50 protein-coding genes (2 of these 50 running past the window's edge) are annotated in these 57,671 nt (G+C 44.3%); 26 read left to right on the top strand and 24 right to left on the bottom strand.

Going from position 1 to position 57,671, the window contains the following annotated elements; genetic code table 11:
* Positions 1-910 carry the 5' portion of an LPS export ABC transporter permease LptG gene (gene lptG / locus OW491_RS01380; RefSeq protein WP_075173828.1) on the bottom strand. It extends 155 nt beyond the left edge of the window, so 910 of the gene's 1,065 nt are visible here — the first part of the coding sequence; it begins with the start codon at positions 908-910; its stop codon lies beyond the left edge, outside the window.
* Positions 910-2,022, bottom strand: a complete 1,113-nt coding sequence (gene lptF, locus OW491_RS01375; RefSeq protein WP_290034437.1) for an LPS export ABC transporter permease LptF — start codon at positions 2,020-2,022, stop codon at positions 910-912. The genes lptG and lptF overlap by 1 nt, the downstream gene beginning before the upstream one ends.
* A 135-nt stretch (positions 2,023-2,157) precedes the next feature.
* Here lptF and OW491_RS01370 point away from each other — a divergent pair, with 135 nt between their 5' ends.
* A complete protein-coding gene (locus tag OW491_RS01370) occupies positions 2,158-3,684 on the top strand; it encodes a leucyl aminopeptidase (RefSeq protein WP_290034436.1) in 1,527 nt (508 codons plus the stop codon).
* Between the two features lie 93 nt (positions 3,685-3,777).
* Positions 3,778-4,218, top strand: coding sequence for a DNA polymerase III subunit chi (locus OW491_RS01365; protein WP_290034435.1), 441 nt, complete (start codon positions 3,778-3,780; stop codon positions 4,216-4,218).
* A 27-nt stretch (positions 4,219-4,245) separates the two neighbouring features.
* Here OW491_RS01365 and OW491_RS01360 read toward each other — a convergent pair whose 3' ends face one another.
* The gene (locus tag OW491_RS01360) at positions 4,246-5,205 is read right to left on the bottom strand and encodes a DUF6635 family protein (RefSeq protein ID WP_290034434.1); all 960 of its coding nucleotides are present in this window, start codon (positions 5,203-5,205) and stop codon (positions 4,246-4,248) included.
* 164 nt (positions 5,206-5,369) lie between these two features.
* On the opposite strand from OW491_RS01360, the gene OW491_RS01355 reads away from it, so the two are divergent.
* Both OW491_RS01355 and OW491_RS01350 read left to right on the top strand, forming a co-directional pair.
* Positions 5,370-6,092, top strand: a complete 723-nt coding sequence (locus OW491_RS01355) for a YebC/PmpR family DNA-binding transcriptional regulator (protein ID WP_075173824.1) — start codon at positions 5,370-5,372, stop codon at positions 6,090-6,092.
* 260 nt (positions 6,093-6,352) lie between these two features.
* On the top strand, positions 6,353-9,208 hold the full coding sequence (locus OW491_RS01350; RefSeq protein ID WP_290034433.1) for a valine--tRNA ligase: 2,856 nt from the start codon (positions 6,353-6,355) through the stop codon (positions 9,206-9,208).
* A gap of 70 nt (positions 9,209-9,278) precedes the next feature.
* On the opposite strand, the gene OW491_RS01345 is transcribed toward OW491_RS01350, so the two are convergent.
* A complete protein-coding gene (locus tag OW491_RS01345; RefSeq protein ID WP_075173822.1) occupies positions 9,279-10,241 on the bottom strand; it encodes a sulfotransferase family 2 domain-containing protein in 963 nt (320 codons plus the stop codon).
* Between the two features lie 218 nt (positions 10,242-10,459).
* Between OW491_RS01345 and OW491_RS01340 the strand changes: the two genes are divergently transcribed.
* The gene (locus tag OW491_RS01340; RefSeq protein WP_290034432.1) at positions 10,460-11,245 is read left to right on the top strand and encodes an SDR family oxidoreductase; all 786 of its coding nucleotides are present in this window, start codon (positions 10,460-10,462) and stop codon (positions 11,243-11,245) included.
* Here the strand turns inward: OW491_RS01340 and OW491_RS01335 are convergent.
* Complete coding sequence (locus OW491_RS01335) at positions 11,242-13,071, bottom strand: diguanylate cyclase (RefSeq protein ID WP_290034431.1); 1,830 nt, start codon at positions 13,069-13,071, stop codon at positions 11,242-11,244. The two genes, OW491_RS01340 and OW491_RS01335, sit on opposite strands and share 4 nt — an antisense overlap.
* 488 nt (positions 13,072-13,559) lie before the next feature.
* On the opposite strand from OW491_RS01335, the gene OW491_RS01330 reads away from it, so the two are divergent.
* The 6 genes from OW491_RS01330 (at position 13,560) to OW491_RS01305 (ending at position 25,572) form a co-directional block, all read left to right on the top strand.
* Positions 13,560-14,264, top strand: coding sequence for a mobilization protein MobD (locus OW491_RS01330; protein ID WP_075173819.1), 705 nt, complete (start codon positions 13,560-13,562; stop codon positions 14,262-14,264).
* A gap of 205 nt (positions 14,265-14,469) precedes the next feature.
* Positions 14,470-15,804: a DEAD/DEAH box helicase gene (locus OW491_RS01325; RefSeq protein ID WP_290034430.1), complete on the top strand. Its 1,335-nt coding sequence runs from the start codon at positions 14,470-14,472 to the stop codon at positions 15,802-15,804.
* A 351-nt stretch (positions 15,805-16,155) separates the two neighbouring features.
* Entirely contained in the window at positions 16,156-20,742 is a 4,587-nt protein-coding gene (locus tag OW491_RS01320) for an EAL domain-containing protein (RefSeq protein WP_290034429.1), read from the top strand.
* Positions 20,743-20,829: 87 nt separating this feature from the next.
* Complete coding sequence (locus OW491_RS01315; RefSeq protein WP_290034428.1) at positions 20,830-23,400, top strand: CHASE domain-containing protein; 2,571 nt, start codon at positions 20,830-20,832, stop codon at positions 23,398-23,400.
* 17 nt (positions 23,401-23,417) lie between these two features.
* Positions 23,418-23,840 (top strand): response regulator, encoded by a 423-nt coding sequence (locus OW491_RS01310; RefSeq protein WP_139303217.1) that lies wholly within the window; start codon positions 23,418-23,420, stop codon positions 23,838-23,840.
* 28 nt (positions 23,841-23,868) lie between these two features.
* Positions 23,869-25,572, top strand: a complete 1,704-nt coding sequence (locus OW491_RS01305) for a GGDEF domain-containing response regulator (RefSeq protein WP_290034427.1) — start codon at positions 23,869-23,871, stop codon at positions 25,570-25,572.
* An 87-nt stretch (positions 25,573-25,659) separates the two neighbouring features.
* On the opposite strand, the gene OW491_RS01300 is transcribed toward OW491_RS01305, so the two are convergent.
* The 4 genes from OW491_RS01300 to OW491_RS01285 all read right to left on the bottom strand — a co-directional run bounded on the left by OW491_RS01300 (position 25,660) and on the right by OW491_RS01285 (position 29,676).
* A complete protein-coding gene (locus OW491_RS01300) occupies positions 25,660-27,609 on the bottom strand; it encodes a methyl-accepting chemotaxis protein (protein ID WP_290034426.1) in 1,950 nt (649 codons plus the stop codon).
* A gap of 135 nt (positions 27,610-27,744) precedes the next feature.
* On the bottom strand, positions 27,745-28,539 hold the full coding sequence (locus tag OW491_RS01295) for a class III extradiol ring-cleavage dioxygenase (protein ID WP_290034425.1): 795 nt from the start codon (positions 28,537-28,539) through the stop codon (positions 27,745-27,747).
* Positions 28,540-28,692: 153 nt separating this feature from the next.
* The gene (locus tag OW491_RS01290; RefSeq protein ID WP_290034424.1) at positions 28,693-29,139 is read right to left on the bottom strand and encodes a GNAT family N-acetyltransferase; all 447 of its coding nucleotides are present in this window, start codon (positions 29,137-29,139) and stop codon (positions 28,693-28,695) included.
* Positions 29,140-29,541: 402 nt separating this feature from the next.
* Positions 29,542-29,676 (bottom strand): hypothetical protein, encoded by a 135-nt coding sequence (locus OW491_RS01285; RefSeq protein ID WP_281363037.1) that lies wholly within the window; start codon positions 29,674-29,676, stop codon positions 29,542-29,544.
* Between the two features lie 607 nt (positions 29,677-30,283).
* On the opposite strand from OW491_RS01285, the gene OW491_RS01280 reads away from it, so the two are divergent.
* Positions 30,284-30,541, top strand: a complete 258-nt coding sequence (locus tag OW491_RS01280) for a hypothetical protein (protein WP_075173811.1) — start codon at positions 30,284-30,286, stop codon at positions 30,539-30,541.
* A 47-nt stretch (positions 30,542-30,588) separates the two neighbouring features.
* Here OW491_RS01280 and OW491_RS01275 read toward each other — a convergent pair whose 3' ends face one another.
* The 3 genes from OW491_RS01275 to pdxH are packed head-to-tail and all read right to left on the bottom strand — an operon-like array spanning position 30,589 to position 32,365.
* On the bottom strand, positions 30,589-31,050 hold the full coding sequence (locus tag OW491_RS01275) for a peptidylprolyl isomerase (protein WP_075173810.1): 462 nt from the start codon (positions 31,048-31,050) through the stop codon (positions 30,589-30,591).
* Positions 31,051-31,058: 8 nt separating this feature from the next.
* Positions 31,059-31,715, bottom strand: a complete 657-nt coding sequence (locus OW491_RS01270; RefSeq protein WP_075179845.1) for a dienelactone hydrolase family protein — start codon at positions 31,713-31,715, stop codon at positions 31,059-31,061.
* The gene (pdxH, locus tag OW491_RS01265) at positions 31,712-32,365 is read right to left on the bottom strand and encodes a pyridoxamine 5'-phosphate oxidase (protein WP_075173808.1); all 654 of its coding nucleotides are present in this window, start codon (positions 32,363-32,365) and stop codon (positions 31,712-31,714) included. Before pdxH ends, OW491_RS01270 begins: the two co-directional genes overlap by 4 nt.
* A gap of 239 nt (positions 32,366-32,604) precedes the next feature.
* Between pdxH and OW491_RS01260 the strand changes: the two genes are divergently transcribed.
* The 4 genes from OW491_RS01260 to OW491_RS01245 are packed head-to-tail and all read left to right on the top strand — an operon-like array spanning position 32,605 to position 37,248.
* On the top strand, positions 32,605-33,246 hold the full coding sequence (locus OW491_RS01260; RefSeq protein WP_083610123.1) for a paraquat-inducible protein A: 642 nt from the start codon (positions 32,605-32,607) through the stop codon (positions 33,244-33,246).
* Positions 33,243-33,884, top strand: a complete 642-nt coding sequence (locus OW491_RS01255) for a paraquat-inducible protein A (protein WP_075173807.1) — start codon at positions 33,243-33,245, stop codon at positions 33,882-33,884. Before OW491_RS01260 ends, OW491_RS01255 begins: the two co-directional genes overlap by 4 nt.
* Entirely contained in the window at positions 33,881-36,484 is a 2,604-nt protein-coding gene (locus OW491_RS01250) for an MlaD family protein (protein WP_290034423.1), read from the top strand. Before OW491_RS01255 ends, OW491_RS01250 begins: the two co-directional genes overlap by 4 nt.
* A gap of 11 nt (positions 36,485-36,495) precedes the next feature.
* Positions 36,496-37,248 carry a hypothetical protein gene (locus OW491_RS01245; protein WP_290034422.1) on the top strand — a complete coding sequence of 251 codons (753 nt, stop codon included), beginning with the start codon at positions 36,496-36,498 and terminating at the stop codon, positions 37,246-37,248.
* A gap of 32 nt (positions 37,249-37,280) precedes the next feature.
* Here the strand turns inward: OW491_RS01245 and OW491_RS01240 are convergent, their stop codons facing one another.
* From OW491_RS01240 to OW491_RS01230, 3 genes are read right to left on the bottom strand one after another with little or no spacing between them, the layout of a single operon-like run.
* Entirely contained in the window at positions 37,281-37,928 is a 648-nt protein-coding gene (locus OW491_RS01240) for a DUF2959 domain-containing protein (protein ID WP_290034421.1), read from the bottom strand.
* A gap of 9 nt (positions 37,929-37,937) precedes the next feature.
* Complete coding sequence (locus OW491_RS01235; protein WP_290034420.1) at positions 37,938-39,008, bottom strand: hypothetical protein; 1,071 nt, start codon at positions 39,006-39,008, stop codon at positions 37,938-37,940.
* Between the two features lie 26 nt (positions 39,009-39,034).
* Entirely contained in the window at positions 39,035-39,874 is an 840-nt protein-coding gene (locus OW491_RS01230) for an alpha/beta hydrolase (protein ID WP_075179842.1), read from the bottom strand.
* 514 nt (positions 39,875-40,388) lie between these two features.
* On the opposite strand from OW491_RS01230, the gene OW491_RS01225 reads away from it, so the two are divergent.
* The 9 genes from OW491_RS01225 (at position 40,389) to OW491_RS01185 (ending at position 47,706) form a co-directional block, all read left to right on the top strand.
* Positions 40,389-40,622, top strand: a complete 234-nt coding sequence (locus OW491_RS01225; protein WP_075173803.1) for a hypothetical protein — start codon at positions 40,389-40,391, stop codon at positions 40,620-40,622.
* Between the two features lie 29 nt (positions 40,623-40,651).
* On the top strand, positions 40,652-40,936 hold the full coding sequence (locus tag OW491_RS01220; RefSeq protein WP_290034419.1) for a hypothetical protein: 285 nt from the start codon (positions 40,652-40,654) through the stop codon (positions 40,934-40,936).
* Positions 40,937-41,192: 256 nt separating this feature from the next.
* Positions 41,193-42,392: a succinyldiaminopimelate transaminase gene (gene dapC / locus OW491_RS01215; RefSeq protein WP_075173801.1), complete on the top strand. Its 1,200-nt coding sequence runs from the start codon at positions 41,193-41,195 to the stop codon at positions 42,390-42,392.
* A gap of 25 nt (positions 42,393-42,417) precedes the next feature.
* The gene (locus OW491_RS01210) at positions 42,418-42,777 is read left to right on the top strand and encodes an ArsC family reductase (RefSeq protein WP_075173800.1); all 360 of its coding nucleotides are present in this window, start codon (positions 42,418-42,420) and stop codon (positions 42,775-42,777) included.
* A gap of 22 nt (positions 42,778-42,799) precedes the next feature.
* On the top strand, positions 42,800-43,831 hold the full coding sequence (dapD, locus tag OW491_RS01205; protein ID WP_290034418.1) for a 2,3,4,5-tetrahydropyridine-2,6-dicarboxylate N-succinyltransferase: 1,032 nt from the start codon (positions 42,800-42,802) through the stop codon (positions 43,829-43,831).
* A gap of 108 nt (positions 43,832-43,939) precedes the next feature.
* A complete protein-coding gene (gene dapE / locus OW491_RS01200; protein WP_075173798.1) occupies positions 43,940-45,085 on the top strand; it encodes a succinyl-diaminopimelate desuccinylase in 1,146 nt (381 codons plus the stop codon).
* 68 nt (positions 45,086-45,153) lie between these two features.
* Positions 45,154-46,023 (top strand): putative RNA methyltransferase, encoded by an 870-nt coding sequence (locus OW491_RS01195; RefSeq protein ID WP_290034417.1) that lies wholly within the window; start codon positions 45,154-45,156, stop codon positions 46,021-46,023.
* Positions 46,020-46,385: a hypothetical protein gene (locus tag OW491_RS01190; RefSeq protein WP_277253202.1), complete on the top strand. Its 366-nt coding sequence runs from the start codon at positions 46,020-46,022 to the stop codon at positions 46,383-46,385. Before OW491_RS01195 ends, OW491_RS01190 begins: the two co-directional genes overlap by 4 nt.
* Before the next feature lie 607 nt (positions 46,386-46,992).
* Complete coding sequence (locus OW491_RS01185; protein WP_290034416.1) at positions 46,993-47,706, top strand: hypothetical protein; 714 nt, start codon at positions 46,993-46,995, stop codon at positions 47,704-47,706.
* 72 nt (positions 47,707-47,778) lie between these two features.
* Here OW491_RS01185 and OW491_RS01180 read toward each other — a convergent pair whose 3' ends face one another.
* On the bottom strand, positions 47,779-49,098 hold the full coding sequence (locus OW491_RS01180) for a DUF945 family protein (RefSeq protein WP_290034415.1): 1,320 nt from the start codon (positions 49,096-49,098) through the stop codon (positions 47,779-47,781).
* A gap of 155 nt (positions 49,099-49,253) precedes the next feature.
* On the opposite strand from OW491_RS01180, the gene OW491_RS01175 reads away from it, so the two are divergent.
* Positions 49,254-49,640 carry a hypothetical protein gene (locus OW491_RS01175; RefSeq protein ID WP_075173794.1) on the top strand — a complete coding sequence of 129 codons (387 nt, stop codon included), beginning with the start codon at positions 49,254-49,256 and terminating at the stop codon, positions 49,638-49,640.
* 16 nt (positions 49,641-49,656) lie between these two features.
* Here OW491_RS01175 and OW491_RS01170 read toward each other — a convergent pair whose 3' ends face one another.
* The 8 genes from OW491_RS01170 to OW491_RS01135 form a co-directional block, all read right to left on the bottom strand.
* A complete protein-coding gene (locus tag OW491_RS01170) occupies positions 49,657-50,565 on the bottom strand; it encodes a DMT family transporter (protein WP_290034414.1) in 909 nt (302 codons plus the stop codon).
* A 63-nt stretch (positions 50,566-50,628) separates the two neighbouring features.
* The gene (locus OW491_RS01165) at positions 50,629-51,060 is read right to left on the bottom strand and encodes a VC2046/SO_2500 family protein (protein WP_075173793.1); all 432 of its coding nucleotides are present in this window, start codon (positions 51,058-51,060) and stop codon (positions 50,629-50,631) included.
* 67 nt (positions 51,061-51,127) lie between these two features.
* Entirely contained in the window at positions 51,128-51,610 is a 483-nt protein-coding gene (gene greB / locus OW491_RS01160) for a transcription elongation factor GreB (protein ID WP_075173792.1), read from the bottom strand.
* 93 nt (positions 51,611-51,703) lie between these two features.
* The gene (locus tag OW491_RS01155) at positions 51,704-53,794 is read right to left on the bottom strand and encodes an HlyD family efflux transporter periplasmic adaptor subunit (protein WP_290034413.1); all 2,091 of its coding nucleotides are present in this window, start codon (positions 53,792-53,794) and stop codon (positions 51,704-51,706) included.
* A 1-nt stretch (position 53,795) separates the two neighbouring features.
* Positions 53,796-55,136: a biotin/lipoyl-binding protein gene (locus OW491_RS01150; RefSeq protein WP_290034412.1), complete on the bottom strand. Its 1,341-nt coding sequence runs from the start codon at positions 55,134-55,136 to the stop codon at positions 53,796-53,798.
* The gene (locus OW491_RS01145) at positions 55,133-55,888 is read right to left on the bottom strand and encodes an efflux RND transporter periplasmic adaptor subunit (protein WP_290034411.1); all 756 of its coding nucleotides are present in this window, start codon (positions 55,886-55,888) and stop codon (positions 55,133-55,135) included. Before OW491_RS01145 ends, OW491_RS01150 begins: the two co-directional genes overlap by 4 nt.
* Positions 55,889-55,892: 4 nt before the next feature.
* Positions 55,893-57,488, bottom strand: coding sequence for a TolC family protein (locus OW491_RS01140; RefSeq protein WP_290034410.1), 1,596 nt, complete (start codon positions 57,486-57,488; stop codon positions 55,893-55,895).
* Positions 57,489-57,541: 53 nt separating this feature from the next.
* Positions 57,542-57,671 carry the end of a VCBS domain-containing protein gene (locus tag OW491_RS01135; protein ID WP_290034409.1) on the bottom strand. It continues 12,059 nt past the right edge of the window, so the window shows 130 of its 12,189 coding nt (coding positions 12,060-12,189); its start codon lies beyond the right edge, outside the window; its stop codon occupies positions 57,542-57,544.

The following is a 57,671-nucleotide window of genomic DNA, read 5'->3' as shown; positions in this document are numbered from 1 at the left end:
TCACCCTTTGCCCAACGGTTACACTGCGTAAAGGGCCAAAAACAAACGAGATCGCAACCAATACAAGCGCTAAAATTCCTGCAGGCTGGAGCACTTTACTCCAGAAGGCCAGTTTATACTGTGTCGCATTTAGACCTTGTTCACCCAAATAACGGGTATACGCCCATAATCCACTGATGGATAAATCCACAGGCTCAACGACGATTACCGACAACAATGTAGGCGTAAGTCCTGATACCCAATGTTCGGTTAACTGCTCGTCAACCTCTGTATGATCCTCAAATAACCGCGTACGCTGAATATTTTTAAGATCCCAGCCATCACCTGTAAAGCGACCTTGTTCAGCAAAGCTGGTACTAATCAGTCGATTACTCTCATCAAAGTCAAACCGAGTAATACCAAAAATCGTCCCTTCTAAATCAACCGCATTGATATGGATAAACTGATTATCTTGACGATGCCAAATACCGTGTTTTGACTGCAACGCCTTACCACCTGATTGCGCTAAAGCTCGGGAGCTTTCTGCTATTTGCTCGGTTTTAGGTACAACAAACTCCCCCAAAAGCAACGCAGCCACTGCCAGTAATAAAGCAGGCTTTAAGACGGAAATAACAATCCGACTAATTGATATACCCGCTGCCCTCATGACCGTTAACTCGCTATGGCTAGCTAACATACCTAAACCAACCAAGGCCCCAATCAAACTAGCCAAGGGCATAAATTCATAAAGCTGGCTCGGGATTCGCAAGCCCAAATAATAGAGCAAATCACCGATTTGATAGGTGTCGTTTAAGTCCTCAGTCTGATCAACAAACTCAAAAATAATATCTAAACCAACCACCACTAATAAAATGACGAAGACAGCAGAGAGCACCTGCGCAGCGACATAACGATCTAAGCGTGTAAACATTAAGACTTACTCCGCTTAAAAGAAGGCATCGAGGGCAAACGGTTCATAAAACTCTCCCAAAAATGACCTGCAAACAACATCGATAACGCCAGCGATAAAAAAGCGGCATGAATAAGCCACAGGGTAAATAACGGCAAGTCTCCGTCCTCCATTTTACCTTTCGCCGACGTGAGTAACGTGAGATACAACATATATAGCAAGATAGAAGGCACGAGTTTCGCGTAACGACCCTGCCTAGGGTTTGTTTTAGCCATTGGGACTGCGATCATAGTTATGATAAGCACCAAAAACGGCAGTGACAGGAGCCATTGAATTTCGGCTTTATGTTTAACAGAATCAACGGCCAACAACTCGGTTATGGTCAACGCATTAACATCGGCACTGCGTCGACGCAAATTAGACGGAGGTAATTGGAAACCATACTCATCAAAGCTAACGGCTTGATAGTTCGCTTGTCCTGGCACCCCCTCATAACGAACACCATCCTCTAACACTATATAGCGCAAATCGCTATTTTGCTCATCCACTTTACGGCCGGAATCAGCCATCACCACACTAATTTGCCCTGTTTTTTCATCGCTTTCAGAGACAAAAATCAAACCCAGTGCATCACTACTTTCCGCCCCACTGGTATAAATCGTTCGATGGCTACCGGAAAAGTTCTGAAAGCGCCCTGCGCTAAGCATATCTAGCTCACTGGCCTCACTCTGCTTTTGATAAAGAATGTCCATTTGTTTCCACGCATAAGGTGAACCATACATCCCCAAAAAGGCTACCAGCACAGCAACCCCGAATGCGGCCCCTAATGCATAGCCAGTCAAACGTTTAGGGCTAACCCCTCCGGCCTGTAAAACGACCATCTCACTTTCGAGGTACATACGCCCATAAGCAAGCAACACCCCCAAAAATAAGCCCAATGGCAAGATAAGCATGAGCATGCCCGGTACTCGATAAGCGACCGACTGCAACACAAACTCAGGCGACAATTCTCCAGCCGCGGCATAGGTTAAAAACTTAATTAAACGGCCACTGACAATGACCAACGTAAGCACGGCGGTAACCGCTAAGGTGCTCATTAAAATCTGACGAGATAGATAACGAAAAATAATCAAAACAAAATGCCAGTCAGGTAAAGGGTTTGTGAAACAAAACGCGAAATAGTTTATAGTGCCAAGCAACCGATTTTGCCTGAAACTTAGGACGGCATTATCACTCAAAGCCGGTGTAAAGTCTTGTTTGGAGCGATCATGGATTTTGAAATTGTTAACGGTTCAGTAGTCTCACTAGAAACCGAATGTTTAGTTATTGGTATCGAAGCGGATGCACAGCTATCTCCTTCAGCAGCGGCAGTCGATCAAGCCTCTCATGGTTTTATTAGCGCACTCACAGCGGCAGGCGATATTAAAGGAAAAACAGCAGAAACATTGTTACTGCAAAAAATTGATGGTGTAACGGCTAAGCGCATCTTACTAGTAGGTTTAGGTAAAGCGGACGAGCGTCACGACCGCAACCAAAAGAAAATCATCAAAGCCATTTTAGCCACGGTGAAAAGCCTTAGCTTAACAGGCATTACAGTAGCGCTAGACGGGCTCATTTCAGAGCAAGATGACACCTACCGTCAGGTGCGCCAAATTGCTCAAGTTGCTACCGCTGAGCTATACCAATACGACCAAACCAAAAGCAAAAAAGCGGATCCTTATGTCATTGCACGTTTTGAAATTCACTTAGCAGACGATGTTACTGAAGAAGGCGAAGGTGCATTAGTTGACGCCACAGCTATCGCAAACGGGATGAATGTTGCCCGCGACTTAGGCAACTTACCGGGTAATGTATGTACGCCTTCATACTTAGCACAACAGGCCATTGAGCTCGCTAACCAATACGACTCTGTCACCTGCGAAATTCTAGACGAAGACGCGATGGAACAGCTCGGCATGGGATCATTGCTATCGGTAGGCCGTGGCAGCGTAGAACCTTCACGCTTAATTGTTGTGAAATACAACGGTGGCGATGCAGACATGCAACCTCACGTTTTAGTCGGTAAAGGTATCACCTTCGACACGGGCGGCATCTCGCTGAAACCTGGCGCTAAAATGGATGAGATGAAGTACGACATGTGCGGCGCTGCATCCGTAATGGGTACGATGAATGCTGTGGCTGAGATGGAACTACCCATTAACATTATTGGTGTCATCGCATCGGCTGAAAACATGCCAAGCAGTAATGCGACCAAACCAGGCGACATTGTCACCTCAATGTCGGGTCAGACTATTGAGATCCTCAATACTGATGCCGAAGGTCGATTAGTTTTATGTGATGCACTGAGCTATGTAGAACGTTTCAATCCAAAAACCGTGGTTGATATCGCCACACTCACCGGCGCTTGCATCGTGGCCTTAGGTAATGTTGCTTCAGGGTTATTAACCAATGATGACGAACTCGCTGCCGAGCTAACCTTAGCGGGCGATTATGCGGATGATCGTACATGGCGCTTACCTTTGTGGGATGACTACCAAGAACAACTGGATAGCAATTTTGCAGACATCGCCAACATAGGTACTGGCGGTGCGGGTACGATTACGGCAGCCTGCTTCTTGTCGCGCTTCACTAAAGCGTATCGCTGGGCACATTTAGACATCGCCGGTATCGCGTGGAACAGTGGCGGCAAAGAAAAAGGCGCTACTGGCCGATGCGTTCCTTTGCTAAGCCAATACCTGCTTAACCAAGCGGCGGAAGAAGTAGCAGACGATGATGAGCACGATCACGCGCACTAATCATCATTAATTTTAACGGTTCCTACCGCGTCTAAAGCGTCAGGAACCGTTACTATTCCTATTTCCAGTAAAACCGATTTTACAGAGACAACCATGGCGCAAGCTGACTTTTATATTTTACCAGCTGCTGATGAAGAGAGCCGCTATCGTTTTTTAGGTAAACTCGCGACTCGCGCTATTGGCGCAGGGCACCAACTGTATGTTTTAACGGACTCCCGACAGCAAGCCGAGATCATTAGCGAACGCTTATGGCATGCAGGGCCAGAGACATTTTTACCTAGCCATTTAGCCAACACCCAAACAGCAAGCCAAGCACCCATTTGCTTAGGCTGGGATACCGCTCATTTCCCACAAAAGCCAGACTTGTTGGTAAACCTATCTTCCCACTACCCCACGCAAACCAAACAATTTAAGCGCGTCACAGAAATAGTTATTCAACAAGACAATATTTTAGAACAAACTCGCCAGCGCTATAAAAGTTACCAACAAGATGGTATCAAACCCAATATGCATGACATGAGAAACCGACCTTAACCAGACATCGCCGCCGTGTTTACACGCCTACAGCAGGCTCGACTTAATCATGTCAAAGCTGTCCATTAAGCGAGCAATAAACTGATCTTTAGGTCTAAAGCTCCCCTGAGTCTCGTTCAGCAAATCGTGTTTCAAATCATCCAGCATCTTTACCAAACGGCGTTGGTGCAAACCGGTAACGGCCTGTACCGGATCAATAATCACACCCGATAGCGCAGCAAACGCCGCTAAAATTGCCATCACTATGGCCATCACTGCGGCTGTGAGTGCCAGTGAAGGTTCTGGTGGAAAAATTGAAAAATAGACAGTGCCCAGTGTCTCGCCAAAAATGAAATCACGAGCAGCAACGGCTTTACTGACTAATGAAGCCACGATAAAGGCAATCCCCATTCCTCCAGGCGTAAATTTTTGAAATGTAAACGCACCCAACAAAGTACAAGACAAACTATTGGTAATATCGGCGGAGGCGGTTCGTGTTACTTGATATTGATCCAACGCCTCACTAATGAGCGGCTCAAGTGTCCGATTTAATTGCTGATCAGTCAGCCCGTTAGGCGACTGGGCATTATATAGGGCGCGTAACTCTTCCAATATATAGTCGTCTAGTTGGCGTGATTGCCCGTCACCGCCTAACAAGTCCTGCTTAATCAAGTTCGCTATATGGATCTGCACCTGAGTCGTCAACCCGCTAGGCGTGCGAGCCAACTTTTTAACACACCAAACGGCAACACACTGGTTAGGAAACGCACTCTTCAGTAAAAAACGAATTAAGCACACTAAAGCATAGATAGGTGCCCAAAATAAATTAAGTGGAGCCCGCAACAAATCCCAACCCCACGCCACCTTATTCGTTGCAATTGCACCCGGCCACCCAAAATGCTGACGAATAAAAGACGGAATCCGAGCATGGCATTGTGCAAAATAGCTATCAACACCTCGTTGAATAGCGGCTTCGATGGCCTGTTTTTGCTCCACCTGTGTATCCATTTAGCGCGAAACCTTAAAAAAAATTAAGAAAAACGATCATAACTCATCAATTTTACATCTTTATAACTTCCCAGCTCTAACTTGCATGGGTAAAATTTCGCCCTTACTGTCTTATAAGATTGTCAGTTTATAAGAGTTTACACACTATTTATCGGAGCACACCTATGGGCAGGGCCTATCAGAACCGCAAAGAGTCGATGGCAAAAACATCAGACATGAAAGCTAAGATTTATAGCCGTTACGGTCGTGAGATCTATATGTCGGCCAAAACTGGCGGTTCAGACCCTACCGGAAACTTATCGCTTCGATCACTCATTGAACGTGCTAAAAAAGACCAAGTGCCAAGCCACGTTATCGACAAGGCGCTCGCTAAAGCCCAAGGCGGTGCAGGTGAAGATTTCTCTCCAGCGCGCTACGAGGGTTATGGCCCAGGTAACTGCATGGTGATTATCGATTGCTTAACCGATAACCCAAACCGCACCTTTGGAGACGTTCGTAACTGCTTTACGAAAAGCAAAGCCAAAATTGGAACCCAAGGGTCAGTCGCACACATGTTCGACCACGACGCTATTTTCGTGTTCAATGGTGACGACGATGAAGTCGTGCTAGAAGCCTTGATGGAAGCGGATGTCGATGTTACTGATGTTGAAGTTGAAGACGGCAAAGTAAGCGTTTTCACTCCTAACACAGAGTTTTTCGCTACAAAAACAGCGTTAGAAGAAGCCTTCCCCGATATTGATTTCGATGTAGCCGAAATTCAATTCATTCCCAAAGTGTCCACCACTTTGGATAACGAAGACGATATCGCGATGTTCGAAAAGTTTATGGGCATGTTAAACGAGTTGGATGATGTTCAGAACGTTTACCACAACGTAGAAGGCCAATAAGCCGATTCCCACACCTAAGAGGGAGCTAAACCGCTCCCTCTTTTGTTATCCCCTGAGTTTCCCAACTTTATCCTCACCAATCTGGCGCCATCCCTTCTGTGAACAGGCCTGTGCAGGTATAATCTGCGGTCTAATTTAACAAACATGCACAAGCAGACAGACTAACGGGCTTTATTTACCGTTGTTGCACGTTTTTATCATCTGCTTAACTGCGCTTATAGATATTGATGCGACCCGCTCGCTAAGAGATTACAGCCACCATGGAAAAGACTTACCAGCCGCACGAGATCGAGAAATCCTGGTACAAAATCTGGGAAGACAGCAACTACTTTACACCCAGTGGTAAAGGCGATAGTTACTGCGTCATGATCCCGCCGCCTAATGTTACGGGCAGCCTTCATATGGGTCATGCATTCCAGCACACCATTATGGACTCTTTAGTGCGCTACCAGCGTATGAAAGGTAAGAACACACTGTGGCAAGTAGGTACAGACCACGCGGGTATCGCCACACAAATGGTGGTAGAGCGAAAACTAGCAGGCACCACTGGAGAAACACGTCACGATTTAGGCCGTGAGAACTTCATCGAAAAAATTTGGGAATGGAAAGAAGAATCGGGTGGCACAATTACCAGCCAAATGCGTCGCTTAGGTAACTCAGTAGACTGGGCCAACGAACGCTTCACTATGGACACTGGCTTCTACAATGCGGTGCAAGAAGTCTTCATTCAACTGTTCGATGAAGGGTTAATTTACCGTGGCAAACGCCTCGTTAATTGGGATCCAAAGCTACACACTGCTATTTCTGATCTCGAAGTAGAGAACAAAGAAGTCAAAGGTAAGATGTGGTATCTGCGCTACCCTCTCGCGGATGGCGAAACAACAGCCGCTGGCGACAACTACATTGTGGTTGGTACAACCCGCCCAGAAACAATGCTGGGTGATACAGCCGTTGCTGTTAACCCAAATGACGAGCGTTACACAAACTTAGTCGGCAAATTTGTCGAACTACCACTCGTTGGGCGCCGTATTCCAATTATTGCCGACGAATACGCAAACATGGAAAAAGGCACAGGTTGTGTGAAAATCACTCCGGCTCATGATTTTAATGACTACGAGGTTGGTAAACGCAACCAACTTCCAATGATCAATGTACTGACTCTTAGCGCTGATATAAGAGATGAAGGCCAAACCTTTAGCTTTGATGGCCGAGTAACTGATGCCATTGACGGCACCATTCCCGAAAAATACCGAGGTATGGAGCGCTTTGCAGCACGTAAAGCCATTGTTGCTGATTTTGAAGCAGCCGGTTTGTTAGTCAAAATCGATGAAAATGACATGACTGTACCTTATGGTGACCGTGGTGGCGTTGTGATTGAACCGATGCTAACCGATCAATGGTTTGCCGATGCCAAAACATTAGCCAAGCCAGCTGTCGAAGCGGTTGAGAACGGTGATATTCAGTTTGTACCTAAGCAGTACGAAAATATGTATTTCGCTTGGATGCGCGACATCCAAGATTGGTGCATCTCTCGTCAATTATGGTGGGGGCACCGTATTCCTGCCTTTTACGATAACCAAGGTAATGTATACGTTGCGAACAGCGCCGAAGCTGCCCGTGAAAAATACAATTTACCTGCTGATACCGAGTTAAGCCAAGACAACGATGTACTAGATACCTGGTTTAGCTCTGCGTTGTGGACATTTGGTACGCTAGGTTGGCCAGAAAACACCGAGCGTTTAAAAACATTCCACCCAACCGATACCTTAGTCACTGGCTTCGATATTATCTTCTTCTGGGTTGCTCGCATGATCATGATGACCATGCACTTTATGAAAGACGAAGATGGCAAACCACAAGTGCCGTTCAAGACGGTCTATGTTACCGGCCTTATCCGTGATGATCAGGGCGATAAAATGTCCAAGTCTAAAGGTAACGTACTTGATCCTTTAGACATGATCGACGGTATCGACCTGCCTACGTTATTAGAAAAACGAACGGGCAATATGATGCAGCCACAATTGGCTGAGAAAATTGGTAAGCGTACCGAAAAAGAATTCCCGGAAGGTATCTCTGCGCATGGTACAGACGCACTGCGCTTTACCTTGTCAGCGATGGCAACCACTGGGCGTGATATCAACTGGGATATGAAACGTTTAGAGGGCTACCGTAACTTCTGTAATAAGATTTGGAATGCCGCCCGTTACGTATTGATGAACACGCAAGGGGAGGATTGTGGTGTCAATGGTGAGGCCGTCGAGCTGTCATTGGCTGACCGCTGGATTGCAAGCCGTCTACAAGTGCTAGAAGCTGATGTCACTCGCTATTTTGATGAGTACCGTTTTGATCTAGCATCATCCGCACTTTATGACTTTATTTGGAACGAATACTGCGACTGGTACCTCGAGCTATCCAAGCCAGTTTTATGGGATGAAAACGCCAACATTGAAGCAAAACGGGGCACACGTCGTACCTTGGTACGTGTTCTTGAAGTCGTTTTGCGTTTGGCTCACCCCATCATGCCTTACATTACCGAAGAGATTTGGCAGCAAGTGAAGGGGCTAACGGGTAAGGAAGGCGACACCATTATGCTTCAGCCTTATCCAGAAGCCGACTTAAGCAAGCGGGATGAACAAGCTGAGTCTGATATTGACTGGTTAAAAGGCGTCATCGTGGGTATCCGTAATATCCGTGGCGAAATGAATATTTCACCGGCTAAAGACCTTGATATCCTCATCAGTAATGGCAGCGCTGAAGACCAACGCCGCCTAGAAGAGAATCGTACGTTTTTAACAAAACTGGCGAAATTAAGCTCTATCACTTGGTTAAATGCCGGTGACGAAGCGCCTATGTCAGCAACTCAGTTAGTCGGCGAAATGGAAGTGCTAGTCCCAATGGCCGGATTAATCGACAAAGACGCAGAACTTGCCCGCCTTAAGAAAGAGATGGAAAAGCTCGGAAAAGACGTGGCCCGAGTGGAAGGTAAGCTAAACAATGCCAAATTTATGGCAAATGCGCCCGAAGCAGTTGTTGCGAAAGAGCAGGAGAAAATTGCGGATGCTAAATCAGCACTCGACAAATTAACCGAGCAATACAGCAAAATTGAAGCGCTCTAAAGCTACCCGTTAACGCTCCCTAAAAAAACCGGCAACTGCCGGTTTTTTTATACCTATAATGGCTCAAACACTAGGCTTTGATTTTGCCATAATCGACCATTTGATAGCCTTTGGTCTTTTGAAAATCCTTATCAAGCAACATAACCGTGTCACCAGCTTTAAGGCTATGCTCTGCTTCAACATGCTCAGCTTTAAACTGCTCCCAATGCGCTGAAACGTAATGATGCAAACGCGTATCAAAATGATGCTTTTCAGCAAGCTGCTGACGTAACTTATCATCTATCACATCAACAATTTTTTTCTTCGTTATATTGAAGCTGGTATATGCCACTGGGGGCCAGCCATAAAGGCTTACTAGTACATTGAGGACTTCGTCTGTTTTTTCAGATGGCCCATACAGATTGAAGTGCGATTCTAAATTCTGGATTGCTTGCTGATACATCGCTTCATCACATGGCCCCGACATCGATGAAGCTCCAGCAATCATTCTTACTTGAGGGTTATCCACCATACGTAAAGCAAACTCGGTAAAATCATCATCTTTCTCAATAGCACCGGTTTGGTAAAGGTAATTAAATGTGGATAACTCTCTAGCAATGGGCTCACGCACAACGGTGAAATAATTGTATTGGCCGCCCAAAATAGAGTGCACACCAAACGGAAAATGCCCACTAATAAGGTCGGCATCTACAAAATAACGATCAGGACGATCTTGGACATTACTCCACGCACCTTGCCAACCCGGAATAATAGCAATTGGCGGGCGATAACCTTGAATTACCGCTCGCGAATACGCCGACTTTGCTTCTATCATCTCGGCTTCCAGTATAGCGATGACAGTGCTGCCTGCTGTTTTAGGAATATGAAGAAATATAGAAGGATTTTCACGTTTTTCAGGGGGAATACCTTTCAGCGTGCATCCAGGTAAAAAAACTAGCTTATCATCAGAGAACTGCAGTTCTGAATGGCGGCCCGCCAATGCCGTAATATTTAATTTATCGGCAATATAATTACGTAATTTCCATATCAACATGTTGACATCCATGATGGCTTATTTTGGTTATCGGGAGTTAGGGGCCATAGTACAGCTTATTAAATGAAGTCACTATGAACCGTAGCAATACATTATGCCTTGTCACCCAGCCAAGCTAACAAATTGCGTGCGCAACGCAAAAATTCTATTAGCTTTATGATTGAATCAAACTGACTCGTATACCAGAATACATGAATAAATACAGAGCAGAGGTTTTTATGGACTTAGGTTTAACCGGTAAAAAAGCACTTATTTTTGGCGCCAGCACTGGCTTAGGCCGCGCCATAGCCATTGAGCTTGCGATGGAAGGTGCGCAGGTTACTCTATGCAGCCGCAGCGAAGACAAACTTGCGTCATTAGCTGAATCCTTAAGTGAATTAGGTTGTAGCGCTAACTATTTAATAGTCGATTTATCCTCCAAAGAAGATAGAGAAAAGCTAGTAGCTAACTTAAAAAGCGCTCAAGATGGGTATGATATTCTCATCAACAACGGTGGAGGGCCTCCACCCTCAACCACCAGCGAAACAACTACTGAGCAATGGATCTCCTCTTTCAATACCATGCTATTGTCGACCTTTGAAATTACCCAAGCGGTATTACCTCATATGCGTAAAAATCAGTGGGGTCGTATTATCAACGTGGTATCGAACGGTGTTATCCAACCTATACCCAACTTAAGTATTTCTAATACATTACGCGCAAGCGTAATTGGTTGGGCGAAAACACTATCCAATGAAGAAGCAGCCAACGGTATAACCGTCAATTCTATTCTGCCTGGGCGTATTGATACTGACCGGCTCAAAGTATTAGACGCTAACAAAGCAGCCCGCACAGGAGCCTCTGTGGAGGCAGTAACGCAGGCATCACTTAAAACCATTCCTGCAGGCCGCTACGGCAAGCCTGATGAATTTGCTGCTGCCGCCGTATTCCTTGCCAGTGACCGGGCCGGCTATATTACGGGCAGCATGATGCGTGTAGATGGCGGCTTAATTAAGAGCGTCTAATTCAAATCAAGTGTAAAGCTCTCTTCGGGTTGGCTGGGTGGTTCCCACTCAACCCGGTTTCGGCCATTTTTCTTAGCACGGTACAGCAATTTATCCGCCTTGCTAAGCAAGTGATCCTCATTCAAATCTGCACAGGGGATTACGCTTACAACCCCAATACTCACTGTCATCATGATTTCGGCGCCCGCATAAAAAATCTTAGCTTCGCGAAAACGTCCCACAATTAGCTCAGCGATACATACGGCTCCATCCAATGCCGTATTAGGTAACAAAACCACAAACTCCTCTCCGCCATATCGTGCAACTGTATCTTGTGGTCGCCGGACACAACTTAAAATATGTTTAGCGGCCTCGATCAAACAGGCATCTCCAAACTGATGTCCATAGGTATCGTTGATATGTTTAAAATGATCTATATCTAATAAGAGTAACGAGATGGGTTCTTTTTCTCGATGGCATTGCCTAAAAGCAAGCCTATATAACTCATCAAAATAACGTCTATTTCCCAGTTTAGTTAATGGATCTGTGGTGCTGAGTAACTTAAGTTTTTCATTCACCTGCTCCAGCTCATAAGTTCGAGCTTGTACTAAATGATCTAAATCCTCATTCGCTTTTTGCTTAGCATCTAATAACGCTTTATGAACCAACGCAAGCTCGGCTCTGTTCATATTAATACGTTGGGACAGAGCAAAGGCGTGCAACATGGCCATAAAACTAACACCAATAGACAAGGCATTCTCAGTGAGAAAATTACTAGGTAGCGCGCCCACTTTGACAAAAACAGTCACCCCTAAACCAATAGATGCAAAAAAAACTGACATCAGCATGTATTTAGCGGGAGGGTAACCATCAAAAAAACGAACGATATACACAACAAAATTAATGACGATTGAGCAAAGAACAGCCGCTAGCAACAGTTTTAAAGCAAACACGTAAGGCAGAAAAGACGCGATACAAGCTATTAATAAACCCGCAAAGCCAAAACACCTCATCGTAAAGCCTAAGGTTGGTCTTGAGGTTTTAACAGCCAGTACTTCAAATGCAAACATGCAAGGGAAGTAAATACTTAAGCCCATACAGATAATTAAGAAAGTATCGGAAACATGTGGGCTCATAGGCCAAAAAAAGACTCCGGGTATGCCATTCAAACAGGCATAGACCCCCAATAAGCTTAAGTAGAACAGGGAGTAGTTAAGGTACGCTCTTTCTTTAATCGATATAAATAAAAAGAAGTGATAGACACTAATGGTCAATAGCAGCCCGAAAAAAAGGCCATACAGCAAGCTACTTAAATGATCAGACTCGACAAACGATTGACTATCCCAAATAGCTAAGGGGATTTGCACAGCCCCTTTAGATTGAACACGAACATACAATTCGATCTGTTCTTTAGGGTTTACATAAAAAGGAATTAGGTGCTGAGTGTGACGGACAGGTCGTTGACCAACTGGAATCGTATCCCCTGTAAAAAGAGACTCGACACCCGTTTCGCTAACAAAGTAAACCTGTATATCATCTAAAAAAGGGTTATCAACCTGAAGGTAGAGTAGTCGATGCTTATCTAATGGGTTAACTACCTTTGTTTTTATCCAAAACGCGGATGCAGTGAACCCAAAACTCAAGCCCTTGCTTCCTGGGACCTTCCAAAGATCCTCTTGCAACATCTCGTCATAAGTTCGTTGAGCGGCTTTATCTTCAAAATACTGGCCGCCAATGCCAAGCTGCTGATGCTTAAATCCTTCATCCAACACCACGTCCGCAAACGCGGGAAATGCTGCACTCAAAACCAAGCAAAGTGTGATAAAAACATGACCCCATTTATTCATATAGTTAGGGAATCTCTACTGACTTTCTAAAAAAAGTGATTATTAATTGGAACGTTACAGTTAGTGTAGACCCCGATGCCGGTTTTTGCTTATGCCCTTCCCCACATAGATAAAACAAGTCTTAATGAGTGACGACCGTGAATATTCGGATCTATTAGCAATACTTCAGGAAACACTAGACTCCAAACACGCAACATTAGCGTTACTTTTTTATGCTATAAAAACCTATACCCAAGGCATTCAAAGCAACGCAAAAACGCTCTGGAATATCTTTTACACTATTCCAGAGACTTAACTTATTTCCTTAAAAAATGGGATAGCTCTACGCCACTGTAAGTAGGTTAGCTAGCATTTAGCCTTCTATTTGGTCTAACCAACACAGCTTTCATTTGAAATCCCTATACGGTCAGTTTACTGTCATAATCTGTAGGCATACTTTTGGTACAACAACGGATTGCGTGCAATCCACAGAAAGGATTTATAGTCAGATGAGCATTATTCATTTAGTGGGTGGCGAAAAAGGCGGCGTGGGTAAATCGGTCGTTTCACGCTTGTTGTCACAATATTTTTTAGATCAATCTCTCCCTTTTACGGCATTGGATGCTGATCAGTCTCACAGCACGCTTACGCGCTCTTACAGTGACTACACAAATGCGGTAAATCTTGATCAGTTCGAAAGTGCTGATCAGATCATGGAAAAAGCTATCGAAAACGACCAACAAGTTTTGATCGACCTACCCGCTCAAAGCGAACGCTTCCTTGAGCGCTGGATGGAAGAAAATGGCGTACTAGAAATGTGCGACGAAACGGGCGTAACCCTCGTTTTCTGGTACGTTGTTGATGATGGGCGTGATTCAACGTTACTTTTAGACCAGTTCCTAACTAAATACCAAAACCGCATGACATGTATTGTGGTTAAAAACCAAGGTAGAGGTTCAGACTTCAGCCACCTCGACCAATTAGCAGGGGCTAGTTACGACAACGTAATGATGATCGACTTGCCAGCACTGCACTCGCCAACCATGCGTAAAATAGACAAACAGAGTTTTAGTTTTTGGGCCGCTGCCCACGTAAAAGAGGGTGAGGGACACCTCGGTATGATGGAGCGCCAGCGTGTGCGTGTTTGGCAAAACAAAGCCTATTCAGCATTCAAGCATGTGTTTGATCAACTTCCCGACACCTATGTAGAGTAATTCCCTTATCGACAAAGCGGCTATGGATGCCGCTTTGTATTCCTCCTTGCTCTCCTATAGAATGACCACACTTTCTGCTCGCCATCTTATACCCCTAGGCTTAAAACCTTAGCCTGGCGATCGATTTATTTTGCTGCTCTCCCAGTTCCTACTGTGGTAATGGGCGGCTATGCCCTCCATGACAACACTGTGAGAACACACAACTATGAGTTTTGATTCCCTTGGACTTTCTGCACCTATATTACAAGCCGTTGCAGAACAAGGATATAACACGCCATCACCGATCCAAGCACAAGCGATACCGGCCGTTCTAAACGGTAAAGACGTGATGGCTGCAGCACAAACAGGGACAGGCAAAACGGCAGGCTTCACCCTGCCAGTTCTAGAGCTATTAAGCCGCGGCACCAAAGCGGCACCCAACCATATCCGTGCCTTAGTACTCACACCGACCCGCGAACTAGCCGCTCAAGTCGGTGAAAACGTTGCAAAATACGGAAAACACCTACCACTGAGGTCTCAAATCGTCTTCGGCGGTGTTGGCATCAATCCTCAAATGATGCAATTGCGTAAAGGCTGCGATATTTTAATCGCAACGCCTGGTCGCCTAATCGACTTGTACAATCAAAAAGCGGTTAAATTCAACCAGCTGGAGATATTGGTACTGGATGAAGCCGACCGCATGCTAGACATGGGTTTTATTCATGATATACGCCGTATCATGACCTTATTACCCAAACAGCGTCAAAACCTACTATTTTCAGCCACATTTTCTGAAGATATTCGCGCGCTGGCTAAAGGCATTATCAACGACCCTATCGAAATATCCGTCACACCACGTAATGCAACGGCGGCTTCTGTCGAGCAGTGCATACATCCAGTCGACAAACCCGACAAATCTCAATTACTTGCCCACTTAATTAAACAAAATCAGTGGTCTCAGGTACTCGTTTTTAGCCGAACTAAACATGGTGCAGATCGATTAGCACGTTTTCTTATTAAGAAAAGCATCCCTTCTGCAGCGATTCATGGCAACAAAAGCCAAGGCGCCCGAACACGTGCGTTATCAGATTTCAAAGATGGCCGAGTTCAGGTACTGGTCGCCACAGATATCGCTGCTCGCGGAATCGACATCGACCAATTGCCGCAAGTAGTCAACTTTGATTTGCCCAATGTATCCGAAGACTACGTACACCGCATTGGTCGCACAGGCCGCGCTGGTGCTGTTGGTAAAGCCGTATCGTTAGTCTCTGCCGAAGAGTTTAAGTTACTTTCTGATATTGAACGGCTGACGCAAAAGATTATCCCGCGTGAGATTATTAAAGGGTTTGAACCTGATGAAAGATTGCCTGAATCTCGTCTGCGCCCGCCGGCAGGTGTCAAAAAACCTAAGAAGCCAAAAGATCCTTCAAAAAACACATCGCCTCCCAATCAAGGGAACCGAGCGCAGGCCCAAAACGGCAACTCAAACAAACCGGGGGAAGGCGATAGGAAGCGTCGTTTTAGGAAACCACGCGCGAGTACGGCAGCTGCTAAATCGTAAGGCCTGACGTATTTCTGAGAACATCACGTGAACCACTTCCGTGGTTACCTCCGGTAACCACGGATTCTCCTTTTGTTGAATTCTTAAATAAGTGTATTTCCTCACTTCCTAAGCTCCCCGTCCTCTGAGATGATTCAATTCTTGTTCTTTTATAGGGCTTAGCTATAGTTACACTATATATGGCGCTTAACCCTTTAGCTCTATACATAAAGATCTAGTCTACCTATACAAAAGTATACGAGCAGAGAGAACAACTCAAAAAGCTGATCTTTACCTTCAATTAAACGACTGTGTATTTTCAGCATATTATAAAAAATTACAGCTATTAGGTTACGTAACGGAGTACTACGAATGGCCATCGGGATGAATGGGTCAAAAAATGTAGAAATTACTTTAGTCGGGATTGGGGCAAGCGCTGGTGGTTTAGAAGCACTAACACGGTTTATCCAAGGCCTGCCACGCGGTTTAAAGATGGGCTATTTAATTGCTCAACATCTCAGCCCTGCCCATAAAACAATGCTGGTAGAGTTACTCACCCGGGAGACAGAGCTTACCGTAACCGACGCAGTCCATGGACTCACGATACAAGCAGATACTATCTACATAACACCACCAAACAGAAATATCGAAATTAACGATAATTTTGAGATTATCTTAACAGATCGTGACCTAACCACGTTTGGCCCCAAGCCTTCAATAAATCACCTATTTAGCTCAATCGCCGAGTTTAAGAAAGAACATGCCATTGGAATTATTTTATCCGGCACAGGTACCGACGGGGCACAAGGTATAAGAGCGATTAACGCGGCAGGGGGCATTACTATGGTGCAAGATCCCCTAGATGCTAAGTATGACGGAATGCCCAAAGCCGCTATTGATAGCTGTAATGTAGATATGGTTTTAAAACCCTTAGAAATTGGTAAAGAGCTCCTTGCCTTACAAAATATGCCACGCGACAAGGTTTTACTCCGTTACTCAGCAGGCAACCAACCAAGTGAGCTAGATAGGATTTTTGAATTACTTTACCAACACCGGCGTGTTGACTTTGCTTCCTACAAAAAAAATACAATAAATCGTCGAATTGAACGCCGAATATTAGCAACTAAGTCTGCTTCCCTCACCGAATACTTAGCGCTACTCGAAAATAATGCCGAAGAAGTGTCTGCTTTATATAAGGACATCCTTATTGGAGTCACCCGTTTTTTTCGCGATACAGAGTCGTTTACTGGCTTGAAAAGAGCATTCGCGAACTATTTAGACCGTAACCCAGACTTAAAAGACGTGCGTATATGGATTCCTGGCTGCTCAACCGGAGAGGAAACTTACTCTATACTTATTTTATTAAAAGAACTGTTAGAAGAGCGCGAACAGTGGATTAATATTCAAATTTTCGCGACAGATATTGATGACGATGCGCTATCAAAAGCGCGTCGAGGAATTTACAGCAGTATTTCTTTAGAAGGCGTTCATAAAACGATTGTAAATAAATACTTTAAGTTTTCTGATAATCAGTTTGAAGCACGTAAAGTGTTACGGGAAAGTATTGTTTTCTCATTTCATAACTTATTATCAGATCCCCCATTTCGCAATTCAGATTTAGTCATTTGCCGTAATTTACTCATTTATTTTACTAACGAAGCTCAAGAATATGTTTTTCCGGTTTTACATTATGCGTTAAAACCAGGAGGGTTATTGTTCCTGGGTAATTCGGAAAACATTCCAGCCGGTGTAGAGCTATTTTCGACTATCGACAAATCAAGCAAAATTTTCAAAAAAGTCACCATAGCCAAATCAGCTTATGAACTCACTAAGCTAAAATCGACCAGGAATAGCCCTTCAAAACCTAAGCTGGAGCACGCTAACAAAAAAAACGCATTGAGTTCTCTGCAAGATATCATCATTAGTGAAGCCGCTAAGCTATTAATCCCGCATGTGGTTGTAACCAATGAAAATATGGATGTCATTTTCAAAAAAGGTGACATTGACTTTTTAACGCTTCCAGAAGGTTACGTCTCCTATAACTTATATAAAATGACATCCCCGAGCATCGCTGTCGAGGTTCGTAAAACCGTTCATCAAGCTCTTAAAACGGAACAAGTTAGTAGCAGCCGATATTTTTCATTTACAGGCTCTGCAAATGGGCCGCGCTTTATAAAAGCTCACGTTGTACCGTATTTACAGCACTCTCAGCCTATGTTTGTTATCTACTTTCAACAAGTCAACCTAAGCGAGTTTCCCTATATTGACTTAGAAAAGCTAGACTCCACCGCAACGCCGGACAACTTACTCCAGCTGGAACTCACCCATACACGAGAGCATTTACAAACACTGGTTGAAGAACTAGAAACAAGCAATGAAGAGTTACAATCACTCAATGAAGAACTTCAAAGCTCTAATGAAGAACTCCAATCGACCAACGAAGAGATGGAAACGAGTAATGAAGAGCTACAAGCCACAAACGAAGAACTTCAGGCTGCCTATGCTGAACTTAAAGACATGTTCGATAATAAAGCAAAGATGGAGCAGCAATTAAATCATTTGAATCAGCGTTACGAGTCCCTGCTGGATAACGTTAATGATGCCATCGTACTCACTGACATTGACGGTAATATATTGAAAACCAATGCCAGTATGGTAGCGATCGCTCAGCTCCCACAAAGCACCCTACTCAAAAAAAACTGGCGCGATATCATCTGTAAACTCCCACCAAGTAAAAATGAGAACCACTTAGACCAGCTACTGGCCAATAAAAAATACGGCCCTTACCAAGCGGTTATTCATGTTAATAATAACGAGAAGAGGATTCTCAAGATCACCGATTATCTTTCTTCGGGGCAAGACAGTGATATGAAAATATGGAGCTTTGCCCAAGATGTCACCGAATCTTGCAAAGTACTCGCCGAGCTGCAATTAAGTAATCAAAAATATCAAACGACGTTTGAGCAGGCTAACATAGGTATTGCTCACGTAGGCTTGCAGGGTGAATGGCTAAGCGTTAACAGTAAATTATGCGAAATGCTGGGGTATTCACTCGACGAGTTTATGACTCTTACCTTTCAAGAGATTACTCACACGGAAGATTTAGAAGCCGATTTAGAATTACTAAACCAGCTGCTAACCGGCGATATCACCCATTACTCAATGGAAAAGCGTTACTTAAGAAAAGACGGCCAAATTATATGGATTCATTTATCAGTTGCCCTAGTCAGAGATGATGAGAATAAACCGCTATTCTTTATCTCCGTTATCCAAAACATTGACCAATCAAAGCGTTATATTAGTGAGCTTGAACAAGCGAAAGTGGTGCTAGATAGCACACAAGAAGCGATTTTAATCACCGACCTCGATCTAAATATCATAAAATTAAACAGCGCGTTTGAAATAATGACAGGCTACAAAAAGGATGACGTAATAGGAAAAGGGATTAGTTTGCTGTTTTCCAAAGATATTAATGAGCGCCTCCTTGAAGAAATCTCAAATAAGCTACCCAGTCGAGGTCAATGGTCGGGGGAAGTGATTAGCAAACATCAATGTGATGAGCTATTCCCTGTTTATATGAATATCAACGCTGTTAAAAACAGCCGTGATGAAGTGATGCGTTATGTTGTCACAATGACCGACATTAGTGCGCTTAAAAATAGCCAAGAAGAGATTACTTATTTGGCTAACCATGATGTTCTCACTTCACTACCTAACCGCTCTTTATTAACCGATCGCTTAAATCATGCGATTGCCAATTCAAAACGCAATGGCCAGATTCTTGCCATTTTATTTATTGATTTGGATCGTTTTAAAATCATCAATGATAGCTCCGGTCACCAAGTTGGAGACAATGTACTTAAAGTTATTGCTAAGCGTTTAACCAATGCCTTACGCAAACAAGATACCATCGCACGAATTGGTGGAGACGAGTTTGTCGCACTATTGGAAGGTATCGATAGCCCATTAAGCGCAGGAAAAATTGCCCAAGGCCTCATCCAACAATTATCGCAACCTGTCGAGGTAGGCTCGCAGAGCTTTAAGATAGGCGGCAGTGTTGGTATTAGTATTTACCCTAACGACGGCATGACCAGCGATGACTTGCTGCGTCAAGCTGACATCGCGATGTACGACGCGAAAGAAAAAGGCGGGAGTAGATTTTGCTTTAGCTCACAAGATATTTCGAGCTCAGCATTAGAGCGCGCCACACTTGAAAATTCAATTCGCAAGGCACTTAAAGACAACGAGTTTGAAGTCTTCTACCAACCCATTATCGACCTACAAACGGGAGAGGTTGACTCTTTAGAGGCTCTCATTCGCTGGAATCAGCCTGAAATGGGACAAATAATGCCCAGCAAGTTTATTCCGATAGCCGAGCAGTCCGATTTAATTATCTCTATTTCAGAGTACGTTATACACACAGTAATCAAAGACTTATTAGAAATAGGTGATCGATACAAAGGTACGGTGTCGATCAACTTATCTGCAAAAGATTTTGAAAACGAAGGGTTTTATCGTTGGTTTGCAGGCATTGTGAACAACTATAACTTTCCAGTAGAACGCTTAAAATTTGAGCTAACTGAAGGCTTGATCGTCCCTGAAAACGATGACTTCCAGTACAAGTATAAGCGCTTTGACCGCCTTGGCGTTAAGCTAGTTATCGATGATTTTGGCACGGGTTATTCGAACTTGCTCTACCTTCGCAAGATGCCTTTCAACTCCTTAAAAGTCGATAAAGGCTTTATTGCTGACATAGGTAGCAGCAAATCATCTGAAGAAATCATAAAAGCCTCTATTGCCATGGCGAAAGCACTAAACCTGCTAGTGGTGGCCGAAGGTATAGAAACAGAGGAGCAATATATATTCCTCCAAGAGAACGGTTGCGACTACGGGCAAGGTTACCTTTTGGCCATACCCCTTCCTATCGAAGCCTGTTTAGAAAAGATGAATAAGAATTAACTAATAATGTGTAAATCTAATTTCTATACTATTGTTTAAATAAATGCGCGTTTGAATACTACTTTATAACAATGGATTTAGTGGCTAATGATGGACAAACATGAATTAAATCAGCCTGCCCCCCCAACATTAGCCAATATCACTGATAAGTTTCATTGGTATCATTGGTTAGTACTACTTGCTTCTTTTTTACTAACATTAGCCGCTTGGTTTGTTAGTTCTGAACAAAGCCACCAAAAAATGGAGCAGCAATACAAGTTCCAAGCCTCGCACTTAATCGAATTGGTCGAGGAGCGCATGAATCGCTATGAAGATACACTGCGGGGGAGCGTTGCAGCTTTAAAGTTTTCTGATGGAGAAATCAACGCCAAACAATGGAAATCCTACAGCGAGCAATTATCCCTCGCCTCTAAATACCCAGGTATTAACGGCATAGGCGTCATCTATTATGTAAAACCTGAGGGCCTGAGTTCATTCATAACTCGACAGCAAAGAGACCAAACAGACTTCCGGGTGCACCCGCCGCACAACAAGCAAGAATTTTGGCCCATCACCTTTATTGAACCACTTGAGTCAAATCGCAAGGCGCTTGGTTTGGATATGGCCCACGAAACCAACCGTTTAACCGCAGCTAAAAAAGCAAGGGACAGCGGCTTAGCTCAAATCACCGCTCCAATTGTTCTTGTACAAGATTCTAAAAAAACACCCGGTTTTTTATTCTATGCTCCCTTCTATAAAACCGAGAACATACCCGACACGTTAGATGAACGCCGTGCCAATTTTATTGGCAACGTCTATGCACCCTTCATTATGAAAAATCTAATGGACGGTACACTTGAAAATGAGAACAGGCTACTCAACTTTTCTATACGTGATGGAAACTACTTACTTTACGATGAGCTGTCGGCTGACTCCACAGACTTTGATCCAGACCCTATTTTTTCAGAGCAACACAAGATCAACCTGTATGGCCGAACGTGGGATTTTAAAATACAAACGTCGCTCCTTTTTCGTTCGCAACACAACAATAATCAGCCTATTATTATTTTACTAGCCGGTATTGCCATAGAGATAATGCTGTTCTCTTTATTTCTTATTTTAGTTAATGCCAATCATCGTGCTGTATCCTATGCAAAAACAGTCTCTAAAGACCTTATTCAAAAGCAAGAAGAGTTAACTGGCGCTTATACCCGCATGAGTAGAGCATTTGACACAATGCTCGATGGCTTAGTTATTGTATCCAACACAGGCATTATTTTAGAGGTCAACAATGCCACTCTTATGCTATTCCACTACCACAGAGATGAGCTAGTTGGACAAAACATACATTGTTTATTACCGACCTCTTCAAACGATGAATCTGAAAACGCAAATCCACTGCTGACAGTCGGTGAACAACGGATTATGGGTAAAAGGAAGAATAATTCTCAGCTGCCCATCCACATACAAATCAGTGAAGACCTGGAAAATAACCAACCTATTTTTATAGGTATTATTCATGACCTCACGGACAAGCATCAAGACGAACAACGATTAGCCGAACAGGAAGCATTGCTAACAACAGCGATACACTCCTCGTTATCCGGCTTTGCCCTATGTGATGTCGCATGCAATTTCACGGAAATCAACGCAGGTTTAGCTGAATGGCTTGGCTACAGTACGGAAGAATTAATAGGCCAACCTGTCAGCACCATTATTGCAGACCACGAAAAAGTACAAACCCAACACGGCCTTGATATGCTAATCAAAGGCGACATTGAATCTATACGTCGAGAGAAACAATACAAAAGAGTCGATGGCTCACTGGTATGGGGGCTTTTATCGTCATCATCTATACGTAACTCGGCAGGCCAAGTAACCTCTATATTTGCTCAGATTCTTGATATTGATCGAGCGAAGCGGTTATCTCTGCAACTAGAAACACGTAATGCAGAACTGGTCAGGAGTAACGCAGAGCTTGACCAATTTGCTTATGTCGCCTCTCATGACTTGAAAGCGCCACTCAATGCCATTAATAAGCTGGCCGGCTGGATAGAAGAAGACTGTGAAGGTATTTTACCCGAAAGTGCTCAGCAGCACTTTGAGTTGCTCAAAAACCGTAGCAAGCGCATGGGGAAACTCCTTGACGACCTCCTACTCTTTTCGCGCGTGGGCCGTGTAAACTATCAAGTAGAAAGTGTTGGTTTACGCCCATTGGTACTCGACATCGTTGGGCTGATGGATATACCAAGCACCTTTAACGTGACGGTGGCTGATATAACGCTCAACGTCGCCAAAACGCCTTTTGAACAGGTCATACGAAACCTGATAGGCAATGCAGTTAAACACCACCCCAATGATGCAGGTAATATTGCCGTCTTGGCGGAAAAAACAGTCAATGGTTTTACCTTAAAAGTAGCTGATGATGGTACGGGAATCCCACCTAACCTTCATGATAAAGCATTGGAAATGTTTCAAACCCTTCGACCTCGCGACGAGGTCGAAGGAAGTGGATTAGGCTTAGCTTTGTGTAATAAGATAGTGGAATATAATGGTGGATCTCTACATATTGAGTCTACAAATCCAGAATTCCTCGATAAACCTAATCAGCTGTCGGCCGATAACCTAGGGACGACAATAGTCATCTTTTTACCTATTAAGCAAAATATGACTGATTAGATGACACGGAGTCATGTATGGACGACATGAAAAAAGAAGCAACGCTCTTTCTTATTGAAGATGATGATGTAGACGCCCAAACCGTAGAGCGCGCATTCAAAAAACTACGCATTAGTAACCCAATCGTCAGAGCTCGAGATGGTGTAGAAGCGTTTGCTATGCTGGAGAGCGGCGAGGTCACTAAGCCGTTTGTCATATTACTCGATTTACAAATGCCAAGAATGAACGGCTTAGAGTTTTTGGAAGCCGTGCGTGCATCATCTCGCTTTAGGGACAGTGTCATTTTTATATTGACGACTTCTAAATCAGAAGAAGAAAGAACAAAAGCCTATCAGAATTTAATTGCAGGGTACTTCTTAAAAGATGAATCAGGTGAAGGCAGCATGGATGTTTCTGCTCTTCTTAACGGTTACTGGAAAATTTCTTTTTTACCGACGTAAGTAACGTTGTAAAGCAGAGGCAAGCTTAATGCGCGTTTTGATTGTAGATGATGATATTGTAGATAGAGAGAGCGTTAAGCGCTCACTGTTTAAATCATCATTTGACTGTACAATTTCTGAAGCCTTAAACGTAGACTCTGCCCTAGCTGCATGCGAGCAGAATACGTATGACATTATTTTGTTGGATTACCAATTGCCACAACGCAATGGTATCGAGTTGCTTCTAGAACTAAGACAAGCACCTAAGATACGTTACGAAACCATTGTAATGATGAGCAACTCCGAAGATGAAGCGGTCGCTCTACAATGCATTCAAGCAGGCGCTCAAGACTTCTTGCTTAAAAACGAAATCACCGCCACCAAGCTGCGCCGTACAATCATACAAGCCCAAAAGCGCTTTGAACTAGAGCGCGAACTAAAAGATAGTTTTGATCGTGTAAAGCGCCTAGCTGAAAGGGACGCTCTCACGAACCTTGCTAACCGTCATCTCTTCGATGAAACATTCAAAGTAGCCGTCTCAAATAATCATCGTAATCAAGCCTGTTTAGCCCTGATTTTATTTGACCTAGATAACTTTAAGTTAATTAATGATAGCTTTGGCCACGGCGCTGGCGATGGTTTACTTATAAAAGTGTGCAAACGCATCTCGGCGGTTTTGCGTGGAAGCGAGCTTTTTGCTCGCTTAGGTGGTGACGAGTTCATTATTTTACTCACCAACTTAAACTCGCCTTACGATGTAGCTCGAATCGCACAACGTATACAAATTGCCATGCAAGCGCCGTTTGAGATAGATGGTAAAGAATTTAATGTATCTATTAGTATCGGTATTTCTATCGATAACGCTCAGACTAACCACTCCTCAGAAGAGTTATTAAAATACGCCGACATAGCGATGTACCGATCAAAGCAAAGCGGCCGAGGGCAAATCAGTTTTTTCGAAGAAACCATGCAACATGAGACGCAACGCAGGCTCGCTCTTGAGAACGGTATCCCAAAAGCCTTAAAAGACAACGAGTTCTTCTTAGTCTATCAACCGGTTTTTTCAGTCGATAATTCCCAGCTATGTGGCTTTGAAGCACTCATTCGCTGGCAGTCTCCAGCGGGGCTAATTCCGCCAGATGAATTCATCCCTATTGCAGAGCAATCTTTCCAAATTGTTGAGATTGGTCGTTGGGTAGCCGAGCAAGCCATACAACAAATAAGCGCTTGGAATAAACTACGTTCAAAAAACAACCTACTCAGCATAGCGATTAATTTATCGCCTACGCAATTAAATGATCTGGAATTTCCAGCTATTGTTAAGCGCATTTGCAATGCCCATCAGTTGGCTCCCAGCCTAGTAGAGTTTGAATTAACGGAAACCGCTATCCTAGAAAGCAACTCCTCTACACTTGCCGTGCTAGACCAGTTGGTTGAATTGGGGTGCACCCTCGCTTTGGATGACTTTGGTACTGGCTATTCGTCAATATCTCATTTAAACAGCATACCGCTTACGACGGTTAAATTAGATAAATCGTTAATGCCGTTGAATGAGAAAAGAAATAAAACCGATGCACTGGTAACGGGGTTGGTGCAAATGTTAAAAATTTTGGAGTTGGATATCGTCGCAGAAGGTGTTGAGACTGAACAACATAAGACGTTATGCCAAAACTTAAATGTAACTCGTCAGCAAGGTTATTATTTCGATCCAGGCTTAACGGCTCATGCCGTTACCGAGCGCTATCTTAAATAAGCTGAGCAAACACCTTATCGTTACCTTTCTCATAAGCTGCCCTCAGCCATTCGACTCCAGAATAGCTGATTGCATATTTCGCTTTAACTATAATGAAAACTTAGCCACCATACTCTGCAAACGTTGGGCAATTAAACGTATATCGTCGCTGGCAACCACTGTCTCATTCGTATGTTGAATTCCTTTTTCGGTAACATCACGCACATTACTCACATTTTGACTAACACTATCCGCTACCCTGCTTTGCTCCGATACCGCTGAGGCTATTTGTGTATTCATCTCATTAATGGTTTGCACAGCTTGGGTAATCGCTTCCAACGCGTCCCTTGCATTAGCGGCTTTATCAACGCTTTTTTGTGCTTGTTCCTTACCTTGTCGCATGGCGATCGCAGCGCTGTTAGTTCCTTTTTGTAAGCCTTCGATCAAGTTCTGAATTTGCTCGGTCGATTGTTGAGTTCTTTGTGCTAACACTCTAACTTCATCAGCTACAACAGCAAAACCACGCCCCTGCTCCCCTGCCCTTGCAGCCTCTATGGCCGCATTCAGTGCCAGTAAATTAGTTTGCTCTGCAATACTGCGAATAACATCCAAGATTCCGCCAATATTGACACTCTGCTTTTCTAAGTCGCTGATACGTTCCTGGGTTTGCGTGACACTCGAAGCAAGCGCTCTAATACTCGCCTGTGTATCTTCTACAATATTACGCCCAGTAGTCGCATCATTATTAGCGGTTGCGGCTGCCTGAGCGGCTTGTTGTGCACTATCCGATACATCTCTTACCGATACCGCCATTTGCTCCATTGCTACCATCACTTGATCAGTTTCACTTTGCTGGCTAACCACGCCCTGCTGAGACTGGTAAGTGGCATTTGCCATTCGTGTTGTGGCTTGACTCATTTCAGAGCTAGCGAGTGATATTTGGCTGATCATGGTTTTTAAACTATGTGCCGTATTTTGCAGGGCCGTTAGCAAGATACCGACTTCATCTTTACGCTGTCGTGTTTTCGGTATTGCCAAATTCCCGGCTGCAAGGTTATTCGCTATAGTGACAGCCGCTCCTATAGGCTTACTAATAGCTCTCGACATAGCGACGGCAAACACACTTCCTAAAATTAAAGCCGCTACAGTCACCCATAACATCACTCCGATTTTTTGTTCTACTTCAGCTTTTAGCCCAGCGCCTAACTGTGTTTGATCAGCTAAAACCGATTGTTTTATCCCCAAAAGGTGACTAATCATTTGCTGCTCGGCAGCTTCTAGCGCCGCGGTGTCTGACGCCAATGCTTCGGTCATTTGGAATAGGCTGTTTAAATGCTCAATATAAGCTTTGCTTTCAGATTGATAGTTACTGTATTTAACACGGATGTCAGCAGTTGATATATTGCTGCCCAACTCTATAGCTAGTTCGTCTACATCATTTTCTATCGACATTAGCGCTCGATTATAGTCTCCAGACAAACCGCTGTTTAAATACTGGCTCGTATATAAACGGGTTGCCATTAGAGCCTGCTGAACTTGTGCCGCATCAAACATCACCATAGAGCTATTATCATCTCTGGCTCGCTCAATGATTTCACTCATACTAAGACTCATTTCTTCTCCACGCACCAGTAGCTTGGAAGAGACCAACTCATCACTTGCAGTAATACGATCAATTAAGCGCTGAACTACGTCTTGATAGATTTGCATGGCAGCTAAAGCTTGCTGAATGAGGATTTGTCGGTCTGGGTTTTGGGTTATCTTCTGAGCATGGTCGAGTTGAGATGCCAGTTGTGCCGTTGTCTGAGTGTACTGATCCAGCTCGTGTTCGCTATGCGTTATAAGATACGCTTGAAAATCAGATCGCGCACGCAGCATCGTTACTTGAATATCACCGGCAAGCACGGTGATATTTGTCATACGGCTGTATGTCTCTACACCTTTCTCCGCTTTATTGAGCGAACCTATCCCAAAAAAAGAGGCTATGGCCATGAGAATCATAACAACACCAAAACCCAGCCCTATTTTCCAACCTAAGCGAAGATTGCCTAACATCATATGTACCACGGTAGAAGAAGTCAGAGTTCAATCTAGGACAAGATATTGATTTTTCAACGAAGTCAGTACTAAAGAAGGTGCTTCAACGACCTAAGTAGCTCATGAATGCAATGAGTTAACATACAAAATAATGAGCTAACCAAAACGAAAGCTAGACGCCGTGATACTGCCAAACAGATCTTCTTGATGATATATACATTCAAACGTGTCGTTTTCGGCCGCACCAACAGCAACCATTAATGGGATAAGATGATCTTCACGTGGGTGTGCAAAGCGAGCCATAGGGGCCGATGCCCATTGGCACAAACGGGCAGTACGATCTTCTCCGGTAAAAGATAAACTGTGCTGTAACCAGTCATCAAACTGCTTTGAAGGTTGTTGCGCGCCGGGATCCATACGACGTAAGTTATGGTAGCTTAGCCCGCTTCCAATGATAAGTACGCCTTGATCTCGCAACGGCGCCAGCAAACGCCCCACATTGATATGCTGCGCCGGATCTAATGAAGCGTTTAATGATAACTGCACAACCGGTACATCTGCATCAGGGTACATGGGCTTTAACATAGTAAACGTCCCATGATCTAAACCTCGCGTGTTATCAAGCTTCACATCCAAACCCGCTGCCGCTAATAAAGCATGGACCTGATCAGCTAATTGGGGAGACCCAGGCGCAGGATAGCTAATATGATAGGTGTGCTCAGGAAAGCCATAATAGTCGAATACCATCCCCGGTTGGCTCGCGGCTGAAATACTAAAACCTTGTGTTTCCCAATGCCCACTAATAACCAATACAGCCTGTGGCGCTTGAGGCAAATTGTGAGGGATTGCACGCAATGAAGCCTCTAATTGAGCAAATAAAGTGCCTTGCTCTTTTTTCATCCACGGCCATGGGCCACCGCCATGTGATAAAAAATAGGTGGGTAAACGCATACCATCTCCTGACCGCTGCCATTAAGAACAGAGAGCAGTGTATATCAAAGCTAAAAAGAACAATCATGCATAGTTATTAAGAAACCATTCCACTAGACGCATACTATTAAACTTGTGACTAGGCTATGTGAAGCCTGTTTAGCCTCAGGAAGGTTACATTGGATGGTAAAAAGCGCGCAATGAGTTATCAACCTCTTGATAACGCTTTAGAAGATTACGAAGATTGTTGGGCAACTCTTTATCGTCCACAGAAATAAACCCCGCCGCCTCATAAAAATCGTGCAGATGCGGTTGCGCAAAACAATAGCTATGCGTTAACCAACCTTCCTTTTCTATGCAATCTAACAACCAGATACCGTAACCTTGACGCCGAAATTCACCTTCGACCCAAACACCCCGAATAATGCGCTCACCTGCCTGTATAGTGATGCGGGCAACCGCAATAATCAGATTAGATGCGTCAATTAATACGGCAACTGTTTCGCCGTTTCGCGGAAAGCCTTCGTAATTATTACGTTTATAAAAAGGGTGCAGCAAACGCCACTGAGAAGGTGATAACGCTACAAAACGGATGTTGTTGGGGCTAGAAGAGTTATCCAAAATGGATACTATCCTTAGTACTTGCTAGTGACTGGGCACGCTTTTTACCGCAAGCGGCCCTTTAATTAGAAAACATAGCAGAGGACTCCTTCCTAAGCTATGCCTCTGATCTCCTGATCAAGGTAAACCATAATGTTTGCCAAAATCTATCGTTGCTTTTAAGAAAGCACTTTACAGGTACTTATCTTCAAGCGACTCATTATAGGTATAGCCCATTGTCAGGAAAGTGCAAAGTACAGGCATAGAAAAAATGCCAAAGCGTTCTTCCACGGACGACTCCGCACCAAATTGCCTTGGCCTTAATTTTTACCCTGGTAACAGTAAGAAGGTTTTATCTTAGCCGTCATACAAACCGGCTATTCAATGCGTGATTGAATGCGACTAGGTGAACAAAAAAGTGCCTTACTTTTTCTTGATGTCGTCATTCATCAAATGCCGAATTTTTATAAAGCCCCACACCATAACACTAGCCATTGCAGCGACACCTAACAAGCTAGGCCACAGTGTTTCAAATGCATAAGGATCAATACCAAACATAATACGTGCCTCTTTTCTTTACGATTTAAGTACAGGTTAGAGACCTTATTTGAATAAAGAATTGACCTAACTCAACATTTAGCTGCCGCGCAATATCGACATCCAAAAACAAAAATAAACCATTGATTTAATTAACAAAAAGAAAAACCTCCACCCACACCATATGCCTATTACTTGATCTATATCAAACCGCTTTCATTATCGCTTAAGCCTAGCTAATTACCCTATTTTCTCCCTCCTAAAACCCATATATAGCCCTCCCCAAACCTGGCATCAACCTGCAAATCACAAATTTGACTAACGAAAATTGAATACTGGCTTTCAATTTATCAAAAATAGATTTCAATCTATTAATCAACAACTAAAACTATTAATAATCATATATCCATAAAAATAACTAATAGCGAGAACACCACAAAAAAGCCAGTAAAAACAAACAGTTACAAAGCATGAAAAAGCTTATAAAAAAGGACAAGAAAACCATAAAAAACCGTTTATTTTCAATAGCTTATACAATCAAAAAGTTTGTTAAAATCTTGCCAATAATCACAATTAGATATATACTTATCAATAAGTATTTAAGATTAATCAATAATGGTATAAGACTATGCAGGAACGAGAAATAAAGTTGCTTTTTAATGCGGGTGTTTTTGAATCTTGCCATGCAACGCCCATCGCCATGTCACGCGGCTGGACGTTAAAATTTATTGCGAAAGATGAAAACGTGATTACGCTCGACCTTCAGCGCAGTAAAAAAGAAAGGGAGTTTAAAAGCTTAGATGGGGCAGCAGCCGTGGCAAAACGCATAGGTTTTGAGTGGCTAAATGTGCATATTGGAGATATGGAATGGCAAGAAAAGGTATAAAGCGCTTTAAGTAACGCTTCATACCAATGAGATGATTACTGTATCGACTAACCGATGCCGTTTTCGAGCTCAGTCTCAGTGGCTTCTCGGACTGACGTAATCTCTATAGCAAACGTTAATACTTGACCTGCAAACGGGTGGTTGGCGTCTACCGTCACCACCTCGTCACCTATTTCGGCAACGGTTACTACTTCGGGCTGACCTTGTTCATTGGTCATTTCGCACATTGAGCCCACAGCCAAATCAGCCATCCCTGCAAATAGGGCTCTATCTACATCAAATAATTTATCTTCATCATGCAGCCCATAACCTTTCTCGGGCGGCACACATACATCAAATTTATCGCCCGCTTTATGACCTAACATGGCCTCTTCAAGGCCCGGTACAATTTGTTGTTTCCCATGAATATACGGAATAGGCTCTTCACCTTCAGTCGTATCAACGACTTCGTTTTGATCGTTTTTTAATTCATAGTGAAAAAAAACAACTGAATTATCAGCTACTTGCATGAAATACCTCACTTAGATAGGCGCTGTGAAATCCAGCTACCCAATGTTTTTAATGACTCCACAGAGACTTCGTGAGCCATTGCATATTCGTAAAACTCTGGATCAAAGCCCGTTTGCTTAAGTTGCTGTTTAGCCTCTTCAGCCATCGTTAACGGCACCACATCATCATAGGTTCCGTGCAGAATTAGTACAGGTAACGATGTAGCAGCCGTCACCGCAAGGCTAGACAACGGCCTTGGCAAGTAGGTCGACATCGCTGCTATTCCTCCTATCGAAGAGGAACCTTGCAGCCCTGTTTCATAGGCGACAGCACCGCCTTGAGAAAACCCCACCAGCAAAATACGTTGAGCATCAATGCCTTGTTCGATTTGATCATCCACCATTTTGTTAATGCGTATAATCGACTCATCTAACTGGTGGCCATTTATTTCGCGGCCATTATCCATGCTGATAATGTCGTACCACGAGCGCATCTCAAACCCACCATTAACCGTCACGGGCCTTACCGGAGCATTCGGGAATAAAAAGCGAATCTTCAATGATTCAGGCAATAACAGATAAGGTAATGTGGGCGGAAAGTCGGCCCCATCAGCCCCTAAACCATGCATCCAAATAATTGCAGCATCGGGTTGAGCTGCTGTTTCTACCGTAATAACGTCACTCATGGCTGAATCCTTTGTAAATCCCACCCATTATTAGCATTACGTGTGTAAATTAACCGATCATGCAAACGACTTTCTCGGCCTTGCCAAAATTCGAACTTTTCTGGAATAAGACGATAACCACCCCAGCGAGCAGGCCTTGCTACACAATCATCAACCGTATGCTCGGCCAGATCTTCTACCTTAGCCTCAAGAACTTCTCGAGACGCAACAGGATGACTCTGATGCGACACATGAGCGCTCAGGCGGCTCCCTAGTGGACGCGAATTAAAATAATGATCCGCTTGTTCAGGCAGCAGCTTTTCTACCCGTCCTTGAATCCGTATTTGTCGTTCCAGCCCATACCAATAAAATAAGATCTCAGCATAAGGGTTATCAGCTAATGCCTGGCCTTTTTGACTTTCGTAGTCGGTATACCATGCAAAGCCCGACTCATCGAAGTGCTTTAGCAACACAATGCGAGCCGAAGGTCGTCCTTGCTTATCTGCCGTGGCTAACGTCATCGAACTTACATCATCAGGACGCACTTGACGCGCGACGGCAAACCAGTCGGCGAATTGGGCAATAGGGTCGCCTTTCATCATTGATTTTGTAATACCTGTCGCTACGTACTCGCGGCGCAGCGCCGTCAAATCACCTTGCTCTTCTGCCATGGAAACCTCTCCTCTTAATGGCGCTAACTATAACGAAATCATCTCATTAAATCAGTGCGTATACTTACAAAACGCCCTCGTAGTTTCTGATTTACTGCGTAAAGTCAGTTACCTGCAATCTTGCTAACCAAGGTCAAAGGGAAATTCGTACACCCAGCACGCTTAGCTGATTCAAGGTTAGCACCCTCCATGAGTTATCTGGCATACTGAGCTTTGTAAATTTAGGTTAAATGTAAGGCATGTCAGATACGGAAATGTCCACGATTGATCACAACAAGGTACTCGTATGCCCAGCCTGCGACCTACTTATGGAAAACCGCGCGGTTCCTAACCGTCACGAGGCTGAATGCCCTCGTTGCCAAACGGTATTGATATCCAGCCGTCACCATACATTTGAATGGACGCTAGCTTTAGCTATTGCGGGCCTTATTCTGTTTTTTCCTGCAAATTTGTTTCCTATTTTATCCCTTAAAGCTTTAGGTCTTGTGCAATCTGAGACTATATTTGAGTCCGTCGCGGCTATGTATAGCAACGGTCTTTATGTGGTTGCGGGTTTAGTGCTCTTCTCAGCAATCATTATTCCTTTCATAAAACTCGTTTTAATGGCCTATTTGAGCACCTGCTTGTTATTTCACTACCCGGCCCCTTTTCTCGCTTGGGCCATGCGAGGCTATCAACAACTCGATAGTTGGGGCATGCTCGAGATTTACATGTTAGGCGTACTCGTTTCGATCATTAAACTCATTGATGTTGCTGCGGTGACGCCGGGGATTGGTTTATACAGCTTAGCCGCTTTAATTATTGTGACTTTGCTCACCTCAACACAGTTAGATAGCTACCGCTTTTGGCGACGCATAGAACAATTGGAACGCCGCCTATGATCCCTGAAGACTTACGTAAGTCCGCTATAAATTTTGGTATTATTTTATGCCACGATTGTCGCAAGCCCTTTCCAGAAACGATGGACCATCACTCATGCACACGCTGCGGAGCTAGCCTTCATAAACGCAAACAGCATTCCATTGCTTACACATGGGCTTTACTCATCGCCTCTGCTTTTATGTTATTGCCTGCCAATATGCTCCCAATTATGACGTTAACCTCTTTAGGGCAAGGGGGGCCTTCAACAATTCTGGGCGGCGTATTGCAACTGATGGATCACGGCATGATGGGCATTGCGTTAGTAGTGTTGACGGCATCAATCATCATCCCAGTCATGAAAATTATTGGCCTTATTATCCTGCTACTTGCCGTCCAACTAGGCTGGACAACTAATATGCGCCAAAAAATGTGGATGTACCGTTTTGTAGAATGGATTGGCCGTTGGTCCATGTTAGATATTTTTGTAGTAGCCATTTTAGCCGCCATTGTGCAGCTCGGTAGTTTAGCCAGTGTAACAGGCAACTCCGGTGCAACTGCCTTTGGTGTCTCCGTTATACTCACTATGTTAGCAGCCCATAGCTTTGATACTCGGCTTATATGGGATAAGCATTTGGAACAATTAGAGGTTTTTCCATGAGCGACAACACCCCTGTCATTAAACGCCGGCGCACCCCCTCGGCCGTTTGGTTCTTACCCATTTTAGCTGCCATCATTGCCGGCTGGCTGGTGTATCAGAACTATAGGGATCAAGGTGTGCTGATTGAAGTAATGTTCGATTCTGCAACAGGGCTAGAGGCTAACAAAACCAAGGTTCTTTACCGTGGTTTGCCCACAGGGGTGGTCAAAAGCCTAAAAATTGATGAAGACCTGCGTCGTGTGCGGGCGGTCATCGAAATGGTTCCGGAAACGGCCGATACCTTGACCGATGAAGCGCAGTTTTGGTTAGTTAAACCTCAAGTTTCTTTATCAGGAGTGCGCGGTTTAGAAACACTGCTCTCGGGCCATTACATTGGTTTTCAACCAGGCATGTCAGGTAAAACGACAGATACCTTTATTGCTAATGATCAACCACCTCCACCGCTCAAAGATTCAGACGGACTCTACCTGACACTAACAGCCGACAACGCTCGTTCGGTGTACCAAGGCGCTAAAGTATACTACCGCGATATTGAAGTTGGCGAAGTGCTAAGCCACACGCTCAGCCCCAATGGCCAGCGTGTGCTGATCGAAACATACATAGAACCCCGTTATACAGGGCTAATTAAAGAAAATACTCGCTTTTGGAATGCTAGCGGTATTCGTATTAAAGCGGATTTGCCAAAAATCGACATACAAGTTGATTCTTTAGCTTCCATTATCGCTGGTGGCATTCATTTTTCGCCACCCGATGAAGACGCAAAACCAGCGACTAACGGCACGCGCTTTAGCTTATTCGACGATTACGAAGCCGCTCAAGACGGGATTAATGTAAAACTTCGCTTCCCAAGTGCAACTGAAATCAGCGAAGGCACGGTTGTCATGAGCCGCGGTGTACAAATTGGTCGTGTCAAAGAGGCAACCGTCACCGATGACTTCAAATACTTGGATACCGTGCTGTTTCTTGACCCTCGCGCAAAAGATTTGCTCCGCGAAAGCTCCCGTTTTTGGTTACAAAAGCCGCAGCTGTCCATCACAAATCTATCCAATATTGGCGATCTATTGCGTGGCAGCTTTATAGAATTAGATCCAGGCCAAGGGGCTGAGAAACTCTCTTTTACTGCACTCAACTTAGCACCGGCCAAACGCCAACTAGCGATGGGTAAAAGCTTTGAACTCAAGACCGATACACTCGGATCAATTACCAAAGGCTCTCCTATTCTTTATCGCCAAATGCCTGTGGGTGAAGTGTTAAGTTATGAGCTTGGTAGTGATGGCTCTCACATCATCATCCATGCGGCTATAGAGCAACAGTACAGTCACTTATTAAGCGGCAATACACGTTTTTGGAATGCTAGTGGCATCAAGGTTAATGCAAGCCTACGCGGAGTATCTGTCTCTACAGAGTCGGCCACCAGCTTATTATTGGGGGGGATTTCGTTCTTTAACCCCGGTGATGGTAAAAAATCAGCGCCTAAATCCAGCTACACTCTTTATGATGATTATCAATCCGCCAGCGACAACGGAAAATTGTCTGATCAACGCTTTGCTGGTGCTCTAAAAATCCGATTGCATGCTGAAGAAACAGGCTCACTCAAAGCAGGAGATCCCGTACTGTATAAGCAGATCCGTGTTGGTGAGATCACTGATGTAACGCTCAATAAAGACGGTAATGCGGTCACCCTCTACGCCCTCATCGAAAAGCCTTATAAGCATTTAGTTCACGAAGGTACTCGCTTTTGGAATGCCAGCGGTATTTCCGCCGATGTATCCCTACGCCAGCTAGACTTAAAAATGGAATCCTTAGAGGCTCTAATTAGCGGTGGTATAGCCTTCGCGAACTTCGAAGAAGGCGTAGCCATTAAAACAAACCACCTATTCACTTTATACCCCAACGAGTCGCTCAGCGAACTACAACCTCTGGGTATTATTGTGACGTTCCCTGCCGGAAAGGATCTGCAACCCCTCGCTGATATTCGATATAAAGGGCAAACCGTTGGTAAAGTACGGAACGTCAAGGTAATCGAGCAAGGAAAGCGGATTAAAGCCTTTATTGACTTATATCGTGATGGTCACTTTTTAGCACAAGAAGGCAGCCGTTTTTGGGTAGTTTCCTCACAAATACGCCTTAGCGCTATTGAAAACCCCGAAGGGCTAATATTAGGTAATTACGTAGAAGCCTCCGAAGGAAACGGTAAAGCACAGTTTCAGTTTAAAGGGCTAACCAAAGCTCCTGCTTTTCGTAACTACGAAGGCTTAAACTTAATTGTGCAAGTACCTGAGTTGGGCTCACTAATGAAAGGCAGCCCTGTGTTCTTCCGCCAGGTTCCTGTAGGTCGTGTCACTAACTTTGACCTGCCCTCCGTGGGACAGCACGTCAATGTATTCGTCAATATTAACCCTGAATATGCATCGTACGTGCGAGCCGATAGCGAATTTGAAAATATCAGCGGCGTCCGGATGGACTTATCATTATTTGGTGGTTTGAAAGTGAAAGCGGAGAGCTTGGAAACAATTATTGGCGGCGGTTTAAGCTTTACCTCGCCAACTGACAGTCCAAAAGCCGCATCAGGTGCTATCTTTACATTAAAAGATGACTAAGAAGCCCAACCATGTTTCAGCCTTTACGACATACACTCGCTCGTAATAGTCGCAAGCGCCTGCCCCTTATCACGGCAGGTTTAGCCATTGCGGTTGTTACGAGCCTCACGGGTTGTCAAACATTGAACGACAACCGTAAGCCTTTCACCCTTAAACAACTTGCCAAGTCTGAAATTGACATGGTGACCGACCTCAACCTTCAAACCGTGAATAAACTATCGCGGAACTTACTCGTCAAGCTTTATAAGCTCAACCCACGAGAGCTAAAGAAAGCGCCACCAGGCATGACAGTAAAAAAGCGGATTAACCAACTATTTAGTTATCCGCGCACAGTACGATTTAGCGAACTTGGCGATTACTATTCAACCACGGCGATCACACGGGCCTTTGATCCAGACTTTAATGGAGATCGTGTTTTTGCGCTGATGGTCGGGGTAACAGGCATGATCCATACTAGCTACAACTTTCAAAATGAGTTTTTCATGCTCGACTCAATAAACCATCAAAAACTTTACAACAGTGCGCGTAACTTAGAATCCGTTGCTTGGCAAATAAACCACAAAAAAGACAAAAACAACGAGCTACTGCTTATTAGCAACAGCATTTCACCTCAATTAAACGAGGTTAACCTCAGTACCGAACGGCTATTTAGCAAGATGATTGCTCTACAAGATATGATGGCGATGATAGCGGCCGACCAAAACAACCGCACCATCAATAAAGTAGTGCACGGCGTAGCGTCTACTACTTTTTTACCTATCTAACTAATGCCTAAGCTAAGAGGCACTAGCCGATATTATTGGCCTGTTTCCATATCACGAATAAACGCATCGGACTCTTGTATCGCTCGCTCCATATCGCTAATTAAGCGATCTATGTTTTGCTGCAAACCAGCAAACTCTCCTTTGAGCGCGCCTATGGCCCGAGCATTTAAGTTATGCTTTAAATACAAAACATTATCGTTCAATGCGCTCAGCACAGGAGCCATCCGCTTTTCTGCCTGTCTCATCGTCCGTAACAACGCATTATAGCGACGTTGCGTACTCTTAAGCTGCTGGGCGCTTTGAGCACGTAAAGCTGCATTTTGATATTGGGACAGCTCATCCGTCCACTCATCAAACAGCGCCTCTGCCACTTTCTCCACTTGATTAATACGATCAGTGACTTCTTGCGCGGCGGCCGCGCTATCGTCATATTCATCCTTAAAACGATTGTAGAGAGTCTCTAGTTCAGCGCCGTCAAACTGTATAACCGCTTGGTATTGCGCTAATGCATCAGCAAACTGCTCTTGAGCATCGTCCTGCGCATCGCGTGCCTCTTCTACACGATCTACCAAGATATCCCGTTTATGCACACCGACCTTTTCCATCGCCGCATAATAAGCACTCTGACAACCACTCAAGGCTATCAATGCGGTTATCACAACCAAGATCCGCTTAGTCATCTACCTCTCCTACACCGTCTCAATACGATTAATTGCTTCATCCATTGACGTGTCAGCCGCTGTGTCCAACAAGATCGACTCTGTTCTCTCCAATGGACGGTTAATTTCTATTTCGCTAATTTTATGGTTCTCGTTTAGCTTCAAAGTAACATCAGCACGTTCTGGCATTTCTATCAGCATTTGTCGTGTTAAGCGCTCATAGTGCTGAATAAAACGCTGTATTTCCTGTTCATCCATTATACGTAGATGATCCGTAGGTTGCTGGGTATCAAAAATATACTTCACACGTTCAGCCAACTTTTTTTCTTGCAGTGAGCGCCACTCAAATACCGCTTCCATGCTCGGTACTTTGAGCATGATTAGCGTATCGATTAAATCAAAGAGCGCTTGATAAGGCCCAGCAAGCTGATCATTTACATACCGACGCCAATCACCATGAGGGTCCTCATTAGATTCTAATGCATTAATAGGGGCTACCAACGCCGCTTCATCTTGAGGTAGTGCTCCAACACACCAACCTTCAAACACTATAATATCCGCAGGCCCCAACCACTCTTGCCACACCGCTGACGGACATCGATCATCTATCGACTTATCGAATACCGGAATTTTAGTGGGTTGTTTGGGATCACCGTTCTTGAGTGAGCGAATAATATCGATGCCCAACTGAACATCATGTGTACCAGGTACACCTCGTGTTAATAGCAATGGATGGATTTCCTGAGCTAAGCGCTCACGCTCTTCACGAGTTTTGTACAAATCATCCAATGAGAATCCGACCACTTTTAAATCAAAGGCTTCGCTTAAAATAACCTCAATCAAATTAAACAACGTGGACTTTCCAGCCCCCTGAGCACCATTAATCCCAATAACCAGTGGCCCCACTTGTTGCTGCTTACGACAATATAACCAGGTGCCTAAAGGCACATAGATTGATTCAAACATTTCGACCAACCCAATATCGACCTTTAACGACGCCAACGCCGATGCAAACGCTTTTTCGACGACTTTAACGGCCTCGCTGCGCCGTTCAGCCGATAAGCACAACTGCTCTTTTGGCCACTGGGAGATCACTCTCATCAACCGCTATCCTCTATTAGTTACGTTTAATTATTACGAAGCCATGTTGTGATCGTTTCAATATGCTCTTCTTCCATGAGCGAAGGGACATGTTCGATGTCCGGCAAAGCATACAAAGATAACGCAGGGTTAAGCTGTTGCATCTGTTCTACCGTGTCGCGCGTTAGTACATCCGATGCTTCCCCCCAAATCAATAATTGCGGGCACTGAATTCCTTGCCAAAACGGCCACAAATCTACATCTTCAGATGAATTAGCACGCGCCATATCGCCGATAGCGGGATCATAATGCTGCGTCCAACCTTTTGAATCCAACCGATAGCCATAACGCACAAGGTGCTGCCATTGTTCTTCTCGAATGTAACGCAGCGCCGGATAATTAGCTTGCATCGCCGCTTTAGCGTCTGCAACACTCTCATACCAGCTCGGTTTTAGGTACTCACCTATTCGTTTGAGCGCTTCTTTAGATACAAAGGGCCCTACATCATTCAATATCAGCCGCTTGATGGGCGAATTTGGATAAGCCGCCAACATTATGCCCAAGAGCCCTCCCATTGACGTACCTAACCAATCAACTTCCTTGACATTGAGCCGCGCTAACAGAGACATGATATCCGACAAGTACTGCGCAAATGTGTAGCCCGTTGGATCCTTTAGCCAATCACTCTCTCCACGACCGACAATGTCAGGACAAATCACTCGATAGTGTCTGGATAAGGCCTTAGCTATATCATCAAAATCTCGACCATTACGCGCCAAGCCGTGCACGCAGACTAATACCCGCTCATTATCAAGATGGCCCCACTCTCGATACGCCATCTTATGATAACCCGCCGTACTAAGCCCTAAGACATAATCCGTTCGCATCGACTGCTCCTTTAAATTTCGTTAGTGCTGGGGATAACTCATAGCTACACAATCAACAACTCTTTGGTCAAGCGCAGTAGCCAAAGTGTGCACACATCACAGAATTAACTTAACACGCCAAACTCAAATGTGAAATTGAACGCACCGAAACTTCTGGATCTCAAAAATGCAAAGAGCCTCAAAATAGTGGTGAAATTTCGGCATCACGACAGAAACAAATAACCCATTGATTTTATTGGAAATAAATTAAATCCTGTTCATGAAAATATTTTTGTATCCATTAAGATACACTATAAGTTATTGATTTTAATAGGCAACGCATAACAAACAGATCAATAGTCTCCGTTCAGTAACAGTATTTTAAAAAATAACTAGTTTTTGTTATCAAAAGCTTATAAAAAACCCGAAAACTCAGAAAATTAATAAGTAAACCATTGATTTTAAATACAATTTAAAAACTTGGCACAAACTAAGCAATGTATTGGGTGTTCTAAATCGAAATGAGGGTTAAGCCATGAAAACATTAACGACCTTAGCTACGTTGGTTGCGCTATCAAACCCAGTCATGGCTGAACACCATGAACACTCCATGGATTTATTCATGTCCTTAGACACAAACGGGGATCAACACATATCCCCACTAGAAGCTAAAGGCCACGAAGAACTCCTAGAGCAATTCGAAACGCTCGACCTTGATACGGACGGGCAGCTTAGTAAAGCGGAACTTGATTTATTTAAGATGCAGTAATAAATGATCACGAATAAGGAGATCACACCATGAAACAGTTATCTGTATTAGCATCCATCAAAAAAGCATCACTTGTATTAGCTACCGTAGCAGCGACTACAACTTTCGCTACCCTGTCCACCGCTGCAATATCAGATGAACAAGTCGAAGGTGGTACGGATCTGTTCTCCACTCTCGACGCTGACAATAACGAAGTTATCACCCCAGATGAAGCCATTTATCTAGAACCTTTAATGGCCCAATTCAATGAATTAGATACCAACAAAGACGGCATGCTCACTCAAAAAGAGTTTGATGCCCTAAGCCTTGGCTAAGCACACATCCGCCAATGAGTGCTTATCAAGTACGGTTATAACTACATAACCGTTACGAACGACCGTCGCAGGTCTTTTAAACCGCAACTATCTTGTTGCACCGCTCTTTTCTCTCGTAACCTTGCCCCGGTGAGCCGCCCGAAGCCCCGGGGATTTTTTTATCTAAATCCAGTTAACGCTTAATCCTGAGCACTCCTTCCGGTATACTTTTCTGCCTATTTTTGAGGAGCCGAACGGCTGAGCAGGAATCATTTCTATGAATCGGGATTTAGCGCACCTACAACCTTATCCATTTGAGAAGCTAGCTAAGCTAAAAGCGGCAGTGACTCCACCGACAGATATGTCACATATTGCCTTTTCAATAGGCGAGCCCAAACATGCTTCACCAGACTTTGTTGTAAAGGCGCTAGCCGACAACCTCAATGGGCTGTCTGTCTACCCTACAACCAAGGGCTCACTGGAGTTACGTACTTCCATTGCTAACTGGTGTACTCGCCGTTTTCATCTCAGCGAAGGTGTGCTGAGCCCTGAAGACAATGTATTACCAGTCACTGGCACACGCGAAGCTATTTTTGCTTTCACTCAAGCCGCTGTTGACCGTGTACCTGGTGCGTTAGTTGTATCACCTAATCCGTTTTATCAGATTTATGAAGGTGCGGCGTATCTAGCGGGAGCCACGCCTCATTATTTAAACTGCCTTGCAGACAACAACTTCATCCCCGATTACGACGCCGTTGCGGATGATGTTTGGGATAACTGCCAAATTCTATTTATCTGCTCACCCGGCAACCCGACAGGCGCCGTTACTCAGTTTGATACCCTCAAAAAATTAATCGCGCTGGCTGATAAGCATGACTTTATCATTGCCTCTGATGAGTGTTATTCAGAAATATATTTTGATGAAGCCAACCCACCTATTGGTTTATTAGAAGCCTGTGAAAAACTAGGCCGTCACGACTTTGATAAATGCGTGGTAATGCACAGCTTATCAAAGCGTTCTAATTTACCGGGCATGCGCTCAGGCTTCATTGCTGGTGACGCCAAGTTACTGGAGCCTTTCCTAAAGTATCGCACCTATCATGGTTGCGCCATGCAAGCTCAGCATCAAATAGCCTCTATCGCCGCATGGGATGATGAAGCTCACGTGCTCGACAACCGGAATAAGTATCGCGAAAAATTCCGTGAAGTTGTTAATATTTTATCGCCTGTCATGGAAGTGAAACAACCCGATGCGAGTTTCTACTTATGGGCCAAGACCCCAATTGCTGACGATGAATTTGCACAACGTCTATTTGCCGAACAGCATATGACCGTACTGCCAGGTAGCTACGTATCACGAGAAGTCGATGGCATTGTTCCTGGTGCAGGCTATGTTCGTATGGCACTGGTTGCCACACTGGACGAATGTATAGAAGGTGCTAAACGCATCCGAACTTTCGTTGAAAGCTTAACCTAAACACTATTAAGTAAAAGGCGAAATAATGGCGGTTACTTTATACGGCATTAAAAATTGCGACACGATTAAAAAAGCGCGCAAATGGTTGGAAGCGCACGCGATCGAATACCGTTTCCACGATTTTAGAGTAGATGGCCTAGAACCTGATTTACTGGATCAGTGGTGCCAAGAATTAGGCTGGGAGTTAGTCCTTAATAAACGCGGTACAACGTGGCGCCAACTCCCAGACGACACAAAGAATTCGGTAGACGAAACGTCAGCTAAACGTTTGATGCTTGAAAGCCCAGCAATGATTAAGCGCCCTGTGCTGGACACCGGTTCTGAACGAAAGATCGGCTTTAAAGAAGCCGACTACACCTCTTTATTTTCACATCAGGTGTCGTAAGACATCTTAGGCGGAGCATATTATGAGTTATTTTGCATTTGGTTTAGGTATCGGCACTCAATCTTCAAACGATGAATGGCTAGAAATTTACTACAATAAGCCGGTTATCAATCCATCTGAAGCGCTGGTTTCAGCCGTTGCAGCAACACTAGGTTACGAAGGTGGCGATGCCGCTATCGAAATCTGCGCCGAACAATTATCCGACTTAGAAGCCGCGTTTCTTAGTGTAGGCTCTGAAGACCAAGCCGAAGTAGTAGAGATTTTAAAAGGCACAAAGCAACCATTAGTTGTCACTATTCTAGAAACAGACTCTGAACCCGCTACAACCGCTGAAGTTTACTTAAAACTCACCCTGTTATCGCAGCGTATGGTTAAGCCACACGGTATTAACTTAGCCGGTATGTTTGGTTTGTTACCCAATGTTGCTTGGACTAACGAAGGTGCAGTGTCGCTAGAAGATTTACCAAAGCGCCAACTGGCTGCTCGCGCTCAAGGTAAAGTGCTCGACGTACAATCGGTTGATAAATTCCCGAAAATGACCAATTACGTTGTTCCTGCAGGCATCCGTGTAGGCGATGCATCACGCATCCGCCTTGGGGCTCATGTAGGTGAAGGCACTACCGTAATGCACGAAGGCTTTATCAACTTTAATGCCGGTACTTTGGGTGTAAGCATGGTTGAAGGGCGTATTTCAGCAGGTGTTGTCGTTGGCAACGGTTCTGATTTAGGCGGCGGCTGCTCTACCATGGGAACACTTTCTGGTGGTAATAACGTAGTAATTTCTGTTGGCGAAAACTGCTTACTCGGTGCTAATGCTGGTTTAGGTATCCCATTAGGCGATCGTTGCACTATCGAAGCGGGATTATATGTCACTGGTGGTTCAAAAGTAGTTGTACTGGATGACAAAAACAACGAAGTAGAAACAGTTAAAGCTTCTCAGTTGGCTGGCACATCTGACTTACTCTTCCGTCGAAACTCACAAAATGGCCGTATCGAAGTAAAGACCAACAAATCAGCTATTGAGCTGAACGAAGAGCTTCACAAGCATAACTAAGTGCGCGCTCAGCACCCTTATATGCTTGTTACACCTCTTATTACTCTATAGAAGCCGGGATATCCCGGCTTCGCCCATTTACTGATCGCTACTATTTTGGAGCCTAACATGTCGATCCAATCCCCTACCGTCGAACTGACTAAAGAATTGATCTCTCGCCAATCGGTAACGCCTGAAGATGCAGGCTGCCAAGAGCTGATGATCAGTAAATTGGAAGCATTAGGCTTTACGATTGAACGTTTAGTATTTGAAGATACCACCAACTTATGGGCGCGCCGCGGTACACAAGCCCCATTATTTTGCTTTGCGGGGCACACCGATGTTGTTCCGACAGGCCCAGCTGAGCAGTGGACATTCCCCCCTTTCGAACCCACACTTAGCCAAGGCTATCTATACGGCCGCGGTGCCGCTGATATGAAAGGCAGCATTGCCGCATTCATGACAGCGCTAGAGCGTTTTATTGACCACCACCCAGATCATTCTGGCTCTATCGCGCTATTAATCACCAGCGATGAGGAAGGCCCTTTTATTAATGGGACTACCCGAGTTATCGATCACCTAGAAGCGCGTAACGAAAAAATTGACTGGTGCATTGTGGGCGAGCCATCTAGCACTAACTTAGTGGGTGACATCATTAAAAACGGCCGCCGTGGGTCTTTGAGTGGAAAACTAAAAGTAACCGGCATCCAAGGACACGTGGCCTATCCGCACCTTGTTCGTAACCCTATTCATGAAGTAGCGCCTGCTCTAGCCACGCTTGCTTCAACCGAATGGGATAAAGGGAATGAATTTTTCCCTCCGACTAGTTTCCAGATATCAAACATCCATTCAGGCACTGGGGCGACCAACGTAGTGCCCGGCGACATCGTAGTTGATTTTAACTTTCGTTTCTCAACAGAAGTCACCGCCGACCAACTCAAAGAACGCGTCACCAAGATATTGGATCAGCACACAACCGAATGGAACATTGATTGGATTTTATCAGGCAATCCATTTATTACAGCCGAAGGCAGTCTTGTTAATGCGGTGCAAGCGTCAATTTTGGACATAACAGGCCGTGAAACCGAATTATCCACATCGGGCGGCACTTCGGATGGCCGTTTTATTGCTCCTACTGGCGCCCAAGTCGTAGAGCTTGGCCCAGTTAACGCTACCATTCACAAAGTGAATGAATGCGTAAAAGCAAGCGACCTAGACTTATTGAGCGATATATACGAAAACGTGCTGGCGCGACTGCTGCCTAAAACTGTTTAACGAGAGTGTAACGGCGGCAACCCCGCCGTAAAAGACGAGATCACCTCCCAATCACGGAGCTATTCACTGTGCCTACGCAAGCCACTCATGCACCCGTCAGCACTCCGGCATTTATTTGCCCCGTATGCCAACTCGGCCTCATACTGACTGATAATACATTGCGCTGTGAACAGGGACATAGCTTCGACAGAGCAAAACAGGGCTACTGGAACCTTTTACTCGTTCAACGCAAACGATCTAAAGATCCAGGTGACAACCCCGACATGGTCCGCGCAAGAACCGCTTTCTTAGACCAAGGTTTTTATCAGCCACTAGCGGATCACATGTGCAAGCTAGCTTCAGAGTACACGGCCAAAACACCTAAGGGTTCTGTACTAGATCTTGGTTGTGGTGAAGGATTTTATACCGCTCAACTAGCACAGGCGCTGCCTAACACCCATGTTTACGGCTTAGATATATCAAAACATGCAATACGCGCAGCCACTAAACGATCGAAACCACTGAACAACATTCATTGGTTAGTCGCAACCGGTGCTCAAATACCGCTTGCTGCTCACAGCCAAGATTTACTCATCGTTATGTTTAGCCGATTAATGCCAGTGCACTTTGCCCATATTCTCAAGCAAACAGGAAAACTCATTTTAGTTTGGCCAGCCGCGAACCATCTAATTGAGTTACGGCAACAAATTTATCAGGACATACGACCGTCAACCTTTGACCCTGTTAACGAACTTAAGACACACTTTACACTTGAGAAGGTTGAGCAATTAAGCTTCACCTTTACGTTAGATAATCGAGAAACACTAGACGCATTGATAGGAATGACACCGCACAGTCAGCGTATTAACGACGATAGCAGAGAGCGTCTTTTAAAAGCGGGTCCTATAACTTTTACCTTTGATGTGCATATTGGCACTTTTATGCCTCGTACTGAATGATGAAAAAAGTAAAACCTGAGGGCTTTTTCTTCATAAAAGGGCTACAAAAAGCCTACCACTGGCTACTCAACTTTTCACAACATACCCAACGTAACCTAGTTATCCTCATTAGTGGCTTTAGCGTTACGTTACTCGGTTTGTTGTTGGTGATTCTTGCTGAGTTCTTTTTTGGCCAATCCATCAAGCAAGAGATTCTTGCACTCATTGGCGTTGCATTGATTGTTATCGGCTTAACGGCCGCCGCAATAGGGTATTTCTGCCTAAGCGTCTTGGGCTTAGTGCGGTATATTTTGTACAAGCCAAACAAGAGCAAGCCAACATCTACCCCCCAACCTCCTCCCTCTAAAAAAGACTCACCTTAAAAAGCGAGGATTCTAGTACCCTCATCCTATTCCACTCTATCCCACTCAGCCTCTTTATTAGTACTCACGACCTATTTCAAGCTCTACTTTCACTCTCAAACAAAGCTATTTCGTCCAAGACATCCTCTTCAAAGATAGCTCAAACAATTAACTCGGCAGGGTCAAACCACATCAACCGTCCTTCAAAGCATTTCACAAAAAATAACTATCGACCTAGTTTGTTTTTCACACACCAGCAAAAGCCGCTATTGTTTTTTAAATGGAACAATAAGATTTAAAAATCGAACTGAACCATTCAATAACAAAACTAAAAGTTATTAAAAATAACAGGTTATAATCAAAAACAAATAAAACATCTACAAATTAGATATAAACAAACTAAATTTAGCTATTTCACATTGCATTTAACTATATATAATGGCCCCAATCCTGTAGCGGTGCTTTAAAAAATATTTAAGCATTAATTGAACTACACAGAGAAAAAATGGACCAAGAAGCAAGTTTGTTGCAAATATTCACCAATAAACCAACTTCGGTCATTTATTAATGTAATACCAAATTAAGGGTTTCAACTAACAAGCCCTTAATTAGAAAAGAGGTAAATATCATGAAAACTAACACTCAACTTACTCTTACTGCTTTAGCTGGCGCCCTAACACTAACAGCTGCATTACCAACTTTTGCTGCTGATCAGGGATCTGCATCAGATCTTAAATGGATTAAGAAAGTTCAATCAGCTTCAACACACAACGCTCAGGATGCTGTGTTGCCAACGGCAGGTGCTGATTTCGCTTCTAACCAGTCTGCTGGTCAAGACTTAAAGTGGATCAAAAAAGTACAATCAGGTACAGACTTAGCCTCTAACCAGTCTGCAGGCCAAGATCTAAAATGGATCAAAAAAGTGCAGTCCGGTTCTGATTACAACCAACTGGCTCCTGTAACAGGTGATGAGTTAGCTGCAGACCAAACCGCTGGCCAAGATCTAAAATGGATTAAAGGAATTCAATCAGGTTCTGATCACAACCAATTAGCTCCATTCACAGGTTCTGACTTAGCATCTAACCAATCTGCTGGCCAAGATCTAAAGTGGATCAAAAAAGTACAGTCTGGTTCTGATTACAACCAACTGGCTCCATTCACAGGTTCTGATCTAGCATCTAACCAATCCGCTGGCCAAGATCTAAAGTGGATTAAAAAAGTGCAGTCTGGTTCTGATTACAACCAACTGGCTCCTGTAACAGGTGCTGAATTGGCTGCCGATCAGACTGCTGGTCAAGATCTACAGTGGATTAAAGGTATTCAGCAAGCAGTTACTGCTTAATTGTTGAACCTGATAAACAAAAAAACCCGCTATAGCGGGTTTTTTTATGTTTCTTTTTACCGTAAAGGTTAGTTAGAACAGCGGGAACTCACTTCCGTTTAGCAAAATTTTTCCCTCTTCAACTGATAAATTTGCGGTGTAATCTGTATCGTTCAATATGAAAAAGCCCTGCTCTACTAGCATCTGTAACTGCATACGCTCTTCATCCCCAAGCTTATCACTCATCGCAACAGGCACAGATACATCGGCTTGAAGTTCCATGTACTGTAACAACATCAACGGGCTCATCATTAAATCAGATGCCGTAAATGGCACTAGGTTTAAGTCAGCTTTGGCTTGCGCTTTTTCGCCTTCCATTTCGAATGATAGATCATTCAAATCGATCCCAACGCCTTCTTGCGTAACACGATCTAATGTTTCAACTATTAGTTGCATTTGCTCAAATGCAGCTTCTGGATCGTCAGCATCAGGTTGCATAGATTGTGTTACTTCGGCTAAATCCCGAACGGCCTGGTAATCAAAATCAAATGTCATGCTTAAGTTAGGCACTTCCACCACAGAAAGTACATCTCCTTGCTCAAGCGTCGCCTTTTCAGCCCCGTAGCCAACAGATAATAAAACTCTGCCGCCATCTAAAATCTGATCGACTGTAATAGCTAAACTATCCAACGTCGCCTGCTGTTGAGCATCACGGAATACAATCTGTTCGGCACGAACAACGGCATTGAACTCTTCTGCCATAACAGCATCTTGTAAAAAATCAGAGTCCAAAACTCCAGTTTCTTCTCCGGAGACCCCTTCAATACGCAACTCACCATCTTCAGCGGTGATATAGGAGTCATCCATGGTAAGCGTTGCGGCAAAGTCTCGACCCGACTGGTTAAACTCTACCTGTGCAGCCCCTACTACAAACGTTGATCCATCTTCTAAATTACCAGACATGCGGGCCGTTTCAGCTCGCGCATTAACACGGCTTGTTTGTGATATAGGATTAAAACTTTGTGTAGACTCTAAAACGAACGGGGCTTGATCACTATCATCCAAATAGCGTTTTAATACATCTAGCAACTCACCTTCTGCCAACACCACGGTTGAATTAGCAGAAAGGAAGCCGTGCTTCACCGTTAAGTCCATTGGTATCTTGTTGGTTTCCAACGCAGGAAAAATCGGTTCAGGATAATCGCTCAATGTATATTCAATACGGTACTGCGACTCAAATAAACCTTCCGTCGCTGTTACTGCGATATCACCCTGATCACCTAATTGCTGTTTTACAACGTCTAACTGTTGTTGCACGAAGCTATCAGCCTGCTGACCAGTATATGCAACCCCTCCTAAATATGCCCCCGAACCCAACACAACTAAGGCGCCAATCATCAGCCCTTTATTCATAATCTATCCCTATAAAAAACAATTATATAAAACACAAAAAGGAAGCATACACGAAGTCACCAAAGCTTAACTAGCATTCCCCGATAATGACTATTGAACATCTGTGAACTAATGCTCATACTCTTCGTTTTTATCATATAAGCACAGGTTTTATCATGAGCGAGCAGCGCCCACCCGATATCGAGATCTATGTAAAATCTTGCTCAGTCAATCAACTTGAGCAATGGCTTGAAAGCTGCGGCTCATCTTTACAACCCATCCTCTCTCAAGGGGCTGCTCATGAATATAAGCTCACGACCAACCAAGTCGACATTACCGTTTTAATCCATGAGAAAGTTGCAGGTAAAGCGTGGACAAGCGTGTGGTTCAAGTCTGATAAAACGCCCTGGATGAACGATTTAGAATGCGCACGACAAGCAACAGCGGCTTTGAACACTCAAATCCGCTGTATTGCCGGTGGTTGGAGTGAAGGCGATGATCCAGATGAATGGTGGAAGCTCGAAAAAGGGGAAGAAGAGCTAATCAAGTGGCTAACAAATTAAACCTAGTTTCCCGCTGTTACTGTGCGCTGCGGTGTGCAGCCACTTGTTGATAGATCACGGCAACAATAATTAAACTGAGCCCAATGTAAGTGGCTGGAACGATATCTTCACCCAATATCCAATGAATAAGCAATAAAGATAAAAATGGCGAGAGAAAAATTAAGTTACTCACTCGGCTAGCATGCGTCGCTAACTGCATAGCACCTAACCACAGTAAAAACGTGATACCCATTTCAAAGACACCCACATAAATAGCGCTAGTCACTCCTTGCCAATCATTGGGCAAGCCAGTTGTGAACATCATCATCCCCCACACCAACGGGCTTCCGTGTATGAAACATAACAATAAAGACACCTCTGGCGGTGCCTTTAAGCGTGCGTTATACAACCAATAGACCGCCCACAATACGGTGCTACTTAGCGCCAACAACACACCTTTACCGCTATCAAATTGCAGCGCTAAAACATCGCCCCGAGTTGCTATCACGATAACGCCAAAGAAACCTACCAACAACGCAATAATATCGGCTCGTTTTAAAGCCTGACCTAACAATGGCACGGCTAACAAGGACAATACTAATGCCCAACTATAATTCAGTGGCTGGGCTTGCTGGGCTGGAAGCAAGTCATAAGCATTGAACAAAATAACGTAATATAAAAAGGGGTTGATAGCCCCTAACAACGCGTATTGAACAGGAGCGGCTTTCCAAGCTTCGTAAACAAAGCGCATAGAATAACGTTTAGCAACAACCGCCAACAAAATGAATAGCGAAGTCGCCGAGGCGATACTCAATAGCTGTACAGGTGCTAAATGCGCCAATGATAATTTAAAGGCCGTTGCAACCGTAGACCAGCACAGTACAGCGAGTGCTCCGAGAAGCATCGCTTTGGGTTGGTTTTTAGTCAATGCTGCTGCCGTTTCCATACGCCTTCCCTTAGAAAAACGTCAGTCTATTCGCCAACAACTAGGCTGTCACGGGGAAAATCATTAAAGAACAGTGCGTTGCGCTGTTTGTATTTGATCGAGCATTAAACTTCCCGATGCCATCAACGCCATTTTTGCAAAGTCATCGGATGGAGGAGCTGTATTGGTTGCATTTTCTGCTCGTGTTGCAATCATGCTTTTTAAATACGCAAAATCACCTGAGCGATGTTGATTAACCGCTTGATTCAAACGCTCTATCACTGCTGGCGGCTGTGTTTCATCAAGGGTTAAATATCGAGGAGTCGGTAATGAGAAATCACTGCCAGTAGCGTCGGTAGTATTAGCCTGCTGTATAGTTTGGAAAGACGTATTTTTTTGATAAGTGTCTAGCAAACTAATCAACATAGCAAAATCAGCACCATGCGACGACTGGACCGCTTGAGGAAGCGATGCCGTCGTTGTCTCGATACGATTTTGTATGGTTTCTAATTGCATGATAAACACCTTAACGCGATAGGTGTTTATATCGGCACATCGTCAGAAATCTTAAAGAAGAACGCTATTATGATTCGCCGACATTATATTCTATTTGATTAATATACCAGTAGGCCTCGCCTGCAGGTGTAATGACGGCAGCTTCATCACCCACTGACTTTTTAAGCAATGCACGCGCCATGGGGGAATCGATCGATATATAGTCTTGACGACCAAAAATTTCATCATAGCCAGCGATACGAAACCGTTTTTGCTCACCGCTCTCACTTTCGATACTAACCCAAGCACCAAAGAAAACACGGCCTTCTTGTTCTGGCGAGTAATCAACAATTTTTAGGTTTTCGATACATTTACTTAAGTAACGAACACGCCGGTCGATTTCTCGTAAGCGCTTTTTATTGTATTGGTAATCGGCATTCTCACTTCGATCGCCGAGGCTTGCGGCCCAAGTTACCTTTTTCGTTACCTCAGGACGCTCCTGGCGCCATAAATAATCCAGTTCTTTTTTAAGGGCGTTATACCCTTCACGGGTAATCAGTTGTGTTCTCATCGACTATATAAACTCTACTTCTGTTCGCGAGAGATTAACCTAAACAGGCACCCACTACACCGTTTTAATCGAGATGAGTATGCTAGTTTCTGATCAAAACACACTTTCTCTATACCAAATGCCTAACACTTTTTTATAAACACGTGTGAGGGCGCTTTCCGGTTGTACATCAAACGTCACCATACCTTGTTGCACAACACCTGAAATATCTCTCTGATCAGCGGGTGCTAATGAAACTTCGTACAGGCTAGCTAATGGTTTTAACTCCCCTTTTTCATTTTCCAGTACATCGATACGCCCACCAAAGCGCTTCGCCATTTCAGGGCGATCCAACTGAGATATGGGATGCATTGCGATACTGTTTATCATTAACGGTATAGGACTGGCGGGGTGATCATCTTGATAAAAACTCGCGTGGGTCCCTTTTGATAACAGCAACAAACTCGATTCATCCACCCAAGCTATGATAGTCACCGAACTAGGGTCAACCAGCGTAAGCAAGTGCTCACCTTTGCTCACCCAATCGTGCATCTGAATATCATCATTGATATCAGCAACCGTGGCATTTATGTCAGCTCGAATCTGACCTACATCCAGTTGGCTCTGTAGGTTTTTGACTCGCTCGTTCTGTGTGGATAACTCGGCCCGAACTAGGGGGCTATTATCCAAAAAACGAGCATCTAAACCTTGGGATTCTAATTGCCAATTAAGCTGCTCTTGATAATCGACACTGTTTTCAAGACGAAAACGAAGATCGGCATTCTCAATAAACGCGAAAGTGTCTCCCTCACTAACGGTATCGCCTAGCGAAGGCAGTGCTAAAAGCTGTCCACCAATTGGAGCCGTCACCCGTTGTGATTCATAAGCCATTAAAGCAGGTGAGCGCACCCCAGTTTTCCAAGGAATGCAAAAAGCTGCCACCAGTAAAATTAGGATAAAGAGTGTTCGTAATTTTGCTCTGTTCCATTTCATCAAATGCTTTTCCTGTTTCCATCGCCCCATCTCCCGCATGACTGGACGAGCAATGAAATACCAAATTTCAACACAAAAAAGAGCTAGGCCAAGCAGCTTAAAAAAGAAAAGGTAAACGGCAACGGCTATCCCTAAAAAGAGAAAGAAGCGATAAACCCATACAAAAAAAGCAAACCAAATAACAGCTTTATTGGGTCGCTCTGGTGGCGTGCGGTTATCCCCAAACAACCATTCGCGCAATTGCCAGCGTGCGAGCGCTTGTGAACGCGACTCTAAATTAGGAAATTGAAAAGCATCGGTTAGAATGTAATAACCATCAAAGCGCATCAGGGGATTAAAGTTAACAAGTACCGACATTATCCAAGTGGTTGTTGCCAACCAAAAACATATATCTCGTAGCCATCCGGCTGGTAAAATATGCCAAGCGATAAGCGCTAGGACGGCTACATAGAGTTCAACCCATATTCCTGCTAGCCCAACCCTGAGTCGAGACCTCGCATTTTGTATACGCCAAACATCGGTCGTATCTGTATATAGAATCGGCCAACCTACAATAAACGATAAGCCGATTACAGGCACTTTGCAGCCTAAATATTTAGCCGTAAACGCATGACCTAACTCATGCAGTATTTTCACAAACACTAAAGCGAAAAAGAGAGACCACCATCCAGCAGCTTCTTTCAAGGCTGCAAAACTTGCTATGAAGCTATCCCACTGATGAACAGTTAGCCACACACCCCAAACCAACAGCGCACAAATCACTATGCGAACAGCATAATGCCCCATCCATGCGACTTGAGTCACATGATTAGACAACCAACGATCGGGGTTCGAAAGCGGCAACTTAATAAATAAATAATGCTGTAATAACCAACGAATCCCTGTCGGCTTTGCCTGCTTTTGTTTCTCAAAGTAGGACTTTTGTTGGTCGTCTCCCCATACCAAATGGTGTTGACGTAAAAAAGAAGCAATATCGAGCATTTCTTGTGTATCGACCGTTCGCTTTAATGCCTGCCCTGCGGCCTCTAAAGCTTCAGACAATAACTGCCCTCGAAAAAAAGGCAATAAGTCGACAACAGCCTCACCGATACGATGGAAACTCTGGGTAACAGGGTCTTGAAGTAACCAGCGCCGATGCCCATCAGGCTCATTCGTCAATGCAGTAAGGTGAAGGTCTTGGCGTAAAACAGGCAACTGGGGGTTATTGTCCATACTAGACTCCCAACCAGCTCCGTAAACTCGCTAGGGGACGCCTAAAGAAGTAAAAGAACAGACTGACTTTTTCTCCTTCGATTCTAGCGATACCTCGCCAACCCGCAATAGGGGGGTTATTGCTTTCTAACAGCTTAGCTCGACCTCGGTATGCCACAACACCGCTGGGAGACATTTCTGCGCGATAGTTCACATGTAGCAGCTGAGCATGCATTACTGTGGATGGGTCAACATTCCAATACAGCTTAATGGGAGCACCATCAGGAAAAGGAATGTTATCCGCACTGGGTATCCACAGCTCAACATCTTCACCGTGACTACCTGCTACGGCCATTATCTTTTCACCCAAAGCAACTGGCTTACCTAACCAGTCATTAACTGAACTGATCATGGCTACACCCGTTTGCGGGGCGATGACACTGACACGCTTTAGCTCACCTTGTAAAAAATCAACTTCGCTTTGCGCTTGTTTCACTCGCGCTGCTAACAAAGGCACTTCCGCATTGCTCGCTGGGTTACTCATCGCCTGCTGCAAGCTACGCCGATACTCAGCATCAATAACAGCAAGTGCTTGACGTGATTTTTCAAGCTGACCATAAAGCGCTGAGTCATCTAAGGTCAGTAAAACTTGCCCTTTTTCGACACGCTGATTCGGCTCTACATGAACAGTTTTGATTATCCCATCTAACGGAGCACGTACTAACTGGGTGGCTTTAGGGACAACCTCTGCATCAGATAACACCGTTAAATGCACAGGCCAACACAAGCCAATAAGGATCAAAGCGGCAAGTACAACGCCATACACCCGCTTTTTAGAGGCTGACGGCCCTTTACTTTCGGCTTGGGAAATTACCGGAGCAGCACTAGCCACCCAATGTTGTAACAGTTGTTTTTCAGCCTCTTTCCACAAGCCTTCTCTCAATATCAATAGAGCGCCCAGTGTCTGCCCTCTCCACACCATAGGCACCCAAAGCCCATGCTCAGGCCAATAGCTTGGCCACTCTTGACGAAAGGATTCTGGGTTGACCTGCTCTTTTGATACAACTTGTGGCGAAGTTTGCTCTATAAACAAACCGGATAGAGACTGAACAACTTTTTTGGCCCACAACAAATAAGGCGTTTGGGCCGAAATATCGGGTACTGATGAATGACTGCTGAGCTGCTGATTGTATACAAACAACATTTGACGAGCTTTCACCAAATAAGCCGTATCATTCACTAAGATATATTCAGCTTCGCGACGATTTTTAGCAGCTAACAGCCTTTTTTGTAACGTCAGCACAGCCGCCAAACGATCGGTTGTAACTGGCGCCTCACGTTTAACATCAATAGCAGCGCTCATTCTGCCCCCGCAGCCACCGCCAAATTGTCATTCGCAAAGTTAACTACGCCACTCATACCCGGTTTAAAGGCATGCTCATCAGGAAGCGTGGGTGTGGCGATTACTTTTAAGGTTTGGCTTACAGGATCAACATTATCAATGATACGGGCTATTTCTCCTTGAACTTGCTCTCCTGTGGTATCCGAGGTGAAAGTTACGGATATACCTGCTTTCACATAACTTAGCCACTTGGCAGGGATGACCGCTTCAATTTCCATATCCGCTTTACTCACCAAACCAAATAAAGGATCACCTACGGATACATGTTGATGTAAATTAACATCGCGGCTGATCACTTCAGCATCAAAAGGCGCGTTAACGTTGCAGTCGTCTAAGCGAACGCGTACAAGTTTTAGTGCGGCATTGGCTTCTACAACATCAGCTCGAGATAGCTCAACATCCAAACTACTCACATTATCGTACTTAGCGAGTCTCTTATTCACTTTATACTTAGTGTTCGCAGCTGATAACCGAGCGGAGGCAACACTCTCTTCTGCTTTAATTGAACGACAATCAAAAGAGGCAAGCAGATCGCCTGCTTTTACCTCTTCGCCTGCACGCTTCTTAAGCTCTATCACTCTACCTGCTATGGGAGCAGCTAATTGAGTCATGTTCAATGCAGTCAATTGCCCTCTTACCTGAGATTCTTGAGCATAGCTAAGCGACGCTAAACAGCTTAAGAGGACGGCGACTAAAGAATGTTGCTTTCGCATTAGCTTACCCCTCAGCCTTAGTTATCGCTATATCATGCGTTTGGCTGCTAAATTGACGCAATTGCTGTTCACTGGGTACTCCTGATGCCCACAGATCAAAGCCTTGAGTAATAACAGAAGCCAGCTCTTCTATGCTGTAATGTTGGTAGTCACTAGGAACGGGGTTAAAACCGACACTCAGCATAAAGTTCCCGTATGCTTCTTGGGCTTCAGCATATGACAGCAAATTGGTAAGCTGCGAATTAACCGCGCGAGCCTCAGACAGTAATGACTCAGTGCCGGATATAGCGCTGCTAGCTCGTGCCTGAGAGTTAAAACCCGCTATTTGGTTATCAAGCTCCTCGAACTGTTGAGACAAGTCTAAAGCATCAATTGCATTGCGGTACTGCTGCCAACCCAAATTCACCTGCGCGATAACCCCCATGCTTGCGGCCATACGACGAGCCTCAACCATGTATTCACGAGCTTCATTTTGGTCTTTAATGATCCCCATTGAGAACAAACGCATAATATTCCAACTAATGCGAATACCAGCCTGCCCCCAAGTGCTGTTGTATAAGTAGCTGTTACTGTCATAGTTACCAGCGTAAGAGAACTCTAGCCCTGGGAACATTCGTAGCATAGATTTCTTGGCTTCGCGCTGCGCTATTCTCGCATTGTATAACTCACCAATGTAATCAACGTTATTGCTAAGCGCTGCTCTTTCGAGCTGCTCAATATCTACCTGATCAAAGCGTGTTAACTCAGGACGTTTTTTAGGAACACTTAAAGCAACCACTGTACTAGGTGGCTGATTAATAATATTAGCAAGTTCAATTTGAGCGGCATCAACTGACTGCTGAAGACTTTTTAAGTTGCGTGTAATGGAGAGTAGTTTGCGGCGCTCTTGTAAAACAACAACCGGTGCACGAAGTTTTTCTTTTTGTATTTTCTCTAAGTTTTGCAACGCTTTATCTGTTCGCTGTAACAACTCTTCAATTTTTGGCCTAAGCTCTTGAGTTACAGCGGCCTTCCAGTACGCCGCGCGCGTTTCTTGCAGTAGCTTAGACATAATATCGCGACGTTCATAACGGGCAATTTCAAAACGATCTGCTTCTTGCTTTGCTTTGAGGTAACTAACGCCAAAGTCCAATGCATTCCATGACAAGCGTAGATCTGCATTACGGCGCGACTGATCAGTCGACGTTGATGGCTCTAGACTCTCGATACCTGTCTCAACTGATTCACTGCTTGAGGCATCAACATTGCTGCGGCTTGTTAAACCAGCATTTGCTGCCAATAGCGGCAACATATCCATTTTTGCTAAGCGAAAACTTTGATCGGCCAATGCTTGCTCCATCAAACGAACCCGGTTGTTCACGTTATACTTGAGCGCATGCGCCATGGCTTCAGCTAGAGTCAACGGTTTCGACAAGGGAGGTGACGCCTCCAAAAACAATGCTTTATCAGCCTCTATCGCTGACTCTATTTCATTCAAAGCCATTGGATCACGTTGCACGGTACTACACCCGGCAATGATTAAAATGCTCGTGCCTAGCACTGCGACTTTACCTACAACTTTCATCGAAACTTTATTAATCGAACCCTGAATAACTTTCATATTTGGCCTAAATAACATAGTTAACATTTTCTTCCGTAGCCTGCTTTGAGGAACTATCCCTCTTCCTGTAACAATTCCATCAACATATCCAAAGAGTGCGTGAACTCTTGTTCAAAAGCTCCTTGCCCCGCTGATGCTAGTTGAATGGATAATGACTCTACCGACCCAGGCATTTCTTTTGAT

The sequence above is a fragment of the Neptunomonas sp. CHC150 genome, assembly GCF_030397555.1.
Taxonomy (GTDB): Bacteria; Pseudomonadota; Gammaproteobacteria; order Pseudomonadales; family Balneatricaceae; genus Neptunomonas; species Neptunomonas phycophila.
Note: the sequence above shows the minus strand (reverse complement) of the source record. Positions and strands in the feature narration are given on the sequence as shown.

Coding starts and splice junctions, on each gene's coding strand:
- OW491_RS01370 (WP_290034436.1), top strand. CDS start 2,158: ATGGATTTTGAAATTGTTAACGGTTCAGTAGTCTCACTAGAAACCGAA.
- OW491_RS01365 (WP_290034435.1), top strand. CDS start 3,778: ATGGCGCAAGCTGACTTTTATATTTTACCAGCTGCTGATGAAGAGAGC.
- OW491_RS01360 (WP_290034434.1), bottom strand. CDS start 5,205: ATGGATACACAGGTGGAGCAAAAACAGGCCATCGAAGCCGCTATTCAA.
- OW491_RS01355 (WP_075173824.1), top strand. CDS start 5,370: ATGGGCAGGGCCTATCAGAACCGCAAAGAGTCGATGGCAAAAACATCA.
- OW491_RS01350 (WP_290034433.1), top strand. CDS start 6,353: ATGGAAAAGACTTACCAGCCGCACGAGATCGAGAAATCCTGGTACAAA.
- OW491_RS01345 (WP_075173822.1), bottom strand. CDS start 10,241: ATGTTGATATGGAAATTACGTAATTATATTGCCGATAAATTAAATATT.
- OW491_RS01340 (WP_290034432.1), top strand. CDS start 10,460: ATGGACTTAGGTTTAACCGGTAAAAAAGCACTTATTTTTGGCGCCAGC.
- OW491_RS01335 (WP_290034431.1), bottom strand. CDS start 13,071: ATGAATAAATGGGGTCATGTTTTTATCACACTTTGCTTGGTTTTGAGT.
- OW491_RS01330 (WP_075173819.1), top strand. CDS start 13,560: ATGAGCATTATTCATTTAGTGGGTGGCGAAAAAGGCGGCGTGGGTAAA.
- OW491_RS01325 (WP_290034430.1), top strand. CDS start 14,470: ATGAGTTTTGATTCCCTTGGACTTTCTGCACCTATATTACAAGCCGTT.
- OW491_RS01320 (WP_290034429.1), top strand. CDS start 16,156: ATGGCCATCGGGATGAATGGGTCAAAAAATGTAGAAATTACTTTAGTC.
- OW491_RS01315 (WP_290034428.1), top strand. CDS start 20,830: ATGATGGACAAACATGAATTAAATCAGCCTGCCCCCCCAACATTAGCC.
- OW491_RS01310 (WP_139303217.1), top strand. CDS start 23,418: ATGGACGACATGAAAAAAGAAGCAACGCTCTTTCTTATTGAAGATGAT.
- OW491_RS01305 (WP_290034427.1), top strand. CDS start 23,869: ATGCGCGTTTTGATTGTAGATGATGATATTGTAGATAGAGAGAGCGTT.
- OW491_RS01300 (WP_290034426.1), bottom strand. CDS start 27,609: ATGATGTTAGGCAATCTTCGCTTAGGTTGGAAAATAGGGCTGGGTTTT.
- OW491_RS01295 (WP_290034425.1), bottom strand. CDS start 28,539: ATGCGTTTACCCACCTATTTTTTATCACATGGCGGTGGCCCATGGCCG.
- OW491_RS01285 (WP_281363037.1), bottom strand. CDS start 29,676: ATGTTTGGTATTGATCCTTATGCATTTGAAACACTGTGGCCTAGCTTG.
- OW491_RS01280 (WP_075173811.1), top strand. CDS start 30,284: ATGCAGGAACGAGAAATAAAGTTGCTTTTTAATGCGGGTGTTTTTGAA.
- OW491_RS01275 (WP_075173810.1), bottom strand. CDS start 31,050: ATGCAAGTAGCTGATAATTCAGTTGTTTTTTTTCACTATGAATTAAAA.
- OW491_RS01270 (WP_075179845.1), bottom strand. CDS start 31,715: ATGAGTGACGTTATTACGGTAGAAACAGCAGCTCAACCCGATGCTGCA.
- pdxH (WP_075173808.1), bottom strand. CDS start 32,365: ATGGCAGAAGAGCAAGGTGATTTGACGGCGCTGCGCCGCGAGTACGTA.
- OW491_RS01260 (WP_083610123.1), top strand. CDS start 32,605: ATGTCAGATACGGAAATGTCCACGATTGATCACAACAAGGTACTCGTA.
- OW491_RS01255 (WP_075173807.1), top strand. CDS start 33,243: ATGATCCCTGAAGACTTACGTAAGTCCGCTATAAATTTTGGTATTATT.
- OW491_RS01250 (WP_290034423.1), top strand. CDS start 33,881: ATGAGCGACAACACCCCTGTCATTAAACGCCGGCGCACCCCCTCGGCC.
- OW491_RS01245 (WP_290034422.1), top strand. CDS start 36,496: ATGTTTCAGCCTTTACGACATACACTCGCTCGTAATAGTCGCAAGCGC.
- OW491_RS01240 (WP_290034421.1), bottom strand. CDS start 37,928: ATGACTAAGCGGATCTTGGTTGTGATAACCGCATTGATAGCCTTGAGT.
- OW491_RS01235 (WP_290034420.1), bottom strand. CDS start 39,008: ATGAGAGTGATCTCCCAGTGGCCAAAAGAGCAGTTGTGCTTATCGGCT.
- OW491_RS01230 (WP_075179842.1), bottom strand. CDS start 39,874: ATGCGAACGGATTATGTCTTAGGGCTTAGTACGGCGGGTTATCATAAG.
- OW491_RS01225 (WP_075173803.1), top strand. CDS start 40,389: ATGAAAACATTAACGACCTTAGCTACGTTGGTTGCGCTATCAAACCCA.
- OW491_RS01220 (WP_290034419.1), top strand. CDS start 40,652: ATGAAACAGTTATCTGTATTAGCATCCATCAAAAAAGCATCACTTGTA.
- dapC (WP_075173801.1), top strand. CDS start 41,193: ATGAATCGGGATTTAGCGCACCTACAACCTTATCCATTTGAGAAGCTA.
- OW491_RS01210 (WP_075173800.1), top strand. CDS start 42,418: ATGGCGGTTACTTTATACGGCATTAAAAATTGCGACACGATTAAAAAA.
- dapD (WP_290034418.1), top strand. CDS start 42,800: ATGAGTTATTTTGCATTTGGTTTAGGTATCGGCACTCAATCTTCAAAC.
- dapE (WP_075173798.1), top strand. CDS start 43,940: ATGTCGATCCAATCCCCTACCGTCGAACTGACTAAAGAATTGATCTCT.
- OW491_RS01190 (WP_277253202.1), top strand. CDS start 46,020: ATGATGAAAAAAGTAAAACCTGAGGGCTTTTTCTTCATAAAAGGGCTA.
- OW491_RS01185 (WP_290034416.1), top strand. CDS start 46,993: ATGAAAACTAACACTCAACTTACTCTTACTGCTTTAGCTGGCGCCCTA.
- OW491_RS01180 (WP_290034415.1), bottom strand. CDS start 49,098: ATGAATAAAGGGCTGATGATTGGCGCCTTAGTTGTGTTGGGTTCGGGG.
- OW491_RS01175 (WP_075173794.1), top strand. CDS start 49,254: ATGAGCGAGCAGCGCCCACCCGATATCGAGATCTATGTAAAATCTTGC.
- OW491_RS01170 (WP_290034414.1), bottom strand. CDS start 50,565: ATGGAAACGGCAGCAGCATTGACTAAAAACCAACCCAAAGCGATGCTT.
- OW491_RS01165 (WP_075173793.1), bottom strand. CDS start 51,060: ATGCAATTAGAAACCATACAAAATCGTATCGAGACAACGACGGCATCG.
- greB (WP_075173792.1), bottom strand. CDS start 51,610: ATGAGAACACAACTGATTACCCGTGAAGGGTATAACGCCCTTAAAAAA.
- OW491_RS01155 (WP_290034413.1), bottom strand. CDS start 53,794: ATGGACAATAACCCCCAGTTGCCTGTTTTACGCCAAGACCTTCACCTT.
- OW491_RS01150 (WP_290034412.1), bottom strand. CDS start 55,136: ATGAGCGCTGCTATTGATGTTAAACGTGAGGCGCCAGTTACAACCGAT.
- OW491_RS01145 (WP_290034411.1), bottom strand. CDS start 55,888: ATGCGAAAGCAACATTCTTTAGTCGCCGTCCTCTTAAGCTGTTTAGCG.
- OW491_RS01140 (WP_290034410.1), bottom strand. CDS start 57,488: ATGAAAGTTATTCAGGGTTCGATTAATAAAGTTTCGATGAAAGTTGTA.